At 41.8% G+C, this 57,671-nt stretch carries 50 protein-coding genes (1 of these 50 running past the window's edge); 21 read left to right on the forward strand and 29 right to left on the reverse strand.

Annotated features, from left to right (window positions below; genetic code table 11):
- The 3 genes from ADA42_RS12085 to ADA42_RS12095 all read left to right on the forward strand — a co-directional run.
- Positions 1 to 1,751: TonB-dependent receptor plug domain-containing protein (locus ADA42_RS12085; RefSeq protein WP_048765420.1), on the forward strand; the 1,751-nt coding region annotated here is incomplete at its 5' end.
- An 85-nt stretch (positions 1,752 to 1,836) separates the two neighbouring features.
- On the forward strand, positions 1,837 to 2,415 hold the full coding sequence (locus tag ADA42_RS12090) for a cob(I)yrinic acid a,c-diamide adenosyltransferase (RefSeq protein WP_048765423.1): 579 nt from the start codon (positions 1,837 to 1,839) through the stop codon (positions 2,413 to 2,415).
- A gap of 39 nt (positions 2,416 to 2,454) precedes the next feature.
- On the forward strand, positions 2,455 to 3,171 hold the full coding sequence (locus tag ADA42_RS12095; protein ID WP_048765424.1) for a glycerophosphodiester phosphodiesterase: 717 nt from the start codon (positions 2,455 to 2,457) through the stop codon (positions 3,169 to 3,171).
- 28 nt (positions 3,172 to 3,199) lie between these two features.
- Here ADA42_RS12095 and ADA42_RS12100 read toward each other — a convergent pair whose 3' ends face one another.
- Complete coding sequence (locus ADA42_RS12100) at positions 3,200 to 3,694, reverse strand: META domain-containing protein (protein ID WP_004933099.1); 495 nt, start codon at positions 3,692 to 3,694, stop codon at positions 3,200 to 3,202.
- A 248-nt stretch (positions 3,695 to 3,942) separates the two neighbouring features.
- Here ADA42_RS12100 and ADA42_RS12105 point away from each other — a divergent pair, with 248 nt between their 5' ends.
- The 3 genes from ADA42_RS12105 to ADA42_RS12115 all read left to right on the forward strand — a co-directional run bounded on the left by ADA42_RS12105 (position 3,943) and on the right by ADA42_RS12115 (position 7,183).
- Positions 3,943 to 5,112: an acyl-CoA desaturase gene (locus ADA42_RS12105; protein ID WP_004933097.1), complete on the forward strand. Its 1,170-nt coding sequence runs from the start codon at positions 3,943 to 3,945 to the stop codon at positions 5,110 to 5,112.
- 111 nt (positions 5,113 to 5,223) lie between these two features.
- Positions 5,224 to 6,666, forward strand: a complete 1,443-nt coding sequence (locus tag ADA42_RS12110) for a protein adenylyltransferase SelO (protein WP_048765426.1) — start codon at positions 5,224 to 5,226, stop codon at positions 6,664 to 6,666.
- Between the two features lie 142 nt (positions 6,667 to 6,808).
- The gene (locus ADA42_RS12115; RefSeq protein ID WP_048765427.1) at positions 6,809 to 7,183 is read left to right on the forward strand and encodes an MmcQ/YjbR family DNA-binding protein; all 375 of its coding nucleotides are present in this window, start codon (positions 6,809 to 6,811) and stop codon (positions 7,181 to 7,183) included.
- 15 nt (positions 7,184 to 7,198) lie between these two features.
- Here the strand turns inward: ADA42_RS12115 and ADA42_RS12120 are convergent, their stop codons facing one another.
- The 8 genes from ADA42_RS12120 to baeS form a co-directional block, all read right to left on the reverse strand.
- Complete coding sequence (locus ADA42_RS12120; protein ID WP_025095443.1) at positions 7,199 to 8,119, reverse strand: LysR family transcriptional regulator; 921 nt, start codon at positions 8,117 to 8,119, stop codon at positions 7,199 to 7,201.
- Positions 8,120 to 8,160: 41 nt separating this feature from the next.
- A complete protein-coding gene (locus ADA42_RS12125) occupies positions 8,161 to 9,234 on the reverse strand; it encodes a histone deacetylase family protein (RefSeq protein ID WP_048765430.1) in 1,074 nt (357 codons plus the stop codon).
- Between the two features lie 20 nt (positions 9,235 to 9,254).
- Positions 9,255 to 10,496, reverse strand: coding sequence for a Zn-dependent hydrolase (locus ADA42_RS12130; protein ID WP_048765432.1), 1,242 nt, complete (start codon positions 10,494 to 10,496; stop codon positions 9,255 to 9,257).
- 2 nt (positions 10,497 to 10,498) lie between these two features.
- Positions 10,499 to 11,422 (reverse strand): 2-hydroxyacid dehydrogenase, encoded by a 924-nt coding sequence (locus ADA42_RS12135; RefSeq protein ID WP_048765433.1) that lies wholly within the window; start codon positions 11,420 to 11,422, stop codon positions 10,499 to 10,501.
- Positions 11,419 to 12,180 (reverse strand): class II aldolase/adducin family protein, encoded by a 762-nt coding sequence (locus ADA42_RS12140; RefSeq protein WP_048765435.1) that lies wholly within the window; start codon positions 12,178 to 12,180, stop codon positions 11,419 to 11,421. The genes ADA42_RS12135 and ADA42_RS12140 overlap by 4 nt, the downstream gene beginning before the upstream one ends.
- A gap of 12 nt (positions 12,181 to 12,192) precedes the next feature.
- Complete coding sequence (locus ADA42_RS12145) at positions 12,193 to 13,506, reverse strand: MFS transporter (protein ID WP_048765437.1); 1,314 nt, start codon at positions 13,504 to 13,506, stop codon at positions 12,193 to 12,195.
- 476 nt (positions 13,507 to 13,982) lie between these two features.
- Positions 13,983 to 14,669 carry a response regulator gene (locus tag ADA42_RS12150; protein ID WP_048765438.1) on the reverse strand — a complete coding sequence of 229 codons (687 nt, stop codon included), beginning with the start codon at positions 14,667 to 14,669 and terminating at the stop codon, positions 13,983 to 13,985.
- 3 nt (positions 14,670 to 14,672) lie between these two features.
- The gene (gene baeS / locus ADA42_RS12155; RefSeq protein ID WP_048765441.1) at positions 14,673 to 16,370 is read right to left on the reverse strand and encodes a sensor histidine kinase efflux regulator BaeS; all 1,698 of its coding nucleotides are present in this window, start codon (positions 16,368 to 16,370) and stop codon (positions 14,673 to 14,675) included.
- 164 nt (positions 16,371 to 16,534) lie between these two features.
- Here baeS and ADA42_RS12160 point away from each other — a divergent pair, with 164 nt between their 5' ends.
- The 4 genes from ADA42_RS12160 to ADA42_RS12175 all read left to right on the forward strand — a co-directional run bounded on the left by ADA42_RS12160 (position 16,535) and on the right by ADA42_RS12175 (position 21,622).
- Complete coding sequence (locus tag ADA42_RS12160) at positions 16,535 to 16,900, forward strand: hypothetical protein (RefSeq protein WP_004943537.1); 366 nt, start codon at positions 16,535 to 16,537, stop codon at positions 16,898 to 16,900.
- 294 nt (positions 16,901 to 17,194) lie between these two features.
- Positions 17,195 to 18,997 carry an acyl-CoA dehydrogenase C-terminal domain-containing protein gene (locus tag ADA42_RS12165; RefSeq protein WP_004933074.1) on the forward strand — a complete coding sequence of 601 codons (1,803 nt, stop codon included), beginning with the start codon at positions 17,195 to 17,197 and terminating at the stop codon, positions 18,995 to 18,997.
- Between the two features lie 178 nt (positions 18,998 to 19,175).
- The gene (locus ADA42_RS12170) at positions 19,176 to 20,957 is read left to right on the forward strand and encodes an acyl-CoA dehydrogenase C-terminal domain-containing protein (protein WP_048765444.1); all 1,782 of its coding nucleotides are present in this window, start codon (positions 19,176 to 19,178) and stop codon (positions 20,955 to 20,957) included.
- A gap of 170 nt (positions 20,958 to 21,127) precedes the next feature.
- Entirely contained in the window at positions 21,128 to 21,622 is a 495-nt protein-coding gene (locus ADA42_RS12175; protein WP_004943542.1) for a phosphate-starvation-inducible protein PsiE, read from the forward strand.
- A 48-nt stretch (positions 21,623 to 21,670) separates the two neighbouring features.
- On the opposite strand, the gene ADA42_RS12180 is transcribed toward ADA42_RS12175, so the two are convergent.
- The 3 genes from ADA42_RS12180 to ADA42_RS12190 all read right to left on the reverse strand — a co-directional run bounded on the left by ADA42_RS12180 (position 21,671) and on the right by ADA42_RS12190 (position 23,345).
- Positions 21,671 to 22,111, reverse strand: coding sequence for an RcnB family protein (locus tag ADA42_RS12180; protein ID WP_048765445.1), 441 nt, complete (start codon positions 22,109 to 22,111; stop codon positions 21,671 to 21,673).
- A gap of 205 nt (positions 22,112 to 22,316) precedes the next feature.
- Entirely contained in the window at positions 22,317 to 22,670 is a 354-nt protein-coding gene (locus ADA42_RS12185; RefSeq protein ID WP_004933065.1) for an RcnB family protein, read from the reverse strand.
- 213 nt (positions 22,671 to 22,883) lie between these two features.
- A complete protein-coding gene (locus ADA42_RS12190) occupies positions 22,884 to 23,345 on the reverse strand; it encodes an RcnB family protein (protein WP_048765447.1) in 462 nt (153 codons plus the stop codon).
- A 164-nt stretch (positions 23,346 to 23,509) separates the two neighbouring features.
- On the opposite strand from ADA42_RS12190, the gene ADA42_RS12195 reads away from it, so the two are divergent.
- Entirely contained in the window at positions 23,510 to 23,956 is a 447-nt protein-coding gene (locus ADA42_RS12195; RefSeq protein WP_025095431.1) for a hypothetical protein, read from the forward strand.
- Positions 23,957 to 23,989: 33 nt separating this feature from the next.
- On the opposite strand, the gene ADA42_RS12200 is transcribed toward ADA42_RS12195, so the two are convergent.
- From ADA42_RS12200 to znuD (ADA42_RS12210), 3 genes are all read right to left on the reverse strand, one after another.
- Positions 23,990 to 25,453 carry a phospholipase D family protein gene (locus ADA42_RS12200; RefSeq protein WP_004943560.1) on the reverse strand — a complete coding sequence of 488 codons (1,464 nt, stop codon included), beginning with the start codon at positions 25,451 to 25,453 and terminating at the stop codon, positions 23,990 to 23,992.
- A 142-nt stretch (positions 25,454 to 25,595) separates the two neighbouring features.
- The gene (gene znuD / locus ADA42_RS12205) at positions 25,596 to 27,656 is read right to left on the reverse strand and encodes a zinc piracy TonB-dependent receptor ZnuD (protein WP_048765450.1); all 2,061 of its coding nucleotides are present in this window, start codon (positions 27,654 to 27,656) and stop codon (positions 25,596 to 25,598) included.
- A gap of 233 nt (positions 27,657 to 27,889) precedes the next feature.
- Positions 27,890 to 29,971 carry a zinc piracy TonB-dependent receptor ZnuD gene (gene znuD, locus ADA42_RS12210; protein WP_048765452.1) on the reverse strand — a complete coding sequence of 694 codons (2,082 nt, stop codon included), beginning with the start codon at positions 29,969 to 29,971 and terminating at the stop codon, positions 27,890 to 27,892.
- A gap of 151 nt (positions 29,972 to 30,122) precedes the next feature.
- Between znuD (ADA42_RS12210) and ADA42_RS12215 the strand changes: the two genes are divergently transcribed.
- From ADA42_RS12215 to ADA42_RS12235, 5 genes are all read left to right on the forward strand, one after another.
- On the forward strand, positions 30,123 to 30,893 hold the full coding sequence (locus ADA42_RS12215) for a DUF4184 family protein (RefSeq protein WP_048765454.1): 771 nt from the start codon (positions 30,123 to 30,125) through the stop codon (positions 30,891 to 30,893).
- Positions 30,894 to 31,048: 155 nt separating this feature from the next.
- Complete coding sequence (gene aspS / locus ADA42_RS12220) at positions 31,049 to 32,827, forward strand: aspartate--tRNA ligase (RefSeq protein WP_048765455.1); 1,779 nt, start codon at positions 31,049 to 31,051, stop codon at positions 32,825 to 32,827.
- 123 nt (positions 32,828 to 32,950) lie between these two features.
- A complete protein-coding gene (locus tag ADA42_RS12225; RefSeq protein WP_025095425.1) occupies positions 32,951 to 33,166 on the forward strand; it encodes a hypothetical protein in 216 nt (71 codons plus the stop codon).
- An 85-nt stretch (positions 33,167 to 33,251) separates the two neighbouring features.
- On the forward strand, positions 33,252 to 34,238 hold the full coding sequence (locus tag ADA42_RS12230) for a glycosyltransferase family protein (RefSeq protein WP_373431593.1): 987 nt from the start codon (positions 33,252 to 33,254) through the stop codon (positions 34,236 to 34,238).
- 57 nt (positions 34,239 to 34,295) lie between these two features.
- Positions 34,296 to 35,228: a glycosyltransferase family 8 protein gene (locus ADA42_RS12235; protein ID WP_048765457.1), complete on the forward strand. Its 933-nt coding sequence runs from the start codon at positions 34,296 to 34,298 to the stop codon at positions 35,226 to 35,228.
- A gap of 83 nt (positions 35,229 to 35,311) precedes the next feature.
- Here ADA42_RS12235 and ADA42_RS12240 read toward each other — a convergent pair whose 3' ends face one another.
- Positions 35,312 to 36,166: a WlaTC/HtrL family glycosyltransferase gene (locus tag ADA42_RS12240; RefSeq protein WP_025095422.1), complete on the reverse strand. Its 855-nt coding sequence runs from the start codon at positions 36,164 to 36,166 to the stop codon at positions 35,312 to 35,314.
- Positions 36,167 to 36,269: 103 nt separating this feature from the next.
- Between ADA42_RS12240 and ADA42_RS12245 the strand changes: the two genes are divergently transcribed.
- Positions 36,270 to 37,400 (forward strand): acyltransferase family protein, encoded by a 1,131-nt coding sequence (locus ADA42_RS12245; protein WP_048765459.1) that lies wholly within the window; start codon positions 36,270 to 36,272, stop codon positions 37,398 to 37,400.
- A 163-nt stretch (positions 37,401 to 37,563) separates the two neighbouring features.
- Here ADA42_RS12245 and ADA42_RS12250 read toward each other — a convergent pair whose 3' ends face one another.
- The 10 genes from ADA42_RS12250 to ADA42_RS12295 form a co-directional block, all read right to left on the reverse strand.
- Positions 37,564 to 38,640 (reverse strand): glycosyltransferase family 4 protein, encoded by a 1,077-nt coding sequence (locus ADA42_RS12250; RefSeq protein WP_048765461.1) that lies wholly within the window; start codon positions 38,638 to 38,640, stop codon positions 37,564 to 37,566.
- Positions 38,637 to 39,665, reverse strand: coding sequence for an ELM1/GtrOC1 family putative glycosyltransferase (locus tag ADA42_RS12255; protein WP_048765463.1), 1,029 nt, complete (start codon positions 39,663 to 39,665; stop codon positions 38,637 to 38,639). The genes ADA42_RS12250 and ADA42_RS12255 overlap by 4 nt, the downstream gene beginning before the upstream one ends.
- Positions 39,658 to 40,653: a glycosyltransferase gene (locus tag ADA42_RS12260; protein ID WP_048765465.1), complete on the reverse strand. Its 996-nt coding sequence runs from the start codon at positions 40,651 to 40,653 to the stop codon at positions 39,658 to 39,660. The genes ADA42_RS12255 and ADA42_RS12260 overlap by 8 nt, the downstream gene beginning before the upstream one ends.
- A 13-nt stretch (positions 40,654 to 40,666) precedes the next feature.
- Positions 40,667 to 41,476, reverse strand: coding sequence for a polysaccharide deacetylase family protein (locus ADA42_RS12265; RefSeq protein ID WP_048765466.1), 810 nt, complete (start codon positions 41,474 to 41,476; stop codon positions 40,667 to 40,669).
- Between the two features lie 13 nt (positions 41,477 to 41,489).
- Positions 41,490 to 42,377, reverse strand: a complete 888-nt coding sequence (locus tag ADA42_RS12270; RefSeq protein WP_048765468.1) for an ELM1/GtrOC1 family putative glycosyltransferase — start codon at positions 42,375 to 42,377, stop codon at positions 41,490 to 41,492.
- A 67-nt stretch (positions 42,378 to 42,444) separates the two neighbouring features.
- The gene (locus tag ADA42_RS12275) at positions 42,445 to 43,371 is read right to left on the reverse strand and encodes a branched-chain amino acid transaminase (RefSeq protein ID WP_004933014.1); all 927 of its coding nucleotides are present in this window, start codon (positions 43,369 to 43,371) and stop codon (positions 42,445 to 42,447) included.
- Positions 43,372 to 43,399: 28 nt separating this feature from the next.
- Positions 43,400 to 46,150 (reverse strand): bifunctional [glutamate--ammonia ligase]-adenylyl-L-tyrosine phosphorylase/[glutamate--ammonia-ligase] adenylyltransferase, encoded by a 2,751-nt coding sequence (gene glnE / locus ADA42_RS12280; RefSeq protein WP_048765472.1) that lies wholly within the window; start codon positions 46,148 to 46,150, stop codon positions 43,400 to 43,402.
- A gap of 68 nt (positions 46,151 to 46,218) precedes the next feature.
- A complete protein-coding gene (locus ADA42_RS12285; protein ID WP_004933007.1) occupies positions 46,219 to 47,487 on the reverse strand; it encodes a sensor histidine kinase in 1,269 nt (422 codons plus the stop codon).
- A 221-nt stretch (positions 47,488 to 47,708) separates the two neighbouring features.
- Positions 47,709 to 47,927 (reverse strand): hypothetical protein, encoded by a 219-nt coding sequence (locus ADA42_RS12290; protein WP_048765474.1) that lies wholly within the window; start codon positions 47,925 to 47,927, stop codon positions 47,709 to 47,711.
- A 234-nt stretch (positions 47,928 to 48,161) separates the two neighbouring features.
- A complete protein-coding gene (locus tag ADA42_RS12295) occupies positions 48,162 to 49,586 on the reverse strand; it encodes an aldehyde dehydrogenase family protein (protein ID WP_081407832.1) in 1,425 nt (474 codons plus the stop codon).
- A gap of 395 nt (positions 49,587 to 49,981) precedes the next feature.
- Between ADA42_RS12295 and ADA42_RS12300 the strand changes: the two genes are divergently transcribed.
- Positions 49,982 to 51,355: an MFS transporter gene (locus ADA42_RS12300; protein ID WP_048765475.1), complete on the forward strand. Its 1,374-nt coding sequence runs from the start codon at positions 49,982 to 49,984 to the stop codon at positions 51,353 to 51,355.
- Between the two features lie 841 nt (positions 51,356 to 52,196).
- On the opposite strand, the gene ADA42_RS12305 is transcribed toward ADA42_RS12300, so the two are convergent.
- Genes ADA42_RS12305 through ADA42_RS12315 form a run of 3 tightly spaced genes read right to left on the reverse strand, consistent with a single transcriptional unit; the run spans position 52,197 to position 55,485 of the window.
- Positions 52,197 to 52,703, reverse strand: a complete 507-nt coding sequence (locus ADA42_RS12305) for a hypothetical protein (protein WP_048765476.1) — start codon at positions 52,701 to 52,703, stop codon at positions 52,197 to 52,199.
- 8 nt (positions 52,704 to 52,711) lie between these two features.
- Positions 52,712 to 53,701: a phage portal protein gene (locus ADA42_RS12310; protein ID WP_048765478.1), complete on the reverse strand. Its 990-nt coding sequence runs from the start codon at positions 53,699 to 53,701 to the stop codon at positions 52,712 to 52,714.
- The gene (locus ADA42_RS12315) at positions 53,701 to 55,485 is read right to left on the reverse strand and encodes a terminase large subunit domain-containing protein (RefSeq protein WP_048765480.1); all 1,785 of its coding nucleotides are present in this window, start codon (positions 55,483 to 55,485) and stop codon (positions 53,701 to 53,703) included. The genes ADA42_RS12310 and ADA42_RS12315 overlap by 1 nt, the downstream gene beginning before the upstream one ends.
- A 156-nt stretch (positions 55,486 to 55,641) precedes the next feature.
- On the opposite strand from ADA42_RS12315, the gene ADA42_RS12320 reads away from it, so the two are divergent.
- The 3 genes in view from ADA42_RS12320 to gpM are tightly spaced (at most 8 nt apart) and all read left to right on the forward strand, a layout consistent with a single transcriptional unit that may run on beyond the window.
- Positions 55,642 to 56,445, forward strand: coding sequence for a GPO family capsid scaffolding protein (locus ADA42_RS12320; protein WP_048765481.1), 804 nt, complete (start codon positions 55,642 to 55,644; stop codon positions 56,443 to 56,445).
- A gap of 5 nt (positions 56,446 to 56,450) precedes the next feature.
- On the forward strand, positions 56,451 to 57,464 hold the full coding sequence (locus tag ADA42_RS12325; protein WP_048765484.1) for a phage major capsid protein, P2 family: 1,014 nt from the start codon (positions 56,451 to 56,453) through the stop codon (positions 57,462 to 57,464).
- 8 nt (positions 57,465 to 57,472) lie between these two features.
- A protein-coding gene (gene gpM, locus ADA42_RS12330; protein ID WP_048765486.1) for a phage terminase small subunit crosses the window boundary here: on the forward strand, positions 57,473 to 57,671 show its 5' end (the start). Its footprint extends 566 nt past the window's final position; 199 of the gene's 765 nt are visible here — the first part of the coding sequence; the start codon lies at positions 57,473 to 57,475; its stop codon lies beyond the right edge, outside the window.

Below are 57,671 nucleotides of genomic sequence, written 5' to 3' on the forward strand. Positions count from 1 at the left end.
CTGATGATTCAACAGATGCAACTCAACTTGATCCAATTGTAGTGACTGCATCAAAATCTGAAGAAAAAGCCAGTGCAGTGCCTGCGCGAATTACAATTATTCAGCCTCAAATACTTGAACAGTCCCCAATTGCATCATTGCCCGATCTATTGATGACCGAAGCTGCAATTAATATGGTTCAAAGTGGCGGCTATGGACAAAGTGCATCGATTTTTCTGCGTGGTGCAGAATCAGATCAAACTTTGATTTTGAGGGATGGTGTACGTCTAAACTCAAATAGTAGTGGCGCAGCTGCTTTACCATTTATCGATACAACTGACATCAAACAAATTGAAATATTAAAAGGCCCTGCTTCTGTTCTATATGGAACTGATGCTATTGGTGGTGTCGTTCAACTCGTTACAAAAGTACCAACCAAAAGTTCAGTTTTTACCACCAATGAAGTCGGAGAAAACAAAACCTATAAATCATTAGTTGGTGCAGACATAGCAGAAAACGGTTTCTACGCTCAAATCCGTGGCCAACGCCTTGAGACAGATGGTACACCTGTAAAAGAAACAGTAGACGCACCAAATGCTTCATTTGATCAAAAAGGTTTTAGTACTAAATTTGGAGTTGAAAAAGAAAACTTTGCTGCATCTATTGATTACAGTAAAAATAAAGGAAATAGCGCTTACGACAATTCTGGTAATTTGACAAATCAAGACTTTCAAAATGAGGTAATCAATCTAAAAGGTAAATTCAATTTCACAGATCAAATTGAGTTAAATACACGTCTTTCACAATTTAAAGATGATACTGAACAAAAAGATGCAAACTATCTTGGTACTTATGATTTTGTTCACAGCAAAACTCAAGAAGCAGAAATTTACAATAAATGGAATTTTACCAACAATCAAAATTTAATGATTGGTATTACACATAGAAAAAATGAGGGTGATGTTGTTTCTTTTGGCTCACCTTATAAAGAAGATGTAAATTCAACGGGTTACTTTATCCAGCATCAATACAATCAGTCAGGCTTAAATACTCAAGTAGGTGTTCGTCTTGAAGATAACGAAAAATTTGGCACACATACAGTCGCTCAAGGCGCCATTCGATATCAATTACTACCACTTACAAGTGTTTATGCAAATATTGGCTCTGCCTTTAAAGCGCCAACATTGAATGATTTATATGGTTTTGGGGGTAATCAAGACTTAAAACCAGAAGAGAGCCTTTCCTATGAAATTGGGTTCGATCAACAACTTGCCTATAATATTCGTACAGGATTATCACTTTACACCACAAAAGTAGATAATTTAATTAACTACGGTATTTCTCAGATGGAGAATGTGGATAAGGCGAAGTTTGAAGGTGCTGAAGCATACATAAAATGGCAAGGTGAAAATCTTTATACCAACTTAGGTTTCAATTATGTACGTTCAAAAGATGAAAATACTGGCGAAGACTTAAGCAGAAGACCACGTCAAAATATCTCTTTGACCACAGGATGGCAAGATGAAAAGTATGCACTATCGGCAACTGTTGTCGCCAACAGTAAGTATGACAATACAGCATACGACACTGTAAGTGTACCGGGCCATTTACGTATTGATATGCATGGACAATATACAATTAACGAGCATTTGCAGGTGTTTAGTAATATTCAAAATATAGGTGACGTTAAATATCGTACTGCATATAGTAGTGGTAGTTACTATATCAACGGCGGTCGCCTTGCCTCTGTCGGTGTAACACTAAAATACTAATGTAAACTACTATTTTAATCAGGATAATGTCTCACGATATTATCCTGATTTCATTTAATCCTCTTACACATCTTTAGGAAATCTTATGGGACATCGTTTAAGTAAAATTTATACCCGCACAGGTGACTCAGGTACAACTGGTCTGGGCGATGGCTCACGTGTCGCAAAAGATGATTTAAGAATTGCTGCACTCGGCGATGTCGATGAACTCAATGCGATTTTGGGCGTTCTGCGTGCACAGATTGAAAGTTCTATGCTTGAAAACAAATCGACATGGGATAAACATTTAAGCTTGATTCAGCACTGGCTCTTTGACTTAGGCGGTGAGGTTTGTATTCCAAACTATAACTTACTGCAACCGCTAAGTATCGAGTTTCTAGAACGTGATATCGATCAAATGAACGAACACTTACCAAACCTTAAAGAGTTTATTTTGCCATCAGGCACTTTAGTTTGTAGTTATGCGCATCAAGCACGTGCGGTGTGTCGTCGGGCTGAGCGAAGCCTGATTGCGGTACAGCAACGTGATCAGAATATCCAGAACACTTCCATTCAGTTACTCAACCGTCTTTCAGACTGGCTGTTTGTGGCTTCACGAGCATTGCAACGCGAGGCTGGTGGCAGTGAAGTGCTGTGGCAAAAAAATATTAATGACACCATATAAGCGCTAAAATAGTTTTTCTGTTCTGAGCGTAGGACATTTATGCGTATTATTGGCCATCGCGGTGCGCGCGGCGAAGCACCGGAAAACACACTGGGTGGATTTGAATATCTCAAACAGCTCGGTGTTCGTGCTGTCGAGTTTGATGTTCGGCAGCTCAAAGATGCTACAACAGTCATCATGCACGATGATTCGTTTTTAAGAACCACTGGTCACGCTATTTCGCTCTACGAGTGTATGCAAAATGATCTGTGTCAATATGATCATCGCCTGAACTGGCCAGTGTGGACTCAAGCCGAATATACCCCAACTTTTAGTCAAGCAATGGCCATTTTAAAAGACTTTGAACACATCGAGGTCGAGATCAAACATGTCGAGGATCTGGCTCAGGCTGAACGACTAACTGCTCGGCTGGATATGGAGCTTCAAGACTTTCATGATCAAATTATCATGACCAGTTTTGACGAGAAGGTATTAAAAACGCTCCAAACTCACAAAAGTCGTTTTAAGCGCGGTTTTCTCATCGAAACCGATATAAAAGCTAAAGCCATAGAAAAGGCACTGGCTTTAGGATGCTGTCATATCGGATGGATGGATCGACTGGCCACACCCGAGATGATTCGATTGTCGCATGATGCTGGGCTTACCATCAGTGTATGGACAGTCAATGATGTTGAACGCGCGAAAGCATTACGGGATTTAGGTATTGAAGGGCTGATTACTGACGTACCTAAATTGATGCTGGCACATCTCGATTAATCTGGGCAGGTTGGCCCTGCCCGTTGGCTTATTTTCGCTGTGCCACAATCAGCACATTTTGTTCTTTATCGAGTAAAAGCAATTCATTGCCCTGACGCTTGAAGCTCACAATGCGCTGTAAAGCATCCATCAAGTTGGCTTCTTGCACCAAAGCTCGGTCACACACCTGATGATCTGCTTTCACATCAAAACTCAGGCGAGATTGACTGAAATTATAAAGATAACGTCCAAAGACCGGATTACAGCCTGTATGTCCATTCACCGTATTCAAGGTTGAATTCAGGCGAATAGCTGGCAATTGGTTAAAGAAGTTGGCACGTTTTTGCTGAATATGCGTAATTTGCCATGTAATATCCTGTACACCATCGGTAGAGCGTGGTGTCTCAGTCGATTTCACCGCATGATTGGCAGTGTGTTTTTTATTGTGTTGTTGTTTTTGTGGAGGGGCTTGTGTGCTCTGACAAGCGCTCAACAGTGAAGCCAAACTTAAAACCGCAGCGATGTGAACGATTTTTATCAACAATTTTTCCTCCTTGTTTTTTGATCGAAATGACCTATGTTTCTTGCGATAAACATACGATAAAATCAATCGATCCTTTGTTGAATTCTGTTACTGTTTCTTTGAATACACTTGTACAATAATGCTAGTGAACATATGTTCGCTCATGCTAATATGCGTAGTACATCGCCAGTAATCAAAAAAATTTCTGGGCCAAGCTGTTTTGTTTTTTAACCTTTGTTACACAAAGGCTTCTAGGAGCGCTGTCGGAGATGAATCCTCCCCTACCTCAAGCCCCAATTAACTGGATTGCCGTTTTTGCCTTAATTTTTTTACCGCTCGTTGCAGTCATTGCAATTCCCCTGTATGCCTATCACCATGACTTTAGTGCTGCTGCATGGGTGAGCATGTTTGTATTACTGGGAATCAGCAGTCTGGGCATTACAGCCGGTTACCATCGTCTTTGGGCGCATCGTGCCTATGAAGCCACTTTGCCTTTAAAAATCATTTTGATGATTATGGGCACTTTTGCGGTTCAAAACAGCGTGCTTTATTGGGCGTCGGGCCATCGTACTCATCATCGCCATGTCGATGATGTTGAAAAAGATCCGTACTCGATTAAAAACGGATTCTGGTATGCACACTTGGGCTGGATGTTAAAAAATTATCCTGCAGCTGAACCAAACTTTAAAAATGCACCAGACCTACTCAATGACAAACTGGTGATGTTCCAGCATAAATATTATGTTCCGCTGGTGATTGTGGTTCATGTGGCAATTTTGACACTGGTGGGCTGGGCAGTTGGCGATATGTGGGGCGTGGTTTTACTGGGCGGTTTGGTTCGACTGATCCTGAGCCATCACGTGACCTTCTTCATCAACTCACTGTGTCATATGTGGGGCAAGCGTCCGTATACTGACGAAAACACCGCACGTGATAACTTCTGGTTGGCAATTGCGACTTGGGGTGAAGGCTACCATAACTATCATCACATCTTTCAGTACGACTACCGAAATGGTGTGAAATGGTGGCAGTATGATCCAACAAAATGGCTCATTTGGACTTGCTCAAAACTTGGTTTGGCTAAAAATTTACGTCGTATTCCAAGCTTTAATATTAAAAAAGCTGAACTCGCGATGAAGTTTAAGTACGCCGAGCAGGATTTGGCAATTTATGGCCATGATGTCAACTCTGACTTGGTGCAAATGAAGCAACGTATTGCTCAAGAATACGATGCCTTTACACACACGCTCAATGACTGGGCCAAGTTAAAAGAGCAAGAATTGCATGCCAAAAAGGCAGCAGTGGCAGAAAAAATTCATCAGATGGATCACAAGCTCAAAGTTGATTTTCAATTGCTTGAACACCGTTTGAGTCATCATCGTGAATGTCTGGAAACCCTGATGCGTAATGTCAAAAAGCGCAATGCGGTTTCAGAATAAACCAGAATCTTAAAAGCCCCACTGGGGCTTTTTTTAGGTCTGTTGCTCGCGAATTTGGTTCAATCTAAATTTTTGCTATAGTGACCGTTCAACCGATGAGTTCTCACCATTATGCTTTTCAATTCACGCTACCCGACTTTAAACGCTAAATTGTTTCACCAACAATCACCTGTTCCGCTTAAAGGAGCAAAAGCAGGCCATTTCAATGCTGCTCTGGCAGATGAGTTACAGTGGAACGAACAAGATAAAGCAGCATGGGTTGAGATTTGTAGTGGTCAAACTGTATTTGAGCAATGCCCTCCACTTGCGATGGTGTATGCGGGCCATCAATTTGGTCAATGGGCCGGACAATTAGGCGATGGCCGCGGTGTGTTGATTGCTCAAGTGTTAGATCGATCTGGACGTACTATAGACCTACACCTTAAAGGTGCCGGGCTAACGCCTTACTCTCGTATGGGCGACGGACGTGCAGTGCTGCGCTCGGTAATTCGTGAATATTTGGCTGGCCATACACTCAATGCGCTTGGCATTGCATCTAGTAATGCAGTTGGTTTTACAACGTCAACCCAAGGTGTACAACGAGAAACACTTGAATTGGGCGCCATGTTACTACGCACCTCAGATTGTCATATTCGACTTGGGCATTTTGAATGGATTAATCAATATGCTCCTGAGCTTTTGACAGAATTCACCCAAAAGTGTATTGAATGGCATTATCCAGAAGCACTTGAAGCAGAACATCCTGTTTTGGCATTTGCCGAGGGCGTGATTCAAAAAACCGCTAAAATGATTGCGGATTGGCAGTTGGTCGGCTTTGCCCATGGTGTCATGAACACTGATAATTTGAATATTACGGGATCGACTCTGGATTTTGGGCCATTTGGATTTATGGAACGTTTTCGCCCTAATTGGATCAACAACCACTCCGATCATCAAGGCCGTTATGTTTATCAAAATCAGCCGAGTATCGGACACTGGAATTTATGGGTATGGCTCAACAATCTGATTCCATTGGCCAAAGAACAAGATAAAGAAGAATTTAAGCAACAACTGGTCAGCTGCCTTGAGGCTTTTGAACCAGCATTCTTGGCCTACTATACCGAAGGGCTATGTAAGAAAATGGGCTTACCGCAGTTTCATCATGACAGTTTCGATTGTGGCATGGCATTTTTACGCATTTTACAAAGCGAACAACTGGATTACACCCAAAGTTTCCTCCGCCTACAACAGCATGATTACGCTGCACTTCGAGATGACTGCCTAGACATCCGGCAGTTTGATGCTTTTTTGCAGCAGTACCATCAGATTCGAGAACATCAAGATATTGCAGCGCTTGATCAGACGATGTCTGAAGTGAACCCCGTTTATATTTTACGTAATCACATGGCGCAGCACGCAATTGAACAAGCTGAACGCGGTGACTTTTCAGAAGTAGAGCGTTTATTTACCCTACTTGCCTCACCTTTTACACGCCAACCTGCACTTGAACGAGAGCAGGATCTAGCACCTTTGGCAAGTGATGTTCCTGAAGTGATGGTGAGTTGTTCATCTTAAGATATTTTGAACAGACCCACTTATCCCCATTTTCTGTGGATAACATTGTGATTATCCACAGGATAAGTAACTTTACATGCAAGATAACAGAGCTCAATTTTTGATTGATTCTGTTCTTATCCAACTATTTTCAGGAAGAAAAATGAACACTGAAGAAATGAAAAGCTATGCGCTCAGTGTGGCGCTTAGCCTTCCACAGACGAATTTAAGTCAGCCTTTTTCAGCCGATTCAGATGTAGTCAAAGTTTTCGATAAAATTTTTATGGTTGCAGGGCATGCGCACGGCCAAGATTGTATCACTTTAAAAGTAGATCCCGTTCAAGGCGAAATGCTCAAAGATACCTATAGCTGTATTCAAGGTGGCTATTACATGAATAAACGCCACTGGATTTCAATTTATGCAGGCTCTGAAATAAGTGCAGATCTCATTCATGATTTAATTCAAGATTCTTACTTATTGGTAGCGAAAACGCTAAATCGAGTTCAAAAAAATCAGCTGAATGATTCAGATAAATAAAGTTCACTTTCAGTACTAACGCGGAAATACATTGCGTAATTCATTGATAAAGTACTGTTCAACCAAAGAGAGTTTTCGGTCCTTATGCCAAGTCAGTAAAATAGGCAATACTGCGGCGTGCGGAAGAGGCGGAAGCTGCTTAAACTCATGATGATCGTGCCGTGCCTGAACCATATGTTTAGGTAAAAATCCAATCCCGATACCATGTTTGATAAAACGGATCACTTCATCGATATTATTGGTTGTCACCAGCAAGCGATTTTGCTTGATAATGGTTTCACGCACCTCATTTAACGGCGACATCGGATCATTAAGCTGTTCACTTTGAAATGAAATAAACCCATGTCCTTTGATCTGATCGACCGATTCAAGCGTTTCATGGAAAAGTGGATGTCGAACACTACAAAATAGGGCGTACTTTTGATTGATCAAAGCATGATAATGCAGTTTGGGATACATCTCCCGGCTAATACAAATGCCCAGTGCAGGCACTTTCTGTAAAAGCAATTGATGTATTTCTTTACTTCTGAGTACATCGACCTGAAAGTCGACCATTGGATATTTTTCGTGAAAGTCATGCAAAACCCGATCGTAACGTGCCGATTCAATGCGGCTGAGTACCAGTAACTTAATCGTTCCGGTGAGACTATTTTTTTCGGTATTCAGGCGCTCTTCATAATCGATTAAATGATTATAGATCGTTAAACTTGCTTCAAAAATGATTTCACCGGTGGGCGTTAAATGAAATTTCCCACCAGTACGAATAATCAGAACATCGCCAATTTGTTCCTCCAAACGCTTTAAACTTTGACTAATCGCAGATTGAGTCAGAAAGAGTTTATTGGCTGCTTTGTTTAAACTCCCTTCTTGCACAATCACGCGAAAAATGCGCAGCAATGACCAGTTACATTTCTCGAGTAAAATATCCGTTTTCACTGCTACGCCTTATTGTATGTGTCTAGTTGAGATCCATCCTATCAAAACTCTTCTAACGCCGTCATTTTCAATGTTGAAATACGGTCAGATTTTTCGGCTACACCAAAACCACGCATGAAACTTTTAAAATTTTCTCCCAATTTTTCGATACAGTAGCCACCCTCAATTAAGCTTATTGTGGGTACCCCTATCGATTTAATTTTCTCTGCCACTGTTTGAAAGCCTTCAGTGCTCACCGAACACTTGGCCTGTGGATCATCTACATACACATCAAAACCCATCACATGTACCACGACATCAGGCTGATACAGTTTTACAAAGTCAACGGCCAGATCTAAATAGTCAAAAAAAGCGGCTTCTGAACTGCCGTGTGGCATTGGGAAATTTTTGTTGTAACCATAGCCTGCACCAGCACCATATTCATCGGTAAATCCAGCCACGACTGGGTAGAAATTAGTGGGATCGCCATGCACCGATACATAAAGCACATCATCTCGATCGTAGAAAATCTCCTGCACGCCTTGTCCGTGATGCATGTCGGTGTCGATAATTGCAACACGTTTAAAATGCTGGCGCAGATACTGTGCAATGACGGCGGCATTGTTGATATAACAAAACCCCCCAGCACCATCTTTACGAGCGTGGTGTCCTGCTGGACGTGTCAGTCCAATCATTAAGTCAGCATCTTGCTTGATCAGTGCATCGGCACAAGATAATGCTGTTTGTGCAGACCAATATACCGATGTCCAAGTATCCTGACCAATTGGTGCACTTCCATCGGCCAGATATTTCGCAGCTTTGGCTAAAATCCCGATTTCACGATTGTTGTCTCGGATAAAAATATTAGAAAGCACTTCATCGCCCCAATCTTCAGGTAATGCTTTCCATTCGGTATACGCATTTTTTAAAAAGCTAATATAGCCTGGCGTATGCACGCCCAGTAACGGCGCAGTACCAAATTCTTTAGCTATAGATACCGGTAAGCCCATCTCTTGTGACGCACGTAAGAGTTCGTGCATCCGTTCGGGTTTCTCTTGCGGTTGGCGCATTTTTCCACGTGAGTAATAACTTTGCGGACGATGTTTTAATTGTTCTGGATGAAAGAAAATTTGCATATGGGCATCCTTTTTGGCGATCAGCTAACACAAGCCAGTTGCTGACGTTGGTCAAATTTTAAAACACTGCGTAATAAGACTTCGGCCCCCTGTTGAGCTTGCAGTGGCGTAATATTTTCTGCTTCGTTATGACTTAACCCATTTTCACAAGGGATAAAGATCATGGTGGTTGGGCAGTGTTTGGCCAGATGAATGGCATCATGCCCTGCGCCGCTAACTATCTGCTGATGGCGATATCCCAACTCGTTCACAGCGATCTGAACAGTTTCAATACAATCTGGATCAAACATGGTGGCTGGGCTAAACCAGTGGCGTTGAATGCCAAGCGCGACATCACGCTGCTGCGCAATCTTATGCATATAATCAGTGACCCGCTGTTCCATCTTTAAAATTTCGGCATCGTTGGGATGTCTTAAATCGATCGTCCACTGCACAGCTTGTGGAATGGTATTACGTGATGAATGTGCAACGGAGAGCTCACCAAAGGTAATTAAGCCTTGAGGAAATTGCTTCAAAATCATCTCTTCTAGCGCAGTAATCATCTGTGCAGACGCAATCATGGCATCACGGCGCATCGCCATCGGCGTGGTACCGGCATGCGCTGCTTGCCCAGATACTTCGATGTCCAGCCAGATTATGGCCTGCCCACCCGTCACTACGCCAATTGCATTTTGGTTCTTTTCCAGCACAGGTCCTTGTTCGATATGCAGTTCATAATATGCAGCAAAATTACGTTTTAACGGCAATTCACCGCTTTGCCCTGTTCTTACCAACTCAGCGGCCACACTGATTCCATCTTTATCACAGGTTTGCCTGACTTGCTCTTGATCAAGTACGCCCACAAACACCCCTGAACCCATCATGGCGGGGGTAAAGCGTGCACCCTCTTCGTTCATCCATACTGCAATTTCAATTGGATGTCGCGTTTTGATTTGCTGCTCATAAAGACATTGGAGGACTTCAAGCCCTGCCAAGACGCCATAAATTCCGTCAAAACGTCCACCTTTCGGCTGGGTATCTAAATGGCTGCCCATTACGATCGGCGGTAGAGATGCATCCAGCCCCTCACGGCGTAAAAACATGTTTCCAATCACATCAAAGTCTACATGCATCCCGATTGCCGAAGCCCAATCGATCAGTCGTTGGCGCCCTTCTCTATCCAGATCGGTGAGCGCCAGTCGTGTGTTGCCACCTTGTTCGGTTGCTCCGATTTGAGCCATCTCCATCAACGTCGACCACAATCTGTTTGTATTTGTTTTCATATTTAATATCCTTTCAAATAGTCGACTGTATTGATCAGCGGCTGCTGCCTTAGAACACGCCGATCATTTTCCAGTATTTGCTGTACCACCACGTCAAGCGGTGCATGTGAAGCCACATGCGGTGTCATCACCACCTTTGGTGTGGTCCATAACGGATGTTCTTTCGGTAAAGGTTCTTGTTCAAACACATCTAAAATGGCACCGCGTAAATGATCCGATTCAAGGCTCTTCATCAAATCATCGACATTTAAATGTGCGCCGCGGCCACTATTAATGATGGCGGCACCTTGCGGTAACTGCCGGAAAGTTTGGTGAGATAGAATCTGTTTGGTTTCTGGCGTAAGCGGTAATAAATTAATCAAAATCTGGGTTTCGGCTAAAAATGCAGGCAGCTCACTCCAGCCAGCAAAAGTGTCAACACGTTCAATATTTTTTAAAGATTTGGACCAACCCCGAACCTGATAGCCTGCCGCAGCCAGATGCTGTGCGACATAGGCACCCAGCTCACCTAGCCCCAAAATACCCACACAGACATCATGTTCATTTTTTTGTGGCCATTGTCGCCAGATGTGCTGCTGTTGCTGCTGAAGATACACATCAAAACTGCGCTGGTAATACAGCACACCCCACTGCAAATAATTCAACATGCCTTGCTTATGGTGCTGATCAACGATTCGGCAAATTTGGTAGTCTGTGCCAATCTCCTCTAAATTGAGGTGCTCAATTCCCGCCCCCATTGAATGAATCACTTTAAGCTCAGGCAACTGACGTAACTGCTGCATATCGGGAAACCAACAGGCGGCTGTGGTCGCCTGCTGCGCGCGCGGGTCATCTGGCAAGCAAAAATGTGCTGGAGAAGCATGGGCCTCAAAGGCATCGATCAGCATGGCTCTCGCATAGGATTTGGTCGAAGCAATCACAATCATGCGCAGTACTCATCTTGCTGATGCTCAATTAACGATAAAGCCGCCTGCCAAGCATCTTGAATAATCGGCTCGACCTCTTTACGGTTAAACTGTGCTGCGGTGTGGCGACACACCTCGATATCCGGCAGATTCAGCTCAGAGCTGCTCATGGCCTTAATCTGAATCTGACAGGCACGCTCCAAAAAATAAATTTCATGAAATGCGCGCGCAAGCGTGTCTCCAGTCGCAAGTAAACCGTGATTTCTTAAAATCATACAGCGATGTGTACCTAAGTCGCTTACTAGACGTTGCTGCTCATCGAGTGACAAAGCAATACCTTCATAGTTGTGATAGCCGATCTGTTCGTAAAACTTAAGTGCGTGCTGCGACAAAGGCAGCAGACCGTGCTTTTGTGCAGAAACGGCAACGCCATCTGCGGTATGCGTATGAATAATACAATTCACATCAGATCGGGCATGATGAATCGCAGAGTGAATCACAAATCCGGCCGCATTGACTTTTTTGCCTTGATCGTAGCTTTCTACAATTCTTCCGTCATGATCAATCTTGACCAAATTGGAAGCGTTCATTTTTTCAAATGGAATACCATATCGATTGATCAGAAAGTGACAAGGTTCATCTGGCACACGCAAACTAATATGCGTATCGATTAAATCTGTCATACGGTAATACGCAATCAATCGATATAAAGCAGCAAGCTGGCAGCGTGCACTCCATTCCACCGGATTCATATGACTGATGCTGTACGAGGTATTCATGTGGTTCATCCTTTAAGCCGATTCTTCTCGAATCATGTGTGATGCAGAGGTCTGTTGCGGTTTTTGTTTGTCCATAAGCATCTTTACGCCAATCACGCCAATAAAAGACAACAACGATAAGAAGCTAAAAAACAAGGCCAGTGGCATCCACTGCCCCGCATAATGGCTAGCCAACATGGTGCCGATTAGCGGCGTGGTACCAGCACCAATTGCTGCAATAAATTGATACGACACAGAAATACCCGAATAGCGCACATGGGTTGGGAAAATATTGGCCATAAAACCTGCCGAAACTGCATATAAGGCCGATAAGCTCACCACCGCGATGGTGATACCAAGTGTCATGAGTATTAAATTTTTAGTTTCTACCAACATAAACATTGGATAAGGCACAATCAAACAAAGCGCAGATACAATAATTAAAAAACGTTGTGTTCCCATTTTTTCGCCAAACCAAGCAGCAAATGGCATAGTGATAAACTGAATTACCGTGACAAAAAATAGCGTATCTAAAATGGTTTGCTTGCTAATATCGAGATATTGCGTCACGTAGGTAATCATAAAGGTATTGGTGAAAAAGAAACCCGCGGTTCCAATGGTGATGGTGAGCCCAGCAAAGATCACATGTGGTAGATAGTTTTTTAGTAATTCCTTAACCGGATAGTCCACGGTTTTTTCTTTCTTTTGTGCATCTGCAAATTCTGGCGATTCTTCAATACCAAAACGAATCACAAAGCCCACTGCCATTAAAAAGAAACTGAGTAGAAAGGGAATACGCCATCCCCAAGAAGCAAAGGCTACATCATCTAGGGTACTCACTCCACGAAATATCAATAAGCACAAAATCAGACCCGCCGGACTGCCAAGCTGTGCAAATGAGGCAAAAAAGGTTTTTTTCTCCTTTGGCGCATGTTCACTGGCCATCAGCACTGCGCCACCCCACTCGCCCCCTACCGAAATCCCTTGTAAAAAACGAAAGAAAATCAACAAAATCGGTGCCCAGATTCCAATGCTTGCATAACTTGGGATGAGGCCAATACAAGTCGTGGCCAGCCCCATGAGCACCATAGTAAATAGCAGCATTTTTTTTCGGCCCAAACGATCACCCAAGTGACCAAAAATCAAACCGGCCATAGGTCTGGCAATAAAGCCAACAGCCAAGGTTGCAAACGATGCCAAGGTTCCTGTCACTGGATCTGTTTTTGGGAAAAAAACGGTTCCCAAAATCAGTGCAGCAGCCGTGGCGTAGACATAAAAATCGTAAAACTCAATGGTTGTTCCCATAAATGCGGCTGCGGCAGCTCGTTTTGATTGGTCTTTTTTCATCCCTTTTCACCTTCTAAGCTAGATAATAAATCAGTCATTTTTGTATGGGCTTAATGATGCTGGGCTTGAACGTCCATGTTCGAGCTGGCTCAATTCGCTATAAATACACGATCTGACCCAACTACCTTAATAGAATTGAAAAATATGATGCAAACGAATAATTTTAAAGCAAGGTATTAGTAAATCTTATATGTTTTAAAATGATGCAAATAATGAATTAAACATTGATAAATAATGATTTAATTTAATTATTATGCACAAGATTAAGGATATTTTTCGAGTTTATGCACAAAAATAGCGCGCAAATAGATTTCACTGTTTTTTTAGCTTAAGTACAACTTATTTCATGTTTTTCGATGATTAGAGCATATCTTTTTGCTTTAAGTTGACTCCGCATCGACATGCGAGATGATCTTAAAAATAAAAAACGCACCGTCTAAACAGTGCGTTAGTCTCAAATTAGATGTATTTATCCATTAGTCTTCAGGATATTCAAAACGATACCCAACCCCATATACCGCCTGCACCCATTCATGGCGATTACCTGTGTCTGCGGCTTCACTGATCTTACGGCGTAAATTTTTAATATGGCTATCGATCACACGGTCTGCCACATCAAAACTGTCTGGATTGATATGATCTAGCAGTTGCGCCCGTGAATACACCTGCCCCAAATGCTCCAAAAATAGCTCGAGTAAGCGAAACTCGGTTGGGGTCAGGTTTAAGGCTTTTTGTTTATACCAGATTCGTTGCTGTGCCTTATCAATACGAAACATATCGTTTTGTTCAGGTTCAGCTTTACGATCCAGACGACGTAAGACTGCCTGAACACGTGCTACCAGTTCTTTGGGGCTAAATGGTTTGCAGACATAGTCATCCGCGCCCATATTAAGCCCCAATACTCGATCAATTTCCTCTGTACGCGCGGTCACCATAATAATCGGTAAATCTGACTGTTCACGCACTTTACGGCAAATGGTCAAACCGTCCATACGCGGCACCATCAAATCCAGAATCATCAGATTGGGTTTACGCTGCACAAAGCTGTCATACGCCTCTTGGCCATCATGAAACATACTGACTTCAAACCCAGACGCCTCTAAATAATCACGAACCAGATGAGCTAATTCCACTTCATCTTCAACTAACATCACATGTTTCATGGATCAAATTTCCTTAATCTTTGATTGTGTTTTTGGAAAAGTCAGAATGCAACGCAGACCACCCAAAGACGAATGATCAAAACGCAATTGGCCACCCAGCGCTTGTGCCAGCTTCGACGACAACGCCAAGCCGAGTCCAGTACCGCCCGTACTACGTGTACGCGAATCATCAACACGATAAAAACGTTCACCCAAGCGCGCCAGCTGTTCGTCGCTGAGCCCAAGCGGACTGTCATCGACAATTAAAGTCCACTCCGATTCATTTTGTTCAGTATGAATCTTGATCTGCCCGCCAGCTTGCGTATAACGCACACTGTTACTCAATAAGTTCACCACAATTTGTTTGAAGCGATCTATATCTAATTGTAACGTAGTGCCTTCTCCTGCAATCGAAATTTGAAGTTCGGCCTGCTCAAACTTTGGCTTGAAGTGCTCAACTTCCTGTACCAAGACCTCCCACGGATTGACCTCGGCCATATAACATTTCAATTGCTGGGCATCGGCTTGCGCCAAATCGGCCAGATCTTGGGTCAGTTTTTTCAAGCTACTGACCTGACTCATCATGGCCGTCAAATGCTGCGGTGTGGCTTTACGGATGCCGTCCTGCATCGCTTCAATTTGTGCCTGTAAAACGCTTAGCGGAGTTTTTAGCTCATGCGACGTATCGGCCACCCATTGACGTCGAGACTCTTCATGCTGATACAGAATTTTAGCCAATTGATTTAATTGGGTTGCCAGATCACCCAACTCATCATTACGTTTAATTTCAACCTGATGCTTATAATTTCCACGGGTTAATTCACGTGTGGCATTGAGCAGACGTTGAATCGGCTTTTTAAAATAAGTCGCCAATAAAAGCGCCGCAATTAAACTGGTCAAGACCGACAAGGCATAGATCAGCAATAAAAAGCGCTTTTGATTGCTAAAGAAATTAATACTTAAAGCGTCGTCTTCATCGAGTACCGGTTTCAGGCCCAAATACCCCACAATCTGGTCTTTGACAATAATCGGACGATAGGAAATCTGCTCATTGGCACTTTCTCCCACCACAAACTGATGCTTGGCATCGTATAACGATAAACGCGAACTCAACCCCAAGCGGTCTGGCATGGCAATAAAACGCTTTTTACCGTCGTGATGCATCATGTTGGCCATTTCGGAACCACGCGGCGGTGCTTTTTTCTTTTTGCCATCATCTGGACGGAAAAAATTCTGATTCGAACTGAGTGGAAATTTCAGACCTTCAAAAGGCTGATACTCAGAAGGCAAATTATCTTTTAAAAACTGCCGTTCTTGCTCGTCCAGTACGGGTCTATTTTTAAGACGGTTTTCGTTGGTCAGATCGGGCGAGAGCATAATCATGTTTTGCTCATTGAAAAAACGCTGCTGCAACGCAATATCGTACTGACGGCGTAACCACCAGCGTGACAGACGATCATAATCATCTGGCGCGGCCTGTCCTTCAATTTGTAAAATCTGCGCCTGAATGGCATTGCCCCAATCGCCATAAGTGGTATACACATTGGCCAAATTGGTGATCAAATGATCCAGCTTTTGCATTTCGACATCGGCCACATATTTGGCAAAATTTTTCTGCATGGTCCAGTGCAAAACACTCAGACTCACTGTGGTAATCAGCAAGGTGGTGAGCAGTACGGTTAGAAACAACCGAAGCGCAATGGGAACGCGGCGTATTTTCAAAAGCGAGCTCTCATGATTCGTTTATCTTTTCTATTGTAATCAACACTCAGGCAAAAAAGTCTCCATTGTTCCTTCATGTTTATTATTTAATCTTTATTAGGTTTTTAGTCAGCATACATCCTAGCGTTGTTCACACACTAAATCATTCACTTCGGGGATTCAATATGAACAAAATGGCAAAAATTACACTCTGTATGGCTACAGTGATCAGTATGGGGAGTTTGGCAGCCTGTCAATCCACCATGCCACCTCAAGATCCCAATGCACCTAAAATGATGGATGGCCCGGCAGGCAAACACTGGATGAAACATCACAAACTTACCCCAGAACAACGAGCAGACATGCAACAGCGACGCGCTGAGCGCAAGGCTGAATTTGAACAGATTCAAAAAGCATGTACAGGCCAAGCTGTAGGTCAGACCATTCAGGTAAAAATGGGAGACAAAACAATTGATGGAACCTGTGAGTTACGCTTTAAGCCCAGCAAAATGAATGATCGTATGGCCCCTCCTCCAGCGCCAGCCGCATAAATTTAGCACATCATAAAAAAGGCACTTCGGTGCCTTTTTTTCTGGTCACATCTTTTTACGATTTTGACTATTCCTTTCATTTGAAATTCATAAAAAATTTATATGATTTAATTACTTGTATATTTCAAGATAATTTTCTTTGACTTTACAGTCATGGATTAGACTCCCCGAAATGCTTGTACAGGGGTATAAGTTATTGCACGATGTAATTCATAAGAAAGGTACCTTCGGGTATCCAACCGTAATCGACAGGACATTAGAAACGCTGGTTTAACCAGTATTGAGGAAACCGATATGCCACAATACAAAGCGCCTTTACGTGATATGCAATTTGTTTTGCATGAGTTACTAAATGCTGAAGAGCACTATGCAAAACTTCCTGCATTCCAAGAGAACGTAAGCCGTGAACTGGTTGATCAATATTTAGAAGCGGCTGCAGATTTCTGTGAAAACGAGCTTTCTCCACTCAACCAAATTGGCGACCGTGAAGGCTGTACATGGAATGATGGCGTAGTCACGACGCCAACAGGTTTTAAAGAAGCTTACCAAAAATATATCGAGCTGGGCTTTCCGTCTTTAGCCGCAGAAGAAGCTTACGGCGGTCAAGCATTGCCAAATTCACTCGGTATTGTGATTTCAGAAATGGTCGGTTCGGCTAACTGGGCATGGGGTATGTATCCGGGTTTATCGCACGGTGCAGTGCGTACCCTTGAGCACCATGGCTCAGCGCAACAAAAAGACACCTACCTACCAAAACTCGTTTCAGGCGAGTGGACAGGTACGATGTGTTTGACCGAATCACATGCAGGGTCTGACTTAGGTATTATTCGCACCAAAGCAGAACCAAATGCAGACGGTAGCTATGCCATTTCGGGTGAAAAGATTTTCATCTCGGCGGGTGAGCACGACATGGCCGACAATATTGTACATATTGTCTTGGCACGCTTACCCGATGCACCGAAAGGTACCAAAGGCATCTCACTATTCATTGTGCCAAAATACTTGGTCAATGAAGACGGCTCAATTGGTGAACGCAACGGCGTCCGCTGTGGTTCAATCGAGCACAAAATGGGAATCCATGGTAACGCGACCTGCGTATTGAACTTTGATCGTGCAACAGGTTATTTAATCGGACCTGAAAACCGTGGTCTCAACTGCATGTTTACCTTTATGAATACCGCACGTATTGGTACGGCTGTTCAAGGTTTGGCAGCATCGGAATCATCATTCCAAGGTGCTTTGAGCTATGCCAAAGACCGTTTGGCGATGCGCTCACTCTCTTCACCAAAAGCACCACAGAAAGAAGCCGATCCGATTATTGTGCATCCAGCAGTTCGTAACATGCTGCTTACCCAAAAGGCATTTGCAGAAGGCGGCCGTGCTTTGGTGTATTTGCTGGCACTTTATGCCGATATCGTCGAAAAAGGCGCTGATGAAGAAGAGCGTAAGTTTGCCGACAATATCTTGTCGTTGCTGACACCAATTGGTAAAGCATTCCTGACCGAAACCGGTTATGAAGCAGCTAACAAAGGCGTTCAGGTCTTTGGTGGTCACGGCTTTATTGCTGAACACGGTATGGAGCAAATTGTACGTGATACGCGAATTGCTTGCTTATACGAAGGTACCACTGAAATTCAGGCACTCGACTTGCTTGGCCGTAAAGTACTGCAAACGCAAGGTGCCATGTTGCGTGACTTCACCAAAATGATTCACAAATTTGTGGAAGCCCACAAAGACAACAGCGCCATGAAAGAGTTTATCGAACCGCTTGCGGCTGTAAACAAAGAATGGGGCGACATCACCATGCAAATTGGAATGCGCGCGATGCAAAATCCAGATGAAGTGGGTGCTGCCGCAGTCGATTACCTTTATTACGCAGGTTATGTGACTTTGGCCTACTTATGGGCGCGTATGGCACAGGTCGCGCTTAGCAAACTCGAAGAAGGCTCAAGCGATGTAGATTTTTACAACGCTAAAGTGACCACGGCGCGTTTCTACTTCCAGAAAATCTTGCCGCGCGTTCGCTCACATGTCGACGTATTGTCTACGGGTGTTGAGTCATTGATGTCCTTAGAAGCAGAACACTTCGCGTTCTAATCACAGTTCGGGATCGATTACAACGGCCCCCAACCAGAAAAGGACTGATCAGTTTTGACAGTCCTTTTTTTTCAAATTAGATGTTACATTAAAACCACTGACAACGCTGTGACTCAATGCATTTTCTGTGCAATATTAAAGACATAGAACTATGCAAAAATATTCAAGGTGAAGAATTATGCCAATTTATAATGCGCCACTCGCAGACATGCGATTCATCTTAAATGATGTATTTCAAGCTGAACAATTCTGGCAAGCCAACGAACATCTTGCCCATGTCGATGCAGCAACTGCAGAAGCTATTTTGGAAGAAATGGCAAAATTTGCTCAAAATGTCACACTCCCTTTAAACCGTTCAGGTGATGAAGAAGGTGCACGTTATGAAAATGGCCAAGTCTTCACACCAGCAGGCTTTAAAGAGGCCTTTGCACAGTACGCACAAGGCGGCTGGATCGGATTGGGTGCCGACGAAGAATGGGGCGGTCAGGCCATGCCTAAAATGTTGACCGTGCTGGCCGATGAAATGCTGTTTGCGACCAACCCTTCTTTTTTGCTGTATCCGCTCCTATCGGTTGGTGCAGGTATGGCTCTGAGCAGCTATGCATCACAAGCGCAAAAAGAAACGTATTTACCTAAAATCTATTCAGGTGAATGGTCAGGCACCATGTGTTTGACTGAGCCACATGCCGGTACCGATTTGGGGATTATTAAAACCAAAGCCGAACCGAACGCAGATGGATCGTACAACATCACTGGAACCAAAATCTTTATTACCGGTGGTGATCACGACCTAAGTGAAAATATCATTCATTTGGTATTGGCCAAAACGCCTGATGCACCCGCAGGTTCGCGTGGTATTTCTTTATTTATTGTGCCAAAGTTTTTGGTCAATGACGATGGAAGTCTTGGCGAGCGTAACGCAGTCAGTCCAGGTTCGATCGAACATAAAATGGGAATTAAGGCATCGGCCACTTGTGTAATGAATTTTGACGGTGCCAAAGGCTTTTTGGTGGGTAAAGAAAATGAAGGCTTAGCCGCAATGTTTGTCATGATGAACTATGAACGTTTATCGATGGGTATTCAAGGCTTGGGGGCTTCAGAGTTTGCCTACCAGAATGCGGCACAATATGCCACAGACCGTTTACAAGGTCGTAGCGCATCAGGCGTACAATCGCCGAGCAAACCAGCCGACAGCATTTTGGTTCATGGTGATGTACGCCGTATGCTCCTGAATGTACGTGCCAACAATGAAGCATCACGTGCCTTTGCCGTGTATGTTGGGCAGCAACTGGATATCACCAAGTTTTCAACTGATCCAGAAGCCGTAAAGAAAGCCAACGACCGCGTGGCTTTGCTGACGCCAATTGCCAAGGCATACCTCACCGACACCGCCTTTCAGGCAACCCTAGATGCCCAGATGTGTTTTGGTGGGCATGGCTTTATCCGCGAGTGGGGTCTGGAGCAATGTGTTCGTGACTTACGTATTTCACAGATTTACGAAGGCACCAATGGTGTTCAGTCTCAAGATTTGATTGGCCGTAAAACCATTAAATGTGGCGGTGCTTATATCGGTGAATACATCAATGAAATTCGTGATTTCGCCAATACGCTTGCCGCAGATTTAAACTTCATTAAGGATGCAACACTTGATGCTGCCACTGAAGTTGAGGCTGTAACGCAGTTTATTATTGAACAAGCCGCTGAAAATCCAGACTTTCCAAATGCAGCAGCAGTCGATTATTTACATGCGGTCGGTTTACTCAGCTTTGCCTACATGTTTGCCAAAATCGCAGCAGCGGCCAAAGACAAATCTGGTGAGTTTTACCAAAATAAATTGTCGTTGGCACGGTACTTTGTTACCCGCATCTTGCCGGAGCTTGAATCACGTATTCGTAAAATCGAAGCGGGTTCTGATTTGGTCATGAGTTTTGATGAAGCCTACTTTACCGCACAGTCTTAATACGCTCGATTAAAAAAAAGCCTGCACATGCAGGCTTTTTTACTCTTATATTTTGATCTAAATTTCGACCAAAAGGCTTAAAAACATCCACTTGAGCCTAATGTCTTGTGTCATGCGCATGAAATTTGCTTGGTGTACATCATACCTTTAATTGATTGCCGAGTTCATTTATGTCTTCTTCTAAACGTCCAAACAGGCTTGAAGCGTTACTCGATCGCTTTGGCAACTATGCTGTTGAAGCATTTCACTATATTGCCCTATTTATTATTGGTTGTATGGTGGTGTGGTCAGCCATTCACACCACCATTGACATCTTCACGGTAAAATCTTACGCCACCATTGATGATATTTTGCTATTGTTTATTTATTTGGAATTGGGCGCAATGGTCGGGATTTATTTTAAAACCAACCATATGCCAGTGCGTTTTTTAATTTATGTAGCCATAACCGCCCTAACGCGATTGCTCATTTCAGATATTCAGCATAACCATAAAGCAGATGTTAGCCAGTTGATCATTACCGGCTCAATTCTGATCTTGGCCTTAGCCATTTTGATTGTACGTTATGCCTCATGGAACTTCCCATCTGTGATCCGTGAAAAGCATCAGACACGTCCTTTAGAACAAGGCAAAACGCCACGTCCTGAAGACGATGAACTGGCATAGAAAAGCCCATCCTGCCTCAAGCAGTATGGGCTTGTTAAGCTGTCAAAATTAACGATGCGCCAGCAAAATCTGCGCGATAATGCCGGTTGCGACAGCCACCAGTACATAGCGACCATCAATGTACGTCCAACGATGCTGTGGCGGTGGTGGAGGCAATTGATAGTCATACCAGTTGTTTACATAGTAACGGTCGGAGTAATACTGCGGCGGTAAGCGATAACCGGGACGAAAACCTTCATGCACGCGATAATAACGCGGAGCTGGCGAAGCATAGTAATACCGGTTTTCTACAATACGCATGTGTGGGGGTGGCCCATAAGATCGCCAGTCACCACGATGCCAATCATCTCGGTGCCAATCTGGATGATGATATGGCCCATCATGCTCACGGTTCCATTGATGACCGGCCCAATCAGGTGGATCTGCTAAGGATAAAGTGGAAGTTCCAAGTAGGACGACAGCGAGTGAAGCAGCGATAATTTTTTTCATTTCGAAATGTCCACAGCATGTGACGCTTGAATCAGCATAAAACTATGGCAAAGATAAATAATGTATAAATCAGCGTGTAGTGCAAGCAATTGTTATTGTTTTTGCCACGATGTAACTTAGCTTAAAATCATGGAGAAGTAGCGTCAGTCATCCTCTAGATATAAAAAAAACCACCGCATGGCGGTGGCTCTTAAATTGAATCAAATTAGTAAACTTGATAGATCCGATGGTTGTAGTTTGAAACCAGCAAATAACGACCATCTGCTCTCACCCAGTGATAACCACGCGGTGGAGTTTTCAAGCGATAGGCACGCCAGTTGTTCACTTGATAGCGGTCATGACGCCATGCCGCTGGTAAGCGATCACCGCGCTGAAAACGATGCTCACGGTAGTCACGATGACCGTTATCATGACGGCGGTCATGATCCCATTTGGCAGCAGGTGCATGGTGACGATCACGTGGGCCATGATCACGATCCCAGTCAGGGCCTGCAAACGCAGTAGCCGATACCCCTAACATCATTGTAGATACCACAAGCGCTTTGAATACAGTATTCATCTGGATGTCCTTTCTTCATCTCTCTATAGACTCATGGTAATGGCCGCCCAAGAAGAAAGGATGGACAAAAACACGGGCTTTACTATCTGATTGTAATCATCATAAAGAAATCATGAAGAGATGTAACACCTAAGATTCATTCTCATTTTTATCTCAAGACCATTTTCAAGAAATAAAGCCAGCACAATCAAAGACTCATACATTCAAAACCGACTAGCGAATCCCTTCAATTGTAAAATCTGGTGAGGAAATAAGAAGATAATGCTGATCTACCCGAATCCAGCGACGACCTTGCGGTGGCTGATACAAGCGATTGTCGGACCAGTTTTCGACCCAATAGCGGTCATCACGATACTCAATCGGTAAAATTTGGCCCACTACAAATACGTAGCGGGGTTGTCCAGTATGCCAATGATGGGGTCGATAAGGACGAGGAGATGGCACTTGTTGGTTGCTAAAGCCGACGGAGGGTACAGGATGCTGATTTGCCGAGCGTGACGGATAAACCGGAGGCACCTTTTGATTAGAAAATCCAACAACAGGCGCAGATGGTGAGTAATATGTATTTGGGCGTATTGACTGCTGTTGCATTCGATCATCGTGTGCCCAAAGACTCGTTGAGCATACTGTAATCATCATCACGCGTCGCAGGTTTCGAACGATATGAATCAACATGCGCCTCTCCCAAACCATACAGTTATCTTCTCTAGTGTAGAGGAAAACCAGTCAGACCCTACATGATAAACTGTATATAAATCGTCTATGCACAAGAATCGGGCTTTATCGATATAAAATAGCGACTATACTAAGCTGCAATGTGGAGCATGGAACAAGATACAGTGGCAGAATTAAATTTTGAACGTCTTTATCAGTTTTTTAGTAAAGTCCCAAGTATTCAGCAACAGCGCATTTCTGCGCACGGCACAAACGGTGAGCATGCATGGTGGATTAAATTTAGCATCGATACCGAACATGCTTTAGCATGGCAAACCGTACAAGAGCTTGGGCATGTACTGAACTATCTCTCGACCAATGAACGCCTGCCCACACAGTTTTTTCCGGTATCACCTCCCCCGTATATGAACGGTGAAGCCAAAGACTTTTTGGCATGGGTCATTGAATGTGATCACCCTGAGTTTAGTCCCGATGTGGTGTGTGACTGGTTAGAGGCGCGCTTGCCGAATCCAGTTGAAGACGAAAGTCAGTGGAAAATCAAAACCAGCCTAGATGAGCTTGATCAAATGAGCCCGCAAGAACTCGATCAACTGATTCCTCCTACGCATTAAAAAGCAAAGAGAGGCGATGCCTCTCTTTAAAACTTAAAATGTCGAAAGACCCGACCACTCCATAAATCGATAGGTCCAATACTTCAGTTGAGATTCATCGGCGTATTGCGCATAGTCCACACTCATCTGACGGCCATTCAGATTTGACCACGCTGTATTAAAATATCGAGTAGCATCCTGAAAAACAGCTGCCTGCGTTTGACCTTTGACCATGATATCTGTTTCCAGATTATAATTTTTTAGATTTCTTGCGGTAAAATTTGCCGAACCCAAAATCATTTCAGCTTGAGTCGCACTGGATTTAATGATCATTTTGCTGTGGCACTGCTCGCCATGCGTATCACACCACCGTACCGGAATACCTGCAGCATGCAACTCGGAGGCCACAGGCCGATTTGGAATTCCATTTTTTTGTCGACCAAAGGCATCTTTATTCGGGTCTAGTAACACCCGAACCTTTACCCCGCGCTCGTGTGCTGCCTTTAAAGCCGAAATAATCTGGCGCTCAGACAAATAAAACATTGCCAGATCCAGTTGATCTTTGGCTTTGGCACGCTGAATTAAATCTAAAACGGCGTGATAAATTGCCGCTTCGGTCAAAAGCTGCACCTGAGGCTCAGTCGTGGGTGCATTGATTTCACCCATAATCACAACAGGTGATGTACCACCCGACATTTGAGCCACACTTTGTTCAGATTGCAACACATCCATTGCCGTCGGGCCAGAGACCACCACAGCAACATTAGAATGACGTGAACTGCCATCGTGCGGATTGGCAGACGTAATCAGACTTTTCCAGCCTTGATCGGTATCGACCACCATGGTTTTTCGATGATTGGCTTTTAAATTGGCCAGTGCCAGATAACTACGAAGGGTGATTTTCTGTTGGCCAAAGGGATTGGGCAACCAGCCTTTTTCGGCGTTGTTCCCAATGCCTTGACAGCATAAATACCACAGGCCAGACCAAGTCGGATTTGAAGCACGCAGCGGAGTCAGATTGGTTTCAATCACATCGACGCCTGCCTGACGAAGCCGACGATATTGCTCAGGGAAAATACCACCGTAAACGGAATTGATCGGATCGGTAATAAACACAATTTGTATATTCGGATGCTCACGGCGCTTTTGAATTAATGCCTGTGTCAGCTCTTGCATCAGAGGACGCTGTGGAATTTTGCTGTCACCTACCTCTGAATTAAACAGAAACATATCCAGCACAATGGTACTCTTGGCTTGCTGAATCAGCGCCAACATTTGATCAAAGATCTGATGATCGTATTGTTGACGCCCCTGTGCATCGAGAAACGTTTGATCTGCTAAAAACTTGAGTTCGGCATGTCGTAGCTTACCGCTATAATTGAGGCCTTGCGGCAAGGGCTTATAGATATGATAAATTGCCGATGCAACATAGCCTAAAACCAACATCCCGACAATTAAAGAAAAATAACGGCGCCCAGACCAATTCAGTTTGGTATGAATTCGTTGAAAAATACGCATAACAAGTTATCCCAATCACTGGGTTCAGACTAGAGAGTCTCGTGAGATGTTTCAAGCCTGATTTGGTTAATTCTGCGCGTCAATCTGCTTAAAAACAAAAGGAAAGCCGAGGCTTTCCTTTATGTGTGTAGCGATAAACACATTAAAAATTAAAGTTGATGCCCATGGTAAAATTACGCCCGATTTGTGGAACATCCGATAAAAATGACTCGTGTAGATATACTTTGCTGTCAAGCAGATTATTGGCTTTGGCATAAAGCTGATAACCCGTTTTGGTATTGATTTGCCCATCATACGCCAATCCGAGATTCAGCATGTTGTAACTCTTGCCTTCAGTTTCGTAATTGGCCAGATCATCCTGACCAAAGACATGGTAATACTCGGCTGTTCCTGAGTAACCCTGTCCAAAATCTGCCTTGATCCGCGTGCCTAAGCGTCCACCCGGAATACGTGGGGCATTTCCAGCATCATCTAGCTTGCCGCGTACATAATCCCCAAATACCCCCACATTGTAGCGTGGACTAAGTTGATAGCTCACATCTCCATCTACTCCGTAAAAGCGGGCATCGGTTTGATCGTATTGAATCAGACGAAAGTCCTGAAAACGATCTAAGGTATTGGCATAGATAAAGTTGTTGTACCAGCTTTGAAAAGCACTCAAGTTATATTTAAGGCCTTGGTCATTGTCAAAATGTAAACCGAGTTCAAGATTATTCGATTTTTCTTTTTGCAAATCGTCATTGCCTAACTCATAGGTATTGGTGGCCATATGTGCGCCATTCGAATATAACTCTTGCGCCAGCGGCAGGCGCTCTTGATGTGAGCCTGTCAAAGACAGCTTGTAATTTGGCTTAAATGCCCAGTCGGTTGAACCCGCCAAGGAGTACGCCGTACCGGTATAATTCTTGGCACCTACATCTACATCATTGCCATCGATATCAATGGTTTGATGATCGATACGCGATGACACCTGAAAATGCAGTTGATCAACTTGTTTTTCCTGCATACCAAACACGCTATAGCGTTTGGTGACAGTTGGGTCCATGAGTGCTTCATCACCGTTAATGGTGAGTTTTTGCTGAGTGTATTGTGTGCCAAACTGCCCAGTCCAGCCTGCCCAAGCCATGTTGTCTAAGGTAATGCGGGCATCGGTGCCTTTGCTGATAAAGGTAGTATCTGGTTCGTCTCCGTCCATTTCCTGATGCTGGTAATCGGTATAAGTGGCCTGTGCAGCCAGCTTGGAAAACCCTGCAAATGGATCATTCAACTCAGTTTTGAAATCGTATCGCTTTTCTTTAAGATTAATCCATGCTGCCGCGCCATCTTGCTCCTGTAAAGCGGCCTGTTGATCAGCTAAAGTGCCGCAATCGAGCTTGCCCGCACTGGGTTTACATAAACCATATAACGGATTATCTCCCGGAATCCCGTAGCGATCGTGTCGTTCGCTATAGGCAACTCCGGTATAGCCCCGATCATAAATCCATGACAGTCCGGCATGATAATCATTGGATTTGGCATAGGTATTGTCTTCACGGCGCGATGTTTCCTGCAAATCATGCGGCAAAATATAATCGTTGGCATCACGCTTTAAACCGCCCACATTCAATGCAAACTGACTGCCCAGTGCGACAGTCGAATCACCTGAATAAACCAAGCCATCATCACCCGTGTTGTAGCGAACACCCAACTGCCCTTCATACCCGTTGTCTGGCATTTTAGATGGAATTTTATGATCGATGACATTGACCAATCCACCCACAGAGCCTGCACCATAGAGCAGCGCTTCAGGGCCTTTTAAAATCTGGATCTGATCGGCTGCATTAGGATCGACCGTCACGGCATGGTCGGGAGAAACCGAGGAAACATCGAGCGTATCACCGCCATTTTGGGTAATTTTGACGCGTGCACCATCTAAGCCACGAATCACAGGCCGGCTCACCCCACCTGTATATTGCGCCGAGTAAACTCCCGATTGACCATTCAAGGCGTTACCGATGGTGGTTCCGCCTTGAATCAGTTGATCGCGTCCCACACTTACATCTCCAGCCGTCTCATTGAACGGCTGTTTGGGCGTAGCTTGAGCTTGAAGTTCAATGGTTGGCAAATCGTTGACAGCAGCATCACTGGGTGTGGTTTGTGCAAAAGCATGCTGAATCGATAGTGAGAGAATAGAAAGTGCAAAGACATGAGAACGAGTAAGCATCGTGATGCTCCAAAAGCCAATCACTCGTTACGTTATAATATATCTATTTTTTTACAAGCAAATTTAACTGGGTATTTATATTTCCATTCAAAGCTTGAGTTTTATGGCTTTGATTGAAAATTAAGGTGATTTTAATGCAAATATGAAGGCCAAAACGGTATAGCGGTTAACTTAAATCATGCAGAGCGCCCTTAGGGCACTCCACGTGAAACATTATTAATTTCATCAATCACTTAGAAGCTAAAATCTACACCTACAGTAAAGTTACGCCCCACCTGCGGAAGATTCGACAAGAATGACGCATGGTTATACACCGTTTCATCAAGTAAATTATTGGCTTTCACATAGACACGGTAATCAGTGCGATTGCTGGCACGTGCCGCATACGCCAAGCCTAAATTCACCATGTTGTAGCCCGCGGTTTCATTCTCAAAAGCCGCAAATTTATCTTGTTTAAACACATGGAAATATTCGGCTAAGCCAGAAAAACCATCTCCAAAGTCTGCATTGACCCGCGTACCTAAACGGCCACCCGGAATACGTGGGGCATTGCCTTCGGTTTCAATTTTGGCACGCACATAGTCACCAAATACTGTGGCTGTATAGCGTGGAGAAAGTTGATAAGACAACTCTCCCTCCACACCATAAAAACGTGCTTGATCTTGCGTGTATTCAACCAGACGGAAGTTTTCAAAACGATCCAACGTGCGGGCATAAATGTAGTCGTCAAACCAGTTATGAAACACATGCACATGATAATTTAGCTTATCTGCATCGTAGTGAAAGCCAAGCTCAAGGTTGTTGGATTTTTCAGTACTTAAGTTTTGATTGCCCAGTTCATAGGTATTGGTGGCCAAATGTTTACCATTGGCATATAGCTCTTGCGCCAGTGGCATCCGTTCCTGATGTGATGCGACAAAGGATAATTTATAATTTGGTGCAAATGCCCAGTTGGCAGCGCCTGAATACGAAAAGGCATGATCATCATAGTTTTTTTGCGGAGAATCGATATCGATTTTTTGCTGATCAAAACGCGCAGCCACCTCAAAATGCACATCGTTCCACTGGGTATGTTCAAGTGCAAATAGACTCCATTTGTCGGTGGTACTCGGGCCAGCAAAGAGCGACTCTTCGCCAGTAATATCGAGTTTCTGGCGACCAAACTGTGCACCTACCACGCCTTCCCACTTGGCTAAAGGCTGATGTACCAATTCTAGACGTGCATCATAACCTTGGCTTTTGAAAGTGGTTGCGGCCTCTCCTTCTTCGATTTCATCATGTTTGTAATCGGTATAACTGGCTTGTGCACGTAGTTTGCTAAAACCAGAAAAGGGATCATTCAGTTCTGTTCTAAAATCGTAGCGCTCAGATTTTAAATTGACCCATGGCCCTGCATGATCGTGTGCATGTTCGTGATCGTGGTCATGACCCTCTTCTGCGGCATGATTTCCATGGTCATGATCGTCATGGCTACCACAAAATAATTCGCGGTCGTGTGGATGACAGCTTTCGTATTCATGGCTATGACCGGGTAAGCCATATTTATCCTGACGGTTGGTATAAGAAATGCCGGTAAAGCCGCGATCATGAATCCAAGACAAACCTACTGTCGCCTCTTCAGATTTGGCAAACGTATTGTCAACGCGACGCTCTTTTTCACCTTCATGCAGATAATTCGGTGCAATGTAATTATTGGCATCTCGCTTCAGGCCTTCAAGCCTTAATGCGACTTGCTCGCCTAAACCTACCGTTAAGCCTGCACTCCCTAACTTCTCGTCGCTGCCCGTGTTGTAACGCAGTCCCACCTGCCCTTCATATCCTTGTTCAGGCATTTGGGTGGGAATCTTGTTGTCTGTCACGTTGACGAGTCCACCGACTGTACCTGCACCATACAGCAACGTTGAAGGTCCACGTACAATTTCAACTTGCTTGGCTAAAATCGGGTTGACCATCACGGCATGATCTGGAGACAAGGTTGAAACATCAATCGTTTCCGAGGCGTTTTGTAATACCTTCACGCGTGCGCTGTCTTGACCACGAATGACAGGACGGCTTGCGCCAGGACCAAACTGGTTCGAATACACACCCACCTGATCACTTAACGCCTCACCAATGGTAGCGCCACCCTGTACCAATTGCTGATTTTGAATAATATTGTCTGCCGCAGCATAATCGACCGCAGTTTGAACCAATGGATGCGCGGTTGCTTCGATAGTTTTGAGTTTTGATACGGTGTTTGTTTCATTGGCCGCATGTACCACACTTGATAGCGCAGCAAAAATTGAAAGTGTGAGCACACTTCTGGTGAACAACATTGGATTCCCCTCGAATTCTTAAAATCTTAAAATCTGCTTAATTTTTGTAATATTATAACATTGCACTATTTTTGCAATAAAAAACATTCTCAAACTGCATTGTCGACTACACTAGGCGCGACCTAAAAGACAAAATAATTTTGCTTTCAATATGCCGTTTACGCTTTCACATGCCATTTTGGCACCTCCCATTGCCAAACTGAGCGGCCAGCGCTTACCTGTTGCTGCTCTGGCAATCGGCTGTATGACTCCCGATTTGTTTCGATTATTTACCAATGCCAGCTTGACCATCAGTCATGAGTGGTCTGGGATGATTGTGCCTAATCTGTTGGTTGGCCTATTTTTTTGTGCAGTGTGGTATGTATTGTATCGTCCATTGATCTATCGCTGGCTGTCTCTACACGATCCACTTAATCTGAATACTCTAGACCACACCTGTGGCTTTCTGATTGGCTGTGTGGTTTCAGTTTTAATTGGTGCAGCCACACATATTATTTGGGATGGTTTTACCCATGCCGATTTTCGAACCTTTGTCTTTCAAGATGCACTGAGCAGAGAAATTTCGATTTTGGGCTATCACACCCATGTACATATGCTTATGCAGATTGGTACTTCGATGGTAACTCTGCCAATTTTAATCTGGATGTGTTTACACTATTTTAAGCAGCATAAGCAGACTAGACTGGTATCACGACTGATTCAGCGTTTTTGCTGGACTGCGTTTATTTTTTCTATGTTAAGCGGCCTATATTGGGTGATGGGCTATGCCGAACCACTCAGCCTCGATTCGTGGAAAGCAGAAACCTACGATCATGTGGGTAAATCGATCAATTACTTTTTCCGCGGGTTTCTTGGCAGTATGGCGCTATGGTCAATTGTATTCTTGGCATGGTTTGGTTTTTCCACACAACCAGATTCATAAAGTTGATTAAATCCGTTCAAAAATAGCGCATTTTTTGCAGTTTTTGGCGCTAGTTCTTGTGACCCGCCACTCAAAAAGGCATAATCGCTGATTCACTGGCGGTACGCTGTTTACGTATACGCCCCAACAGCCAATATAGTTTGGATTTTTACGACATGATGCGAACTCATTACTGTGGCTCTTTAACAGAAGCCCAAATTGACCAAACCGTAACCCTATGTGGATGGGTACACCGTCGCCGAGATCATGGTGGTGTGATTTTCCTTGATATGCGTGACCGCGATGGTTTGGTTCAAGTGGTTATTGACCCAGATACGCCAGAGGCATTTGCGACCGCAGATAAAGTACGCTCTGAGTTTGTACTGAAAATTACGGGTCGTGTACGTCGCCGCTATGAGGGCACTGAAAATTCAAATATGGTCAGTGGTCAAATTGAAGTGTTGGGCAAAGAGATCGAAGTTCTCGCACAATCTGAAACTCCGCCATTTCCATTAAATGATGACAATATTAATATTTCTGAAGAGCATCGTTTAAAATACCGTTTCTTGGACATTCGTCGTCCAGAAATGCTAGATCGTTTGCGTTTTCGCTCTAAAGTGACCAACCTGATTCGTAACTACCTAGACGATCATGGTTTCTTAGATGTTGAAACCCCAATCTTAACGCGTGCAACACCTGAAGGCGCACGTGACTATTTGGTTCCAAGCCGCGTACAAAATGGAAGTTTCTATGCTCTTCCACAATCACCGCAGTTGTTTAAACAATTGTTGATGGTGGGCGGTATTGATCGTTACTACCAAATTGCAAAGTGTTTCCGTGACGAAGACTTGCGTGCAGACCGTCAGCCTGAATTTACCCAAATCGACATCGAAACATCATTCTTAGATGATGATGACATTATGGATCTGATGGAAGGCATGACCGTTAAGCTGTTTGACGAATTGCTCGGTATCAAATTCGACAAGTTCCAGCGTATGCCATACAGCGAAGCGATGCGTGACTATGCATCGGACAAACCAGACTTGCGTATTCCGCTTAAACTGGTTGATGTTGCAGATCTGATGCAAGACGTCGAGTTTAAAGTATTTGCGGGTCCAGCCAAAGATCCTAAAGGCCGTATTGCAGCACTTCGCGTGCCGGGCGCAGGCGCTTTGCCACGTAGTGCAATTGATGAATACACCAAATTTGTAGGCATTTATGGCGCTAAAGGCCTCGCTTACATCAAGGTCAATGAAATTGAAAAAGGTGTAGAAGGCTTACAGTCTCCAATCGTGAAATTCATTGAACCGATCGTGATGCAATTGCTTGAGCGTGTAGGCGCAGAAAATGGTGATATCGTCTTCTTTGGTGCAGATAAAGCCAAAGTGGTAAATGATGCCATGGGTGCACTTCGTGTGAAAATCGGTCACGACCTAAAACTTGCAACCTGTGAATGGGCGCCGCTTTGGGTAGTCGACTTCCCAATGTTTGAAGAAACAGATGATGGTAAATGGACTTCAGTTCACCACCCATTTACGCTGCCAAAATCAAGCGTTGAAGATGTGAAAGCAAATCCGGGTGAAGCACTTTCCGTTGCTTATGACATGGTATTGAATGGTACCGAAGTCGGTGGTGGTTCATTACGTATTTATACGCTTGAAATGCAAAAAGCCATCTTTGAAGCATTGGGTATTTCAGACGAAGAAGCCGAAGAGAAGTTTAGCTTCTTGCTGAATGCCTTGCGCTATGGCGCGCCTCCACATGGTGGTTTGGCATTTGGTCTAGATCGTTTAATCATGCTCATGACTGGTGCGTCTTCAATTCGTGATGTGATTGCATTCCCGAAAACCAAGACTGCTGAATGTCCATTGACTCAGGCACCAGCACCAGTTGAAGCGAATCAACTACGTGATTTGGGTATTCGTTTACGCGAGCAGCCAAAGAAAGAATCATAATTATATTTAGTAAAAAGCCAGCTGTAGCTGGCTTTTTTACTATCGGCGCCACTACATAGTATGAATTGAGATTGATTGTTCATAATGGCATAATAGGACTTTCTCTCCCTTGGATAATTCGCTATGGCTATGCGTCCTGATGTGCGTCGTCACGCGCTTGTAGTTATTGGTTTTTCATTAGCTCAATGGTTATTTATGCGTTACATCTTGGCCAATGAACTGTTCAATTTAGATACGAATCAACGCATTCTATTTTTCTGTGTGAGTAGCTTGGCTGGTGCATTACTGATTTTTGTTGCACTTATTTATATGGTGCTGAAAGGGAATGTGGATCGTTAAAGTAATATCATTCTGAAAGCACATTAAGAGACTACTTTTGAAAATACTTCATATTGCAAATTTCAAAACCGACAACAATGGCTCAATGTTTTACAACACCGATGCCAAAATTCAGCATGGTCTGATTGAACTTGGACACTATGTCCATGCTTTTGACTATAAATATATAGTCAGAAAAAGTAATATTTTCAATACTACCTCTCTTTCTCATAAAAAAACGCATCAACAACTTATTGAACTTTGTCTAAATATTCAATTTGACCTAATTTTAATTGGACACATTCATCTACCTAAAGATTTACTGAGGCAACTGCAGGCGATTAACAAAACTAAAGTTGCCATGTGGTTCGTTGATCCCATCAATGAACCACACCGCCTCGATCATTTCAAAGAGATGCATAGTGAAGTCGATCATGTTTTCGTGACAACCGCTGGACAATATTTACAGAACCTATCCGAAGTCTGTAACCATCCTGTATTTGCATTTACACCAAACCTAAGTTTGCATTCAATTGAATACGCTCGAGAAGATTGGCTTCAATTCGATTATGACTGTATTTTCTGCGGCTCAAATAGCAAATACCCTGAACGGGAACAATTTATTAGTCAACTAGTCGAACAGCTTCCTAAGCTCAAATTTAAGCTAGGTGCATGTTTAGGACAGCCATCTTTATTCGGACACGAATATCAAGCGGCAGTACGTAACAGTTTAATTGGCATTAACTACTCAAAATATAATGATGTTTATATGTATAGTAGTGATCGTCTTGCCCAGCTCACTGGCATGGGCTGTCTTGTCTTCAGTGCTCAAACACCTGGTATGACTGAATTATTTCCTGAAAATAGTATGGTGTACTTTAAAGATACTTCAGATTTACTCAATAAATTAAAATACTATCATGAGCACCCTGAACATGCAGTTGATATTGCGCAACGTGGTTATAAACTAGCGCACTCGACATTTGAAGCAAAAAATATTTTACAGCAGTGGCTTAACCTAATTAATCAACAACCATTAAACTCACCTTGGCAAGCTGAAGTTTATCAAAGTGGAAAACTTATAAAAACCTAAAATCTTTTAATTTATAGTTTTTCCAGTCCTTCAGTTTTATAGAGAGATATTTTTATTATGAGTAACTTTAACGATTTTGTTATAGAAACTTATCTTTTATCTAATCATCAAGAAACCTTCAAACCCGATCTTAATATTGCATTTGCAATTGATAAAAACTATTTAAAGCCATGTGGTATCACGCTTTATTCCATCACAAAAAACAATCCAGATCTTCATATAGATTTTCATATTTTTACGACTTTTTTTGATTCCCGAGGATATCAGGATATATTAGAAAAAAATAAAAATATCAGAATTCATATTTATATTTTAAATACCCAGTTTTATGACAACTTACAAGTCAATGGTCACTTTACAACTGCAATTTATTATAGATTATCAATCGCGACTATATTGAAAGATAAATTAGATAAATTTTGGTATCTCGATGCAGACATCTTATGTATAAACAGCATGAAAGATATGCTTTCAATTAATATTGAGAACTATGTCTTAGCTGCTGTACAAGATAAATGTATGAAATCTGATTACATCGAAAGTATTGGTTTAAACTCTAACAATAAATACTTCAACTCAGGTGTTTTATTTATCAATGTCAAAGCATGGAATGATTTTCAGGTTTTTGAAAAATTTAACCAACTTATTTCCAAACGTGATTATAAATTTCCTGATCAAGATGTGCTGAATATATTGCTAGCAAATAAAGTAAACTTTATTGATGAAAAATTTAACTTTTTTACCCAAGAAAAAATAGATCCAGTACTGTTACATTTTGTTAGTTCTCCAAAGCCTTGGAGTGTCGCTGCCTCACATAGTGCAAAATATTTAGAATATTACTACCAGTCACCATGGAAAGACCAAACTTTAGATGCGCCAAGAAACTCTAAAGAGGCAAAAAAATATGCCAAAATCCTTTGGAGGCAAAGTAAATATCTGAATAGTATTAAATGGTACTTGATTTATCTTAATAAAAAAATGAAGAGATGAAAATCACTTGCCTTTTTGGTAAAATCCTCTAAAAAGGCAAGTATAATTTTTTATAGATAAAATAATAACTTATTTTACTTATATTAAAATTTCCCTAAATATTTTCTAATTCTTTGAACAATATTTAATTTAGAAGTTTCATCATATCTTAAAAATAAAGTACGCCATTGATTTTTTCCTAAACGATGTTCTTTGATTAAATATCTGCTCTTTAAAAGAGTCATCAAATATATCCCTTGATCATCATCAACAATATTTTCATTTAGAAGTTCTAATTGGCAAGAATAAATTATTTTTTGAAATTCTATCCACTTTTCTTTAGAAGCTACTGCAACACCACCTATGATAAAAACCTCATTTTCAAATATTGCTTTTAATACTCTGTCTTTAGTTAATTTCGGTATTTTTTTCAGCGTAAAAAAATGTACTTTCTCCTCATCAAATTCATACTTCCATTCTTGAACACCATTCAAAGTCTGTATATCTCTACAATAACCGAAGTCAATCCAAGCAACAAAATTATTTGTTATCAAATTAGATTCAATTGCCCTTTTAACAAAATAAGATTTTAAATTAGTCAATAAAGTATAATCTGGAGACCAATATTCAGGATTAATAATTTGCTTCGGAGATACCCTGCTTTTAAATTCATTACTATTTTGAATTTCCTCAATTCTATTTCTATATTTTAAAAAATCTTCAGGATAATTAACTACAACAACATGAGTTGGTTTATCTCCTCTAATTTCTAAAATTTTCTCTTTGAACTTTTCAGAAGTAAAAATAATCATTTCATTATTTAATAGAGCTAAATACTTAAAATAATTTATATAGCTATCTGGAGTTCTAAATAAATAATCAGGAAATCCTTTTTCCACCGTCCAACTCTCTCTACCAATATCAAAAAAAGCTGTAACAATTGTTATTTTTTTATTCATATCAACACCATATAAGCATATAAAACACAGATAGTTTCTATATTATATACTAAAAAATTTAAATAATGTATATTATTAAAATTTCATGATTTGGGGGATTAATATGATAAATAAAAATTTTGCAGCGGAAAGTTTGCGTGGTATAGCATGTATAATAGTAGTCCTATCACACCTTTCATTAACCTTCTTCCCTCAACTTCACAACTATTTTTCACAAGAAAACTTTCCTTCAAGTGATTTTTTAGCATCAATGCATAATTCACCTTTTTTATTCTTTATTTCTGGAACTGGTGCTGTTTATATTTTCTTTATATTAAGTGGATATGTTTTAACAGCGGCAAGCTTAAATGCAAAAAATCCAAAAATCAAACTAAAAACGTCAATAATAAAGCGTTATCCTCGGCTTGCTATACCTGCATTATGTTCATGTATTATTTCTTATTTAACTTTTCATATTCCTATTGATTTATCAAAAACTACGGCTTGGTTTAGTCAACTTATACCACAAAATATTAGTTTTTTAAATAGCATCTACTCAAGTTTAATTACTCCATTTATATTTGCAGATTCTGAATACAACACCGTGCTTTGGACGATGAAAAATGAATTAATAGGCTCTTTAATTATATTCTATCTAATTTATTTAAAAAATATTCAAAAAATTAAAAAATTTTATTTTTTAATTTTTCTATTTTTAATAATCTCCCTTAGCATTTCAAAAATTTTTCTTTTAGGGATATTAAGTTTTATTCTTGGAATGACCATATATCACATGAAAAATATTAATAAATATTTATCTTTATTATTGTTAATTCTTGGTTTATATTTTATAGGCTTTCATAAAACAAGCATAAGTTATCAATTTATTTATAAAGCCTCAAATTATAGTAAAAAAAGTTATGATTACACCATATTTATTGGAAGTTTATTTATAACATACGCGATTTTAAAATCTCATTATTTATCTCAAATACTTAGCCAAAAATTTTTAATAAAATTAGGAGAGTTATCATTTTCAATATATTTAAATCATCTTGTTGTTTTATACACTATCGGCATACCAGTATTTAATTTTTTTATAAAAAATCTCGAACAATCTTTCTTCTTTTCAGCAATAACTTCCAGTTTAATCACAATTTTTACATCCATTATTTTCTCTATTTTATTTTATAAGCTAGTTGACAAATACTCTATTAATATCTCAAATAAATTAGCAAATTACATTAAAAAATAATCAATAGATCTCTTGCATTAGTCAAAACTTAATCAGCGATAAGTGTTTATTTTTAAATAAATATCAAAATCTAAAACAATCAAAATGATACTTTTGCAAGAGATCTAATATAAAAATGAATGAAAATTTCATATTTTAATTCATTTAAAATTTTATAAAACCTTTATGAATTTGACTTCATATAAAATTCATAGACCTCATTCACAAATGCATTATGCTTTTTCGCAATCTGCTGAAAACAGTATTTTTCTAATGACTCTTTTTTGCCTTGCTGAGCGAACTTTAAAGCTTTATCTGGATGCTGAATCAAGTATTCAATACCATTAGCAAGACTTTGTGCATCATCAGCTTTGGCACACCAAGCATTAATTCCATGCTTTGCTGTTTGACGAATCCCGATGTCATCCGTAGTGATCAGGGTTTTACCCCATGCAAAGGCATCTAAAATACCAATCCCCTGAATCTCAGTAATTGATGGCAGCGCCACGATATCAGCATTTTGCAATAATGCAATTTTATCTTCGCCTCCAATCCACCCTGGGAATTCAACCTTATCAGCCAAACCCAATCTTTGTGCTTGTGCCTTACACTGTTCTAACATTTCACCTTGTCCTGCCAAAACTGCATGAAATGGCAAGCCTTTATTATCAAGAATTGCTAAAGCATCAATCAGCACATGAACACCTTTATTGGGTACCATACGCGTTAACATCACAATGCTTGGTGGCTGTTTAATTAAACGTGGCTCAGCAGTAACTTTTGGTAGATATGTTAAATTTGAAATCACTTGCTGTGGTTTTGTAGCACGCTCTTCAGGCGTTTGACGCTTTTGCACCAACTCTTGTACATACGGCGTAATATGAATAAATGCATCTGCACGTAAGGTACGTTTGACGTTATGGCTGTGGTTGACTGCAATCACTGGAATTTTTTTCGACATTCCCAGCATGGCATTTTTAAATAACCACACAGCCTTACCACTATGGGCAATAATCACATCTGGTTTTTGCTGCTCGATGAACTTACGAATTTTTAATGCCGCAGTGACACTATAAAAACCCTTATTCGGAATCACTGTGATTGGCCATTCACCACTTTTGAGATGCTGATTTTCAGTACCACGCAGCAAAACCACTTCATGTCCAAAACTTTTTAAGGTATTTGCAATATCAAGCATTGCCTGCCAACGACCACCCGTTGCATCACCATAAACGGCATTTATGATTTTTAGTTTTTTCAAGGGAATAACCTTTCTTTTAGCAGTTTTGCCAATTGTTCACTCGGTTCATATTTTAATGATTTCAGCTTATCTTCGCTATCTTTAATCCAACTTAACTGAGCTATAGGCGAAATATGGATAAGATGATCCGCTTCCAAGCGTTTCAATACATTTCCGAATTGTTCATCGGGTTGCCAATGCTCAGGCAGATATATGACAACAGGACGCATGGCAGAAACACTTTCCATGAGCATAGACATCGAATCTGCACTACAAAATACGCGTGTCGAAACTGCCAAAAACTGATGCAAAACTGCACGTGGCTGTTCTGCCCACCATACTACATCTGCAATACATTCAAAATTTAAGTAGTGCTGCAGAATTTTTTCAGCCTGTTTCCCTGTACGGCGTGAAGTGCTGAGCAACCATTTAATCTGATGCTGACGTGCCAGCAGGTTCATCTGTTTTGCCAGTTGAATCCAATCCTGCTCCTGATACTGTGCTCCCGCACCATCTCCACCGATCAGCATGCTCCATACTTGCTGCTCGACATGTGGATGCTCGGAGTGCCATTGCTTGCCATGCTGTTGCAAGGTTGCCTGACTTAAAGGCATCGGCGACACAGGTGAGCTAATAAATGGTTTTGGCAAATCTGGTTCGAGCACCAAAATTGCATCAAACAATTCAACTTTAAGTTGACGCAGCGATCCACAGAAAATATTTTTTGCACCAAATGCCTTGGACAACCACACAATCGCATAGGCACTATTTCCACCTGCACCAACCACTATATCTGGGCGTGCATTTGGCAAAGCATCTCCCTGATAAAACTGATCAATTTTTTCTGCTTTAGGAGTTTTATAGTTGAGTAACCAGGTTAAAGGTCTGCGATAAAACTTATGTTTTAAGGTTAGTTCAATCCAATGCACCTCTAATTCAAAATCACGTTCCAGAGCAAACAGCACACCTTTAGACTGATTAAAATGCCCTGGCACACCATCGCTGACCACCCATACTGTTTTTTTAATTTTTGGTTGGTTATGCATGACTCAGTTCCTGATAAACCTGTAAGGTATTGTGTAGCACAGCTTCTAGCGTTAGCTGTTGCTGGGCAGATTGATAAATCGGTTCTGAACGCTCAGTGAGCTGCTCAAAATGCTGCACATGCTGTTGAATTAAATCATGTAAAGCAGTGACGTTATCCGCAGGGCACATCAGTTCAGGTGGCAAAATTTCTGCAACCATACCAACATCCGTTGAAATCACAGGGCAATGCACCAAAAGCGCTTCAGCCAGTGTATAAGGACCACCTTCATTACGCGATGAGATCACCAAAAAATCCGCCTGCTGCATCAACGTCGTAATGTCATTGCGATACCCAAGCAATTCAATACGATCTGTTAAAGCATGCTGCTGAATTTTTTCTTGTAGCAAAGCTCGATCTGGCCCCTCACCAACAATCCAGAGCTTGGCATCAATGCCTTGCCATGCTTCAACCAGTAAATCAAAACCTTTGGCAGGCACGAGGCGCGCAACCGCAATCGCTTGTAAAGGTTGATGTGGCTGTTTTTGTGTTGCCTGAAGTACAGGTGGCTCAATCCCATTTAAGACTACACGCATACGGTCTTGCTGACTAAACTGATTGGCGACCCGTCGACTCACTGCAATAATTCGATCATATTTTTCAAATGCCTGAACATTACGTTTTAGGTTATGCAGTGTCGCCACACTGGGAATTTTCAACCATTTCAGCATGGGGGCAATCATGGATACGGCTTTGTTGGCTTGCACATGCAGGACATCAGCATGCGTGGCTTTAATGGTCTGATACAAATGCCACAGCAAAATTGGATTTTTACGACTTTTACTCAAATCTAAGGCTTTAAATTCAACTCCCTGAACTCTCTCAGCATACTTTTCATGTGCAATTAATGTGACAATCTGTCCATTCTGAACCAACCCATTTGCCAATTCAACCACATGCTTTTCTAAGCCACCTTCTTCATCACCTGCCATAACCATACAAATATGCATTATTTTTCTCTCTTTATAGCCCGCGCTGACCTAATTTCAATCGACACTTCACCGCAAAAAGTGAATCCTTACCACTAATCTTTATCCGCTGTAACTGCATAAAATCAGCTTGCGCCCCATCAATCCCTTCAACGGTGGTCACTGCATTTTGATAGCCCGCCTGCTTTGCCAACTGTACATCACGCGCTGAATAAATCCCAAATGGATAGGCAAAACTGGTCACAGGTTTCTGAATCAATTGTTCAAGCTGCTGTTTAGATTCGTTCAATTCCGCTAGACATTGTGCATCATCCAGTTTAGCTAAATTGGCATGAGTCATAGTATGCGAGCCAACTTCCACCAAACCACTCTTTGCCAAGAATTTCACTTGCTCATCGTTTAATTTAGGTTCCCGTGCCAGTTCACCACTATTGTGATGTGCCTTTTTATACGTCGACCAGTCACGATTATGGCGATCAACCACTACATAAATCGTTGCTTTGGCTTCATATTTTTCCAAAACTGGATACGCATTTTCCAAGTTATCCAAATAACCATCATCAAAAGTAATCGCAACGGTTTTTTCAGGATGTTGTCCCCAATTCTGTTGTAACTCTTGCATCGTAACAAAATGAAAACCTTGTGCACTCATCCATGCCACTTGCTGCTCAAATTGCTTAGGTGTAACTCTCAGCTTATTAAATTTTGCTCCATTTATATGCTCTCGTACCATGTGATACATCAGCACACGTGGTCGTTTCCAATCTACTGCAGGTTTCCACCACGCAAATTTATAACTAAATATTAAAAAAACTACAAATAGAGTAAGAAATAAGTAAATCACAGGCAACTTCAGTTTATTGAGCTAAAAGATATGTTGCCACACGCTCTGCTTCTTTAAAAGCATTCGGTTCAGGTAACTGACCTAATAGGAACGATTCCGAGATAATACGTTTCCCCAATAATTTATCTATTGATGTCGTAATACGATCCTGTTTAATCCGATCTATTGCAATAACGCCAACTCTGCAACCCGCAGTCAATGCCTCGTAAATCATTGAGATGCTATCTTCCGTGATCCAGACCGCTTCGGCCAGTTGCATTTGCTCAAAGATCCAGCCTTGCGGCGTATGCTCCACCGGATAAATATCTAATCGCGCTGCATAGGATTGTTGGCCCAGATGTGCCAGAAAATTTTCAGGGGTACGCCGCGATGTGGTCAAGATGACGCTCGATTGTGGATGCTGCTGCACAATCTGTTCAATGGCTTTGAGTACCTGCGCCTCGTTCCATTGATGGCGTTTAGAACTTCCACCAAGCGCAATCAGAATGCGTCCAGTGACATGACGCTGCTCATTTTGAAGCGGATTAAGTGCCCCTTGAGTGACCAATACATGCGGCGATGCTGCAACACCATCATGTGCTGGCACAACGGTGTAATCAAAACATGATATAGGCAGACTCGGCTTCATCAAAATGATGGTTTTGGCTTTTGGATAAATTTTCCCCAGCAACCATACCCGTAAATGTGTATGACTGCCCACCCCTACAATATAATCTGGTGCGTGTTCAAGGTATGACAACCGATGCGTCCAGAATGCGTAAATTAATGAAAGCACGGATAACTGATCGAGTGGCAATTCTTGTAACTGTGCATGTGGCACCTTGCGCTTAATCGCACCAAACAATCCCAGTGCCTGTGATCGATGCCCTGCTTTACCGTCACTCACGTACACAATCTGCATATCTGAATTATCCAAAACCACAAAAAAAGGCGAAACTTTCGTTTCGCCTTGATCTTAACTGATTCGCTTACTTCACGTAAGTTAACCAGTGTTCATATTTTGGATTTTTACCCTGAACCGCATCAAAGAAGGTTTTCTGGATTTCTGTGGTAATTGGGCCACGGCATCCTTCACCAATTTCACGGTCATCGTATTCACGAATTGGTGTCACTTCTGCGGCAGTACCAGTAAAGAACGCTTCATCGGCGATGTAGAATTCGTCACGGGTGATACGGCGCTCAACCACGTCATAACCTAAGTCTTTGGCAATAGTAATCACTGTTTGACGTGTAATACCGTCCAACGCACCGCCTGCGATATCTGGGGTATGCAGCACGCCATCTTTTACCAAGAATACGTTTTCACCAGAACCCTGACACACATAGCCTTGTGGGTCCATCAACATCGCTTCGTCATAGCCCGAATGTGCGACTTCCTGATGTGCAAGAATCGATAAGGTATAGTTACCTGATGCTTTGGCTTTACACATGGTCACGTTAGGATGATGGTGCGTAAACGATGATGTTTTCACACGAATCCCTTTCGCCATTGCTTCTTCGCCAAGGTAAGCACCCCAGCTCCATGCCGCAACAGCAGCATGAATGGTATTGTCGGTTGCAGCGATACCCAGTTTTTCAGAACCGATCCAGATCAGTGGACGTAAGTAGCATGATGCGAGCTTGTTTTCACGTACAACATCAATTTGTGCCTGTTCAAGCGTTGCTTGATCAAATGGCACTTTCATTTGATAAATTTTTGCTGAATTTAACAAACGTTTTGTATGCTCTTTAAGACGGAAAATTGCTGTGCCTTGAGGCGTTTCATAGGCACGGACACCCTCAAACACACCCATACTGTAATGTAGTGTATGAGTTAAGACGTGGATTTTTGCATCACGCCAGTCGATTAATTGTCCATCTTGCCAAATAAAACCATCACGATCAGCCAAATTCATGGCACACACTCCAAATTTTTTTACACAATTATTTACTCTCCAACGCCATAAAATTTGCCGTTGGATCTATTAATCTTTGCCATAACTTGCAAACGATCACTCGGGTATCGTGCCAATCCGCAGCGTTCACTTGCATGGATTGATTTGCAAGTGCTAAACGGTGGCTCTCGGCTCGTTCGCTTAGATAAGCGTGTATTAATGCTGTGGCATCTTCACTGGATAAGCAGCCTGCTTGAGCAGCATCTTCTAGAATTCTCACATTATCGGAAAAATGGGCGAGATCAGAATTCGACCCACTCCATGCTAGAACCACATACTGTGCCATAAATTCGATGTCAACGATACCTCCCGCATCCTGTTTTAAATGAAAAATCCCATGTTTTTTTTGTTCATTTGATGAGCCTAGATGATCTTTCATCTTCTGACGCATTTTGAGCACTTCAGCGCGCACATGTGCTTCATCGCGCGGCTGAGTCAGAATCTGACAGCGAATCGCCTCAAACTTTTCGCGTAGTTCAGGCTCACCGGCAATCGAGCGTGCACGAACCAGCGCTTGATGTTCCCAAAGCCATGCATTTTTAAGCTGATACTGCTCAAAGGCTTTTAAACTCGTCACTAAAAGCCCGGCCTCTCCAGAAGGTCTGAGTCGAGTATCAATTTCATAAACACGACCATCAAGCGTTTGTGTGGTCATGTATGAGAGAAATTTCTGTGCCACCCGCATGGCAAACTCAAATCCGGTAATGGTTTTATTGCCATCAGTTTCGGCTTGCTCATCAAAAGAATGAATAAAGACCAGATCCAGATCTGAGCCGTAACCCAGTTCAATGCCACCGAGCTTGCCATAGCCTATTACGGCAAATCCTAAATGATCGGCTGAGCAGCGCTTACCCGTAACATCTTGTGGATAGCCGTGTTTTTTTGCCACGGTCTGATATGACAGTTGCAGTGTGGCCGCCACACTGACTTCTGCAATATCGGTCAATGCATCAGAAACTTTCATGAGTGGACTTTCAGCCAGCACATCACTGGCTGCCACAGTCAGGACATTGCTTTTCTTAAACAGGCGCAATACCTGCATTTGTTCTTCGACTTGATCTAGCTCAATCCGTAATAGCTGCTGACGTAATGAGTCTTCAAGATCTTGACGGGTAGGCAGACCAAAATCCATGGTCAAAAACTCATCGAGCAATACCGGATACTGGCTCAGTTCTTCACAAATCCATGGACTGACGGTAGCCATTTTGACCAAACGCTGCATGGCACCGCGACTTTCCATCAACATGACCAGATAGACCGTTCGGCGCATAACCGACTCGACCAAAGGCATCAAACGCATCAAGGCCAGTTGAGGGTGTTCAGATTGTAAAATTGCCTCAATCAAATATGGCCAAAAATCTTTTAAACGCTGTACAGCTTTCGCAGGTAGTTTTTTTAGGGCATTACCGTGCCAAAACTCGTAAATCAAGTTTTTAGATGCATCATCTAGCACTTCGGCAAGTCGCTGCTCAAGCTGTGTATCGGTCTGCTCAGGTGCTGTTATTTCATCCTGAATCAAATGCTTAAATTGTTCGCTGACTTTTTCACGTTTGGTGTTGAGTGTATTTAAAAACGCATCCCAAGTCGGGTAATGCAAGGTATCCAAAATACGCTGACGCAGCTCTGGATCATGTGGCAAAGATTGGGTTTGCTGATCATTCAAGGCCTGAATCGCATGTTCGACGCGTCTGAGAAACAGATAAGCATCTTCTAGTTGCACCACTGCCTCAGGCGTAAGTAGCCCGACTTGCCCAAGATGATGCAAACTTACCAAACACTGCCGATCTTGCAGCTCACGCTTTGAACCGCCATAAATGAGCTGAAATACCTGAACAATAAACTCGACTTCGCGAATACCACCTGCTCCAAGCTTGATATCATCGGCGATATTACGACGTGCGACTTCACGCTCAATCATGCTTTTCATTTCACGCATGGCTTCAAATGCCGAATAGTCGACGTAACGACGAAATACAAAAGGCCGAGTCATCTCCATCAAATGTTCGCCATGAACGCCCCCACTGATAATACGGGCTTTGATCCACGCATAGCGCTCCCACTCGCGTCCGTGCTGAATCAAGTATTTTTCCAAGGCCACATGACTAATCGCCAAGGCTGAGCCATCGCCCCACGGCCTTAAACGCATATCAACACGAAAAACAAAGCCATCTGCGGTGATATGATCGAGCAGATAAATGAGTTTTTGTCCCCACAAAATACAAAATTGCTGTACATCGATGGATTTTCTGCCCTGCGTTTCACCTTGTTCATCAAAGGCAAAAATCAGGTCGATATCACTAGAGAGATTGAGTTCTTGAGCACCTAGTTTGCCCATACCAATCACAATTAAATCTTGAACTTCACCAGAATAACCCAGCGGTTCGCCGTGCTTGGCCAGCAAAGGCCCTAATGCAAAGCGTTTAGCGGCACAAATACTGGCATCGGCAAAATCGGAGAGTTCGCGGGTGAGCGTGACCACATCGGTCTGTTGATTGGCATCTTGCCAGATCCAGCGAAACATCAAACGTGCACGAAGAATCCGCAGGCTTTTCATCCATGTGGCTTCGTCTTCAATACCCTCGAGTGTTTGTTCAACTGTTTGGAAAATATCGTCACGGGAAAGGTGAGCAGTAAACCGATCAAGTTGAAAGTCCTGCTCGAGAAAGGTGCGGTGTAATTCGAGCACGTGTTCTGCGTATTGACTTGATCTTAAAGTTATTTGTAACTGCTCAGCATTCATTGAATCAAACCTGCAACTTGATTGTTTGCATAGTTATAGCAGTTACATGCTAAAGATGGGAAATCTATTTAAACCAATTTTACTTCTGTATCAGCATGTTCAATCACATTGTCGGTTACATGCTGCGCCGCAGGCAATATCACACGAAAAGTTGTGCCTTCGCCTTCTTTTGATTCAACCTTAATCGAACCAAGATTTAAATCGACAAAGCGCTTACACAAGGTGAGCCCTAAACCTGCACCTTTTTCTCCAGCGGTTCCACGAAAACTTACCGTAATACGTGGCTGAAAGACTTCTTTAAGCTGCGACTCGGTCATGCCATGACCCGTATCCTGTACAGCAATTTCAACATTTTCAGCAATTTGTTTGGCTGAAATACTGACCCGACCTGTACCATCCATAGGTGTGAATTTTAGTGCATTCGACACCAAGTTTTGAATCAGCGAAGTGATCATGTTGATATCGGCAAAAAGCTTGATGTCTTCAGGTACATCGTCGATGAGCTGAATATTTTTTTTCAGCGCAAAGGTATTCAAAATGCTCATGACAATGGTGGTCACTTGCTTAAGATTAAAACTGATGGGATGGTATACGAATCGCCCGCCCTCAGCCATCGCCCAATTGAGTAAACTTTCAAGCAAGTTGTAAGTCGACTGCGAAGTGTCATAAAGATAGTCTGCTATATTTTGAACACTTGACTCATCTAATGTTTCACGCTCTTTGGCCAATACTTCAGAGAAACCCAGCAAACCATGAAATGGAGCACGTAGGTCGTGCGCAATAATTGAAAAGAATTTGTTTTTACTAAAATTCAGCGCTGACTGCTGCTCATAGAGTTCTCTGAGCTCTTCAAAATTAAACTTGAGTTCGGCATGGCGCACAAATCCAGCGGTATAGCTCTGTACCAGTTCAATACTGGTTGGATCAAAAGATGTCAGTTCATCATCAAAAAAGATAGCAACCCCTATCGACTGCTGATCGGATTTTTGTAAATTAATCGCAATTAAACGCTGATAATTTACACCCAATGTCTGTAGCACCTGACATAAATGCATATATTGCGGGTGCACAGCATCGAGTACATCCATGTTATGGACTGCACGCAACGATGGTATTAATTCGATTTTAGATAAAGCATGAAGACCGTCATGATTGATATGCCATACGTACGGTTCTTCCTCAAAGCTTAGAATGGCATATTTGACATTGAGAAGCTTAGTGGTAAAACTGACATAGCGTTGTACTAGGTCATTGTCACTATTGAGTCCAAGCAGAAGCGATAGGCGGCATGCACTTAGCTGATCTGCTTGATCAAGTCGTATTAGTTGCATTTTCATGCGAGCCTCGCCAGGATTGTGATTATTATTGAGTAGATTTAATAAATTTAAACAACAGCGCAACAAAATAAGGATACACCTTATACATTTAACAAATTTTTCTAATAAAAGCAATTAGAAAACGACAGACCCTCTCCTGTTACCGACGTAAAACACGTATAAAAAACCACCCCATGCGAACATGAGGTGGTGACTGAATTTTTTATGCGTGAGCGTATTTGCTATCCACCGACAATCCGATAAATACGGTTGCTATTTTGGCTTTCAAAGAGTAGCTCTGTCGAAGGCAGAATCGTTTCATTTTCCACCTCGATTTTCTCGACACGCTGATACAGGCTCAGTTCTGCACCTGTAGGCGATTTGAGCTGATCTTTTAATAGCGCAATCGCGGGATATACTTTTTCAAATTGATCTTTCACCTTAATTTCTAAACGATTCATCTTGTTCTTCCTAAATTTTTTACTGCCTTTTTGTATAGCATGATTTTTGCTCAACCATCTCGCTAACTTGTTAAATTTTATGGCATTGTTTCAGTGTGTAATATCAATTTGATCTGTGCTGCTATCCATCTCATTTGCAACACTATTTTGAGTTCATTAAAAAGCTACTTTTGATAGTGATTGTATTTTTAACGTACATCGCCTCAAAAAGTGGTTAGATGAATACTGAGTCAGCTAGACTGCATACTGGATGGCTTGCTTTTTGGTAAACAGCAGTAAGCCATCTAAACCAAACGCATACCCTAATCCAGACTGTTTCCAGCCTCCAAACTCTGCAAACGGTGACACATCGGCATGACTGTTAATCCACACTGTACCAGTCTGCATTTTTGCTGCAATTTGGTGGGCTTGAGCCATGTTTTGCGTCCATACAGAACCACCCAATGCATAGGAAGACTGATTAGATTGCGCAATCACTTCATCAATATTGCGAAAGCTTACGACAGGTAATACTGGCCCAAATTGCTCTTTTGCAAAGATTTCACTGTGCTCATCGACATGGGTTAAAATTAAAGGTGCAATAAAATAGCCCGCCTCAGGTACTCGAGCAAGATTCTGATTCGCAATTTTGGCGCCTTGTGCAACGGCATCTTCAATCATATTTTTGACTTTAAGATACTGGTTGCGGTTTTGCACTGGACCAAGCGTGGTGTCCGTATTGCGACCATTGCCCAGTACCTGAGCATCGGCAATTTGTGCCAGTGCCGCCACCATTTGATCAAAAATGCTCTCATGTACATATAAACGTTTAATACAGGCACAGGTTTGGCCAGCATTTAAAAAAGCACTCATAAAAATCTTTTGCGCCGTTTCTGCCACATCGACATCTTGTAACACAATCGCGGCATCATTCCCCCCAAGCTCAAGCACCACATGCTTGAGTTGATCGGTTGCCGCAGACAGGATTTTTTTACCCACAGCAGTAGAGCCTGTAAATACGACTTTCTCAATTTCTGGATGCTGACTCAATGCAGCACCTACCTCACCCGCACCCAGCACCAGATTACATACGCCTGTGGGTACATGTCGCTGAATGATTTCAATCAGTTTGATGGTGCTCAGTGGCGTAAATTCTGAAGGCTTGTTGATGACACAGTTTTTGGTTTTCAGTGCCGGAATTAAGTGCCAGATGGCAATCATAAACGGCCAGTTCCACGGTGTAATCGAGGCAATCACGCCCAATGGACGATGAAAAATGCTCATCTGTTTACCCATTGGATCGGTATGCTGCAAAACTGGCACTTCAAACTGATTGGTCACCTCAAGCCAGTACAGCGCCATATCCACTTCCATTTCGGCTAAAAATAGCGGCTTACCTTGCTCAAGAGTAATCAGCTCAGCCAATACTGAACGCTCAGCTTTAATATCTTGTGCATTTCGATCCAGACTCAAGCGAATCTGTTCGTCAGAGGTATATTGCCATTGTTCAAAGGCTTTTTTTGCAGCCAAAACAGCATCATCGACCTGTGCTGTGGTTGCCGCTTTGCATTTGACAATGACGCTTTCGGTCGCAGGATTAATGACCTCAAATGTTGGGCCCTGTCCTTCTATTGCCTTGCCTGCATAATACATCGCTGTATTCATGGTGATCTCCGTCATTGTATTTTTCCTTGGCATTTTTTGTTGATGCATTTTTTATTACGTTGTATCGAACGCTTGTACTTCCCGACTTTCTTTCTTGTGACTGACAGATGCTTTTTACAGATGAGCCAGCATTCTGCCGATCATGTCGTATCAACATACTTATTTATTCATACATAATATTGTATTCATTTGTTATTTCATATCATATATAGTTAAAAAAATAATAAACCAATGATTAATATAATTTTAAAAAAATATTTACGATACATTTTAATTTTTTTATTTATTTTTATGTATCTTTTATTTATTTTTTAAACCATACTCAAGTGGCGATGTTTTGAACAGGAATTCATCTACATCGGCAGCATTAGAGCTAAAAATATGACAAGAATTGAAAAGGAAAACACCACATGGAAAAAGCCACGTCACTCCCCTTAAGCAGGCCACATGCACAGCAGAGTACACAAAAAATCGCCTTTGCCACTTTAGCCGGCACCACCATCGAGTGGTATGATTATTTTATTTATGCCGCAGTGGCCGGACTGGTCTTTAATCAGTTGTTTTTTAAACCCGCAGGCCCAGTTTTTGCGACACTATTGGTGTTTGCATCGGTGGGAATCAGTTTTATTTTTCGTCCACTTGGTGCCTTCGTGGCAGGCTATTTTGGTGACAAAATTGGCCGTAAAACTATTTTAAGTGTCACTCTCATCATGATGGGAATGAGTACTGTGGCCATCGGGTTACTCCCCAGCTACGACACGATTGGCATTGCAGCGCCCATTTTATTGATTATTCTTCGAATCATTCAGGGCATTTCGACAGGAGGCGAATGGGGTGGCGCCGTACTCATGGCGGTTGAACATGCACCTCAAGACAAGCGCGGCATGTTTAGTGCTTTTCCTCAACTAGGAGTCCCGTTGGGCTTGTTATTGGCGTCACTCATGCTCGTGATCATGACCGGATACGTTTCACCGGGGGACGAATTTGTACAATGGGGTTGGCGCATTCCTTTTCTGGTGAGTATTTTTTTATTTGTACTGGGACACTGGATTCGACGCTCGGTCGATGAGAGCCCAGTTTTTGATGATCTGAAGCAAAAAGGCACTGCCGAGCAGCCGATTCGAACACTGTTTAAAAGCTATAAAAAAGTCGTTTTCACGGCTGCACTTCTGATTGCTGGCACGACATGTCTGGGCTACATGACCGCAGGTGGTTTTTTGCAAAGCTATACCACCAATCCAAATGGCCTCGCCTTGAATCGACCAACCATTTTATCACTGGTCAGCGTTTCTGCTCTAATCTGGACATTTTTTACTTGGTTTACTGCCGTGCTCTCAGACAAATATGGTCGTAAGCGTTTATATGTGATTGGCTCAGTGATTCAAATTGTGACCGCACTTTGCCTATTTCCGCTGGTACAAACTGGTGACTACCTTAATATTATGATTGGTCTGGCGTTATTGTCTGCGGGCATTGGAATGACCTATGGCGTACAAGCCGTGTTTTATGCGGAGCTTTTTCCCGCATCTATTCGCTTTACCAGCATTTCCATTACTTATGCAATTGGCACGATTATGGGCGGTGCATTTGCGCCCCTAATTGCAGCGGCCCTGATTATCAAACCAAATGGTATTTTTTGGGTGAGTAGTTATCTATGTTTGATGGCAACGCTGGCTTTTCTGGCTATTTGTGTGTTTAAAGATCGCACAGGCATTCGCCTAGAAACCGATAATGAAGAACAACAAAAAGCAGAGCCTTTTGTATGGTCATCAAAAAGAGAATAATATTGAGTCTAGACAAGAAAAAACCCAGACCATTTAAATGATCTGGGTTTTTAGAATCTTGGTCCCGAGGGTCGGAACCTCAGTAGCTTTATAAAACAAAGATATGAGATGAAATGAGCGGAGACAAAGCGGAAATAGTACGTTTTATGGTGATTTTTAAAGCCGAAATATCTACAATAGTCTGAATAATTAATTTATCAATTGCAAAAAAACTAAGCGTGGTTTCGGAAGATGGTAACAAAGGTAATCAATAGTGAATATATAAGTTTAAGTTAATGAAATTAATAAATAAATATACAATTTTTAAAAGGTAACTTATCGGTAATTTATAGGTAACTTATTACTCTTTAAAAAGGTAATCAGCTATTACCTTTTATCTATATGATTTAATTAAATTTATTAGAAAACCAATGTCTATGATTACCAAAGATTACCCCTAAAAGGTAACTAAAATAAATTATTTAAAATTAAATACTTAAATAAAAATTGATATCAAAAATATAGGTCTGTTACCTTTTCTGAAAGATTCCCATAAGTTTTGCAAAGCCTGTTTTTATAGATGGTTTTAAACAAAAATTTATAGTTGTAGAAAAACGAAGGACTGTGTAGAAATCTGTAGAATCAATTCTTATTGTTTTTGCTGTATCACAGACTGTATCTATCAATACTTGGATACAGAAATGACAAGTATGAATTTTTGTAGTGTTTTCGACATATTTACTGCCCAGGTGTGGTGGGGGGACAACCGCCCGCCGCTGGTTCAAATTTCAGATTTTGAGAATTTTAGTCAAAAAAAAGCCCTCCAACATGGAGGACTTGTAGTTTTGTAGCTATTGAGCCATCAACTCTTTTTGTCTGGCTTACTCTTCTCTGGCCAAGCTTGTTCTAGTCGCTCTGCATCAATTGCGTGTGCATCAGCTGATCTTGCGATTTCTTGACCACGTTCTGCCATTGTGTTGAGTACGGAATTGCAGGTCTTTCCATATTCAATGAGGGCTTGGTTGGAAGCTGTGGACATACGTTTGTCTGAATCATTGATTTGTTTTGACAACCGGTCAACAGCCAAAGCACTATCACTGGCAGCATCCAATGCAACCTGTAAGTTTTTATTCGCATTTTGTTCTGACTCCAAAAGTTTATCACTCCAATTTTTTTCTGTTTGGAGCGTATCTACAGTTGCTTGAGTTTTGGCAAGATCACGTTCTGTTTCTGCCAATACTTTTTCTGAGTTAAGTAAATCAATTTGATGTGACTTACTTGCGCCATTGATCATGGAAAAAGACAATGCGATGGCTAATGCAATCATCACAATGTATTTCCAGTATTTAATTGCCAACGCAATATTCATTTTTTGTCTCACTGTTGTTTGAACTGAAGCTCTTTAAAATCTTTAAATTGGATGATGCGATCACCAAACCATTCATTAATGGCGTTACTAAATAGATTTTGAAGAGGAATAATTTCTGAATACCAATAAGCTTCACGTGCTTCTGATATAGATCCAAAGCCTCCAGCATTGGAGGGAATGATTCCAAGGAGTTGAGGTGGAGTTCGCTGTGATGCAAGAACATCATCACGCGTAATATTTTTTATATTTAAGAACTCATCCTTGGCAGCCAACTCACTGATCGGAATAAGTTGCAGCCCATCTTTCTTCCCACCAGGTGCATGTAGAAATAAATTACGAAAGTTCCCAGGACCGCGAGAATCTTTCATTGCCTGTTTGATCCCATCGACATCATCATCGTCTATTTGAGAATCCGTCATGTAGAGGATAAAACCAGCATGGGATCCATTGTTATAATATTTACGACGAAACAGTGTTGCCGATTCATTCAACCATGCAGATTGGAGTGCTGAAATATATTCTGGTGAACCATAAATTTCTTGGTCTAAATCTACTGATTTGATATGGCACACCGTACCAGTAGGAAAGATAAACTCATCATATCCATTTACAAGTTGAAGAAAATCATTTGGATCCTTCATACGACGAGTATATTTGGCCATAAGACCTTTAAGCCTTAAAGGATCATTCAGACGGTTATCAATTCGTTGTAAATACGAGTTGCCAAAGACCAGATAGTCAATTGCTAAACGTTCAAAATCTGAAGTGTTTACCAATTTGTTTGGTCTAAGTGAGGATACGAGTTGATTCTTTTTGTAAAAAATGGCGGTAGATAAATAAGGCATTGCCTTAAAAGATTTCGCTAGTCCATGCATACTAATATGTGGTTGATAATAGTTACCGCAAAGCCAAGTTTCATAAAATTGTGAAAAATCACTTTTATTGAGTACGGGCTCAGCATCACCGAATGTAAATGCCTGTACTTTGCTGTCGGACATTAGTAAATCTCCATAGATGATTTTTTCGAGCTTCCATCGTTATCTAGTGACAACGGCTCGTTAAAGAAGGCGTGGAAAATAGCGAATGCCAAATCAGCATGACCAATGTTTTCTGCTCTTGAAGCCTCAAAGGTCATTTGTTTTTGAGATGCTGTAAGTGTTTTTTTAATGGCCATCAATGACTGAGCAACTTCTGTTGCTCCAGCATCAAATTCAAAACGTCCTTTGTTGATGACATCCATTCCCTTCATAACTAATTGGGTTTTGACATCTACTGAATATGTGAAGGTAGTTAGATTTGGGAAAAACTCTTGCACTAACTGAGCAATTCCAGTACCCATCCCTGATTTATCCATCCCGATGTAAGCCACTCGATATTTTTGGCAAATCTTTTTAATAAATGCTGCCTGGCTGGCAAAATCCATCCCTTTGAATTGATGGTGTTCAAGTAAGCGAAACTTGTTGTAACCAGATTCTGGGGGGGCAATTACAACCAGTCCAGCACTATCCCCTGATTCAGCAGGGTCGTAGCCTACCCATACAGGTTTATTACCAAATGGCCTTAAGGCCAAAGGTTTGAAATCTTTTGTCCATAAATCCCAAGAATCCACCATACATGGCTGGATAAGGCTAAGCGGGAATACACTTTGGCCATCATCGACAAATTCACACATATATAAGTTTGCAAATTCATCAGCACTGTTTTCGGCAATTAATTCTTCAATATCGAATAAATCACAACCCTGACGTTCTGCATCATAGATGTTGACGATATGTCTCCACATCTGGTCATTACATAGAGCACCATTTCTTAGAGTCTCATGACTGGTATCAATTTCTACTTGCTTATCTTTGGTACGACCTTTGTTATAGGCTTCACCCGTCCAGAATTTATATGCTTCATGAGATTTACTTGACGGTGTAGAGAAATAGGTTTTTTTATACTGTTTCTGAGCTGCCATAGCAGATGCCACTTTTTTCAGCGTAGCAAAACCATGTACCCAGAAAAATTCATCAAAATATAAATCACCATGATAACTTTGAGCAGTCTTAGCATTTGTGCTTAGGAAAATGAGTTGAACTGTTTCATTTGTCGGTAAAGTGATAGTAATTGGATCACCTTGTAGATCCACACCAATTGATTGAAGTACAAAATCTTTAATATAAGTTTTAAAGCCGTGAGCCTGGGCTTTTGACGCAGATAGAAAAATCTGATTTCGACCAGTTGTTACAGCCTTAATTAAAGCTTCTCGGGCAAAATAGAAAGTTGCACCAATCTGGCGTGATTTTAATAAGGCACGGTTTCTTTGTTCACGTGCTCGGTACCAGACTTTTTGATAATCAAATAATCCATCATCAAAGTCTTCAAGTAATTTTTCGATCTGCTCTTCGGTGAGAACATTTTTAGGTGCTGATTTACGTGGACCAGCATTTCTATTTTTTAGGTTCGGATTAAGATCAGTTTCATTACCGCCATTGTTGTATTTATTGATTTTGGCCATACGCTCCAGCTGACGCATAAGCAAATCAATTTCTTTAAAATCATTTGGTGTTTTTTTCTCAAGAATAATCAGTTTTACAAGTTGGGCTTCTAGTGCTTGTGCAACACGTCCTTCAGGGGCTTGTTCATCCCATTCGTCTCTTGCTTTCCATGCATGGACATTTTTGACATTTTCTTTTAAGTAATCTGCAATCGAGCTGATTCGCCACCCCATCCAGTATAAAAACTTTGCTAAGAGGCGGTTATCAAAAGATAGAGGCGGATTTTCAGATTCTTTATTCATTGGCTCATTAAGCCAATGCTGTTGTCCTAATTCATGTGCTTGGTCATGTAAAACACTCTTTTACATGCTATACCGATTGATTGTTTTAGCTGTAATTCCGATTCTGCTTACTACATTGATAACGAATTTTCTAATACAAAGCAGGATTTACCCCTCATGAGTAAGAAATCCAAGTTTTATCGAGTTGCTGTTGCTGGAGCCACCACTGATGGTCGCCAGATTGAAGCATCTTGGATTCAACAAATGGCAAAAAATTATAGCCCAAATACCTATACAGCTTTGGCAAATATTGAGCATTTGCGCGGCATTATTCCAGACTCTCCTTTCGGCAATTATGCAAAAGTACTGGCAGTAAAAGCCCAGGAAGATGAGATTGCTGGTCAAAAGAAATGGGCTTTATATGTTCAGCTTGAAGCGTTTGATAATTTGATCGAAATGCACGGCAAAAATCAAAAACTGTTCAACTCGATTGAAGTCAATCCGAGCTTTGCTGATACCAATGAAGCTTATTTGGTTGGACTCGCATTTACTGATACTCCAGCATCTTTAGGCACACAAATCATGGAATTTGCAGCCAAGAATCCTGATGCCAACCCTTTCACATCAAAAAAACAATCTAAAGAAAATTTATTTACAGCTGCTGAAGAAGTAGCACTTGAATTTGAAGAAGAATCACCTGTTTCAAATTTATTTTCCAAAGTAATTGACTGGCTGAATCCCAAACAGGAAGAACAAAGCCAGATAAATAATGGGCAGTTCGGTGAGATTGCAAAATCCGTTGAAGAAATTGCAAAAACCTTCGGTAACACCGTTAAGGAACTGAATGATCTGAAGAAAGATTATTCACAGCTTCAGACCGATTTCAATGCGCTCAAAACCAAGTTAGGACATGAGCAAAACCCCAGAACACCACCAGCACCTGAAAGCAAAGGCAATTTCTCAGAAAAAGTTGAGTACTAATCACCATGCAAAATTTAACACGTGAAAAATTTACCTACACTGTCGCGAAAATTGGTGAAGCAAACGGTGTAGCAGATCCATCCAAAAAATTTACGGTCGAACCATCCATTGCACAGAAAATGGTAAATTCGATTCAACAATCCTCAGAGTTTCTTCAAAAAATTAATATTATTCCTGTTGAAGAACTTGAAGGTGAAGCGATTGGATTGACACAGAGCCAAACCATTGCTGGCCGAACCAATACCAAAGGTGGTACAGCACGTAAGCCAGTAGATCCTACTGGTCTAGATTCCAATACTTATCAATGTAAAAAAACGGATTTTGACGTAGCTTTACGATATGAAAAAATGGATGCTTGGGCTAAGTTTGATGACTTCTATGCAAAATGGAAAGCATTTGTTGAACGTGCAATCGCATTAGATATGATCATGATTGGCTTCAACGGTAAATCAGCTGCAACCACGACTGATCGAAATGCGAATCCATTATTGCAGGATGTCAATATTGGCTGGCTCGAAAAAATTCGTACCAAAGCACCTGATCACTATATGAAAGAAGTTGTCAAAGACTCAGGAAAAGTAACAGTCGGACCAACAGGTGACTATAAAAATCTTGATGCTGTTGTAGTTGATGCAGTGAGCAACCTAATTGGTGAAGTTCATCAGGATGCAACGGATCTAGTTGTTATTTGTGGTCGTCAATTATTGAATGATAAGAACTTCCCACTGGTCAATGATTCCAAAGACAATACTGATACATTGGCGGGTCAAGTTTTATTGAGCCAGAAGCAAATTGGTGGATTACCCGCTGTACGTGTTCCTTTTTTCCCAGAGCATGCTTTATTAATTACATCACTTGATAATCTGTCGATTTATTATCAAGAAACTGGCAAACGTCGTGCTGTAGAAGATAATTCTTCTATGGACCAAGTTGAAGAGTTCAATTCATCAAATGATGCTTACGTCGTTGAAACATACGAAAAAGTCGCATTTGTAGAAAATATCGAAATTCAGGGATAAGGTGATTTATGTTGAGTCCAGCTCGACGACATCGCCTTCAAGCATTAGCAGCCAAAGCAGCTGCTAATGCAGAGAATGAATTTGGCGGTGTACGTGAAGATGCCAGTGTGTATATGTTGCAGTTGGCAGAATTAAAAAATGACCAAAACTTGCTTCGAGGCATTAAATCAGAAATTGAACGTGCTCAATATAAAGCAAATTTGATTC

Origin of the sequence: Acinetobacter sp. 243_ASPC (assembly GCF_001054715.1) — a bacterium.
In the GTDB taxonomy this organism is placed as follows: Bacteria; Pseudomonadota; Gammaproteobacteria; order Pseudomonadales; family Moraxellaceae; genus Acinetobacter; species Acinetobacter soli.

Bases quoted from the DNA above. Each gene is read 5' to 3' on its own strand.
- ADA42_RS12295 (WP_081407832.1), bottom strand. From the start codon at position 49,586: ATGACGGAGATCACCATGAATACAGCGATGTATTATGCAGGCAAGGCA.
- ADA42_RS12130 (WP_048765432.1), bottom strand. From the start codon at position 10,496: ATGAAAACAAATACAAACAGATTGTGGTCGACGTTGATGGAGATGGCT.
- ADA42_RS12115 (WP_048765427.1), top strand. From the start codon at position 6,809: ATGAACACTGAAGAAATGAAAAGCTATGCGCTCAGTGTGGCGCTTAGC.
- ADA42_RS12160 (WP_004943537.1), top strand. From the start codon at position 16,535: ATGAACAAAATGGCAAAAATTACACTCTGTATGGCTACAGTGATCAGT.
- ADA42_RS12325 (WP_048765484.1), top strand. From the start codon at position 56,451: ATGCAAAATTTAACACGTGAAAAATTTACCTACACTGTCGCGAAAATT.
- ADA42_RS12310 (WP_048765478.1), bottom strand. From the start codon at position 53,701: ATGTCCGACAGCAAAGTACAGGCATTTACATTCGGTGATGCTGAGCCC.
- znuD (WP_048765450.1), bottom strand. From the start codon at position 27,656: ATGCTTACTCGTTCTCATGTCTTTGCACTTTCTATTCTCTCACTATCG.
- znuD (WP_048765452.1), bottom strand. From the start codon at position 29,971: ATGTTGTTCACCAGAAGTGTGCTCACACTTTCAATTTTTGCTGCGCTA.
- ADA42_RS12150 (WP_048765438.1), bottom strand. From the start codon at position 14,669: ATGAAACATGTGATGTTAGTTGAAGATGAAGTGGAATTAGCTCATCTG.
- ADA42_RS12125 (WP_048765430.1), bottom strand. From the start codon at position 9,234: ATGCAAATTTTCTTTCATCCAGAACAATTAAAACATCGTCCGCAAAGT.
- ADA42_RS12305 (WP_048765476.1), bottom strand. From the start codon at position 52,703: ATGAATATTGCGTTGGCAATTAAATACTGGAAATACATTGTGATGATT.
- ADA42_RS12245 (WP_048765459.1), top strand. From the start codon at position 36,270: ATGATAAATAAAAATTTTGCAGCGGAAAGTTTGCGTGGTATAGCATGT.
- ADA42_RS12255 (WP_048765463.1), bottom strand. From the start codon at position 39,665: ATGCATAACCAACCAAAAATTAAAAAAACAGTATGGGTGGTCAGCGAT.
- ADA42_RS12320 (WP_048765481.1), top strand. From the start codon at position 55,642: ATGAGTAAGAAATCCAAGTTTTATCGAGTTGCTGTTGCTGGAGCCACC.
- ADA42_RS12200 (WP_004943560.1), bottom strand. From the start codon at position 25,453: ATGCGTATTTTTCAACGAATTCATACCAAACTGAATTGGTCTGGGCGC.
- ADA42_RS12145 (WP_048765437.1), bottom strand. From the start codon at position 13,506: ATGAAAAAAGACCAATCAAAACGAGCTGCCGCAGCCGCATTTATGGGA.
- ADA42_RS12270 (WP_048765468.1), bottom strand. From the start codon at position 42,377: ATGCAGATTGTGTACGTGAGTGACGGTAAAGCAGGGCATCGATCACAG.
- ADA42_RS12240 (WP_025095422.1), bottom strand. From the start codon at position 36,166: ATGAATAAAAAAATAACAATTGTTACAGCTTTTTTTGATATTGGTAGA.
- ADA42_RS12215 (WP_048765454.1), top strand. From the start codon at position 30,123: ATGCCGTTTACGCTTTCACATGCCATTTTGGCACCTCCCATTGCCAAA.
- ADA42_RS12290 (WP_048765474.1), bottom strand. From the start codon at position 47,927: ATGAATCGTTTAGAAATTAAGGTGAAAGATCAATTTGAAAAAGTATAT.
- ADA42_RS12165 (WP_004933074.1), top strand. From the start codon at position 17,195: ATGCCACAATACAAAGCGCCTTTACGTGATATGCAATTTGTTTTGCAT.
- ADA42_RS12170 (WP_048765444.1), top strand. From the start codon at position 19,176: ATGCCAATTTATAATGCGCCACTCGCAGACATGCGATTCATCTTAAAT.
- ADA42_RS12180 (WP_048765445.1), bottom strand. From the start codon at position 22,111: ATGAAAAAAATTATCGCTGCTTCACTCGCTGTCGTCCTACTTGGAACT.
- glnE (WP_048765472.1), bottom strand. From the start codon at position 46,150: ATGAATGCTGAGCAGTTACAAATAACTTTAAGATCAAGTCAATACGCA.
- ADA42_RS12135 (WP_048765433.1), bottom strand. From the start codon at position 11,422: ATGATTGTGATTGCTTCGACCAAATCCTATGCGAGAGCCATGCTGATC.
- ADA42_RS12140 (WP_048765435.1), bottom strand. From the start codon at position 12,180: ATGAATACCTCGTACAGCATCAGTCATATGAATCCGGTGGAATGGAGT.
- ADA42_RS12175 (WP_004943542.1), top strand. From the start codon at position 21,128: ATGTCTTCTTCTAAACGTCCAAACAGGCTTGAAGCGTTACTCGATCGC.
- ADA42_RS12285 (WP_004933007.1), bottom strand. From the start codon at position 47,487: ATGAAAATGCAACTAATACGACTTGATCAAGCAGATCAGCTAAGTGCA.
- ADA42_RS12225 (WP_025095425.1), top strand. From the start codon at position 32,951: ATGGCTATGCGTCCTGATGTGCGTCGTCACGCGCTTGTAGTTATTGGT.
- ADA42_RS12185 (WP_004933065.1), bottom strand. From the start codon at position 22,670: ATGAATACTGTATTCAAAGCGCTTGTGGTATCTACAATGATGTTAGGG.
- ADA42_RS12190 (WP_048765447.1), bottom strand. From the start codon at position 23,345: ATGTTGATTCATATCGTTCGAAACCTGCGACGCGTGATGATGATTACA.
- ADA42_RS12105 (WP_004933097.1), top strand. From the start codon at position 3,943: ATGAATCCTCCCCTACCTCAAGCCCCAATTAACTGGATTGCCGTTTTT.
- ADA42_RS12300 (WP_048765475.1), top strand. From the start codon at position 49,982: ATGGAAAAAGCCACGTCACTCCCCTTAAGCAGGCCACATGCACAGCAG.
- ADA42_RS12275 (WP_004933014.1), bottom strand. From the start codon at position 43,371: ATGAATTTGGCTGATCGTGATGGTTTTATTTGGCAAGATGGACAATTA.
- ADA42_RS12230 (WP_373431593.1), top strand. From the start codon at position 33,252: ATGTTTTACAACACCGATGCCAAAATTCAGCATGGTCTGATTGAACTT.
- aspS (WP_048765455.1), top strand. From the start codon at position 31,049: ATGATGCGAACTCATTACTGTGGCTCTTTAACAGAAGCCCAAATTGAC.
- ADA42_RS12090 (WP_048765423.1), top strand. From the start codon at position 1,837: ATGGGACATCGTTTAAGTAAAATTTATACCCGCACAGGTGACTCAGGT.
- ADA42_RS12315 (WP_048765480.1), bottom strand. From the start codon at position 55,485: ATGAATAAAGAATCTGAAAATCCGCCTCTATCTTTTGATAACCGCCTC.
- ADA42_RS12260 (WP_048765465.1), bottom strand. From the start codon at position 40,653: ATGCATATTTGTATGGTTATGGCAGGTGATGAAGAAGGTGGCTTAGAA.
- ADA42_RS12235 (WP_048765457.1), top strand. From the start codon at position 34,296: ATGAGTAACTTTAACGATTTTGTTATAGAAACTTATCTTTTATCTAAT.
- ADA42_RS12110 (WP_048765426.1), top strand. From the start codon at position 5,224: ATGCTTTTCAATTCACGCTACCCGACTTTAAACGCTAAATTGTTTCAC.
- ADA42_RS12095 (WP_048765424.1), top strand. From the start codon at position 2,455: ATGCGTATTATTGGCCATCGCGGTGCGCGCGGCGAAGCACCGGAAAAC.